The organism is Rhodococcus sp. 1163 (assembly GCF_002091985.1).
GTDB lineage: Bacteria > Actinomycetota > Actinomycetes > Mycobacteriales > Mycobacteriaceae > Rhodococcoides.
In genome coordinates this window covers 460,917-518,587 of the sequence record NZ_MKKX01000038.1, presented here as the reverse complement: position 1 = coordinate 518,587, position 57,671 = coordinate 460,917, and the positions used below count along the sequence as shown (strand labels likewise).

The 57,671-nt window shown below is 62.5% G+C and carries 49 protein-coding genes and 1 tRNA gene (2 of these 50 cut by a window edge); 25 read left to right on the top strand and 25 right to left on the bottom strand.

The genetic code is table 11. The features are described 5' to 3' along the window. Positions 1-3,018: the 5' portion of a methionine synthase gene (gene metH, locus BJD99_RS20120; RefSeq protein ID WP_084348886.1), read on the bottom strand. 552 nt of this gene lie to the left of the window's left edge; only the first 3,018 of its 3,570 coding nucleotides appear in the window; the start codon lies at positions 3,016-3,018; its stop codon lies beyond the left edge, outside the window. Positions 3,019-3,190: 172 nt separating this feature from the next. Here metH and BJD99_RS20115 point away from each other — a divergent pair, with 172 nt between their 5' ends. The 5 genes from BJD99_RS20115 to BJD99_RS20095 all read left to right on the top strand — a co-directional run bounded on the left by BJD99_RS20115 (position 3,191) and on the right by BJD99_RS20095 (position 7,932). Further along, positions 3,191-4,105 carry a PAC2 family protein gene (locus BJD99_RS20115; RefSeq protein ID WP_084349016.1) on the top strand — a complete coding sequence of 305 codons (915 nt, stop codon included), beginning with the start codon at positions 3,191-3,193 and terminating at the stop codon, positions 4,103-4,105. A gap of 135 nt (positions 4,106-4,240) precedes the next feature. Further along, positions 4,241-4,588 carry a molybdopterin oxidoreductase gene (locus tag BJD99_RS20110; RefSeq protein WP_084348885.1) on the top strand — a complete coding sequence of 116 codons (348 nt, stop codon included), beginning with the start codon at positions 4,241-4,243 and terminating at the stop codon, positions 4,586-4,588. 14 nt (positions 4,589-4,602) lie between these two features. Beyond that, on the top strand, positions 4,603-7,098 hold the full coding sequence (gene nirB / locus BJD99_RS20105) for a nitrite reductase large subunit NirB (RefSeq protein ID WP_084349015.1): 2,496 nt from the start codon (positions 4,603-4,605) through the stop codon (positions 7,096-7,098). Beyond that, positions 7,095-7,394, top strand: coding sequence for a Rieske 2Fe-2S domain-containing protein (locus tag BJD99_RS20100; RefSeq protein ID WP_084348884.1), 300 nt, complete (start codon positions 7,095-7,097; stop codon positions 7,392-7,394). Before nirB ends, BJD99_RS20100 begins: the two co-directional genes overlap by 4 nt. Positions 7,395-7,665: 271 nt before the next feature. Further along, on the top strand, positions 7,666-7,932 hold the full coding sequence (locus BJD99_RS20095; protein ID WP_084348883.1) for a hypothetical protein: 267 nt from the start codon (positions 7,666-7,668) through the stop codon (positions 7,930-7,932). A gap of 295 nt (positions 7,933-8,227) precedes the next feature. On the opposite strand, the gene BJD99_RS20090 is transcribed toward BJD99_RS20095, so the two are convergent. Together BJD99_RS20090 and BJD99_RS20085 are read right to left on the bottom strand one after the other, a co-directional pair. Continuing rightward, positions 8,228-8,848 (bottom strand): RES family NAD+ phosphorylase, encoded by a 621-nt coding sequence (locus tag BJD99_RS20090; protein ID WP_084348882.1) that lies wholly within the window; start codon positions 8,846-8,848, stop codon positions 8,228-8,230. Further along, the gene (locus tag BJD99_RS20085) at positions 8,845-9,369 is read right to left on the bottom strand and encodes a hypothetical protein (protein ID WP_084348881.1); all 525 of its coding nucleotides are present in this window, start codon (positions 9,367-9,369) and stop codon (positions 8,845-8,847) included. The genes BJD99_RS20090 and BJD99_RS20085 overlap by 4 nt, the downstream gene beginning before the upstream one ends. 201 nt (positions 9,370-9,570) lie before the next feature. Here BJD99_RS20085 and BJD99_RS20080 point away from each other — a divergent pair, with 201 nt between their 5' ends. From BJD99_RS20080 to BJD99_RS20065, 4 genes are read left to right on the top strand one after another with little or no spacing between them, the layout of a single operon-like run. Continuing rightward, the gene (locus tag BJD99_RS20080) at positions 9,571-11,067 is read left to right on the top strand and encodes a TIGR02677 family protein (protein ID WP_179142448.1); all 1,497 of its coding nucleotides are present in this window, start codon (positions 9,571-9,573) and stop codon (positions 11,065-11,067) included. Then, positions 11,064-12,506, top strand: a complete 1,443-nt coding sequence (locus BJD99_RS20075; protein WP_084348879.1) for a DUF2398 family protein — start codon at positions 11,064-11,066, stop codon at positions 12,504-12,506. The genes BJD99_RS20080 and BJD99_RS20075 overlap by 4 nt, the downstream gene beginning before the upstream one ends. After that, positions 12,507-16,688: a TIGR02680 family protein gene (locus BJD99_RS20070; RefSeq protein ID WP_084348878.1), complete on the top strand. Its 4,182-nt coding sequence runs from the start codon at positions 12,507-12,509 to the stop codon at positions 16,686-16,688. After that, positions 16,678-17,907 (top strand): DUF2399 domain-containing protein, encoded by a 1,230-nt coding sequence (locus BJD99_RS20065; RefSeq protein WP_084348877.1) that lies wholly within the window; start codon positions 16,678-16,680, stop codon positions 17,905-17,907. The genes BJD99_RS20070 and BJD99_RS20065 overlap by 11 nt, the downstream gene beginning before the upstream one ends. A 66-nt stretch (positions 17,908-17,973) precedes the next feature. Here BJD99_RS20065 and mshC read toward each other — a convergent pair whose 3' ends face one another. From mshC to BJD99_RS20040, 5 genes are all read right to left on the bottom strand, one after another. Further along, positions 17,974-19,215 (bottom strand): cysteine--1-D-myo-inosityl 2-amino-2-deoxy-alpha-D-glucopyranoside ligase, encoded by a 1,242-nt coding sequence (mshC, locus tag BJD99_RS20060; protein ID WP_084348876.1) that lies wholly within the window; start codon positions 19,213-19,215, stop codon positions 17,974-17,976. Positions 19,216-19,239: 24 nt separating this feature from the next. Then, complete coding sequence (locus BJD99_RS20055; protein WP_179142447.1) at positions 19,240-20,034, bottom strand: SCO1664 family protein; 795 nt, start codon at positions 20,032-20,034, stop codon at positions 19,240-19,242. A 35-nt stretch (positions 20,035-20,069) separates the two neighbouring features. Further along, positions 20,070-20,663 (bottom strand): DUF3090 domain-containing protein, encoded by a 594-nt coding sequence (locus tag BJD99_RS20050; RefSeq protein WP_084348874.1) that lies wholly within the window; start codon positions 20,661-20,663, stop codon positions 20,070-20,072. Positions 20,664-20,734: 71 nt separating this feature from the next. Further along, positions 20,735-21,424 carry a histidine phosphatase family protein gene (locus BJD99_RS20045; RefSeq protein WP_084348873.1) on the bottom strand — a complete coding sequence of 230 codons (690 nt, stop codon included), beginning with the start codon at positions 21,422-21,424 and terminating at the stop codon, positions 20,735-20,737. A gap of 26 nt (positions 21,425-21,450) precedes the next feature. Beyond that, complete coding sequence (locus BJD99_RS20040; protein ID WP_179142446.1) at positions 21,451-22,293, bottom strand: undecaprenyl-diphosphate phosphatase; 843 nt, start codon at positions 22,291-22,293, stop codon at positions 21,451-21,453. Positions 22,294-22,508: 215 nt separating this feature from the next. Here BJD99_RS20040 and BJD99_RS20035 point away from each other — a divergent pair, with 215 nt between their 5' ends. Then, complete coding sequence (locus BJD99_RS20035; RefSeq protein ID WP_084348872.1) at positions 22,509-23,441, top strand: aldo/keto reductase; 933 nt, start codon at positions 22,509-22,511, stop codon at positions 23,439-23,441. A gap of 8 nt (positions 23,442-23,449) precedes the next feature. Here BJD99_RS20035 and BJD99_RS20030 read toward each other — a convergent pair whose 3' ends face one another. Then, positions 23,450-23,788: a hypothetical protein gene (locus BJD99_RS20030; protein WP_084349013.1), complete on the bottom strand. Its 339-nt coding sequence runs from the start codon at positions 23,786-23,788 to the stop codon at positions 23,450-23,452. A gap of 330 nt (positions 23,789-24,118) precedes the next feature. On the opposite strand from BJD99_RS20030, the gene BJD99_RS20025 reads away from it, so the two are divergent. The 3 genes from BJD99_RS20025 to BJD99_RS20015 are packed head-to-tail and all read left to right on the top strand — an operon-like array spanning position 24,119 to position 26,539. Next, complete coding sequence (locus tag BJD99_RS20025; protein WP_084348871.1) at positions 24,119-25,144, top strand: YncE family protein; 1,026 nt, start codon at positions 24,119-24,121, stop codon at positions 25,142-25,144. A gap of 30 nt (positions 25,145-25,174) precedes the next feature. After that, positions 25,175-25,423 carry a DUF5703 family protein gene (locus BJD99_RS20020; RefSeq protein ID WP_084348870.1) on the top strand — a complete coding sequence of 83 codons (249 nt, stop codon included), beginning with the start codon at positions 25,175-25,177 and terminating at the stop codon, positions 25,421-25,423. Positions 25,424-25,465: 42 nt separating this feature from the next. Next, a complete protein-coding gene (locus BJD99_RS20015; protein WP_084349012.1) occupies positions 25,466-26,539 on the top strand; it encodes a quinone-dependent dihydroorotate dehydrogenase in 1,074 nt (357 codons plus the stop codon). A gap of 63 nt (positions 26,540-26,602) precedes the next feature. On the opposite strand, the gene BJD99_RS20010 is transcribed toward BJD99_RS20015, so the two are convergent. Both BJD99_RS20010 and BJD99_RS20005 read right to left on the bottom strand, forming a co-directional pair. Continuing rightward, positions 26,603-27,133 carry a YbhB/YbcL family Raf kinase inhibitor-like protein gene (locus BJD99_RS20010; RefSeq protein WP_084348869.1) on the bottom strand — a complete coding sequence of 177 codons (531 nt, stop codon included), beginning with the start codon at positions 27,131-27,133 and terminating at the stop codon, positions 26,603-26,605. A 17-nt stretch (positions 27,134-27,150) separates the two neighbouring features. Next, a complete protein-coding gene (locus BJD99_RS20005) occupies positions 27,151-28,512 on the bottom strand; it encodes a M20/M25/M40 family metallo-hydrolase (RefSeq protein ID WP_084348868.1) in 1,362 nt (453 codons plus the stop codon). A 155-nt stretch (positions 28,513-28,667) separates the two neighbouring features. Here BJD99_RS20005 and BJD99_RS20000 point away from each other — a divergent pair. The 7 genes from BJD99_RS20000 to BJD99_RS19970 all read left to right on the top strand — a co-directional run bounded on the left by BJD99_RS20000 (position 28,668) and on the right by BJD99_RS19970 (position 36,129). Next, positions 28,668-28,756, top strand: a tRNA-Leu gene (locus BJD99_RS20000). A 124-nt stretch (positions 28,757-28,880) separates the two neighbouring features. Beyond that, the gene (locus BJD99_RS19995) at positions 28,881-30,398 is read left to right on the top strand and encodes an SDR family oxidoreductase (RefSeq protein WP_179142430.1); all 1,518 of its coding nucleotides are present in this window, start codon (positions 28,881-28,883) and stop codon (positions 30,396-30,398) included. Between the two features lie 88 nt (positions 30,399-30,486). Further along, entirely contained in the window at positions 30,487-31,983 is a 1,497-nt protein-coding gene (locus tag BJD99_RS19990) for a glutamate-cysteine ligase family protein (RefSeq protein WP_084348866.1), read from the top strand. A 25-nt stretch (positions 31,984-32,008) separates the two neighbouring features. Then, entirely contained in the window at positions 32,009-32,383 is a 375-nt protein-coding gene (locus BJD99_RS19985; protein ID WP_084348865.1) for a DUF2784 domain-containing protein, read from the top strand. 55 nt (positions 32,384-32,438) lie between these two features. After that, positions 32,439-33,710 (top strand): trans-acting enoyl reductase family protein, encoded by a 1,272-nt coding sequence (locus BJD99_RS19980; protein ID WP_084349011.1) that lies wholly within the window; start codon positions 32,439-32,441, stop codon positions 33,708-33,710. Beyond that, positions 33,707-35,101: a CoA transferase gene (locus tag BJD99_RS19975; RefSeq protein ID WP_306294125.1), complete on the top strand. Its 1,395-nt coding sequence runs from the start codon at positions 33,707-33,709 to the stop codon at positions 35,099-35,101. Before BJD99_RS19980 ends, BJD99_RS19975 begins: the two co-directional genes overlap by 4 nt. After that, positions 35,098-36,129 (top strand): nucleoside hydrolase, encoded by a 1,032-nt coding sequence (locus BJD99_RS19970; protein ID WP_084348864.1) that lies wholly within the window; start codon positions 35,098-35,100, stop codon positions 36,127-36,129. The genes BJD99_RS19975 and BJD99_RS19970 overlap by 4 nt, the downstream gene beginning before the upstream one ends. A gap of 49 nt (positions 36,130-36,178) precedes the next feature. Here BJD99_RS19970 and meaB read toward each other — a convergent pair whose 3' ends face one another. Genes meaB through mutA form a run of 3 tightly spaced genes read right to left on the bottom strand, consistent with a single transcriptional unit; the run spans position 36,179 to position 41,383 of the window. Then, positions 36,179-37,201: a methylmalonyl Co-A mutase-associated GTPase MeaB gene (gene meaB / locus BJD99_RS19965; protein ID WP_084348863.1), complete on the bottom strand. Its 1,023-nt coding sequence runs from the start codon at positions 37,199-37,201 to the stop codon at positions 36,179-36,181. A gap of 15 nt (positions 37,202-37,216) precedes the next feature. Continuing rightward, positions 37,217-39,505, bottom strand: coding sequence for a methylmalonyl-CoA mutase (scpA, locus tag BJD99_RS19960; protein ID WP_084348862.1), 2,289 nt, complete (start codon positions 39,503-39,505; stop codon positions 37,217-37,219). A gap of 3 nt (positions 39,506-39,508) precedes the next feature. Further along, positions 39,509-41,383 (bottom strand): methylmalonyl-CoA mutase small subunit, encoded by a 1,875-nt coding sequence (mutA, locus tag BJD99_RS19955; RefSeq protein WP_143542236.1) that lies wholly within the window; start codon positions 41,381-41,383, stop codon positions 39,509-39,511. A gap of 165 nt (positions 41,384-41,548) precedes the next feature. Here mutA and BJD99_RS19950 point away from each other — a divergent pair, with 165 nt between their 5' ends. From BJD99_RS19950 to BJD99_RS19940, 3 genes are all read left to right on the top strand, one after another. Then, positions 41,549-42,226 carry a TVP38/TMEM64 family protein gene (locus tag BJD99_RS19950; RefSeq protein WP_179142429.1) on the top strand — a complete coding sequence of 226 codons (678 nt, stop codon included), beginning with the start codon at positions 41,549-41,551 and terminating at the stop codon, positions 42,224-42,226. A gap of 74 nt (positions 42,227-42,300) precedes the next feature. Continuing rightward, positions 42,301-42,906 carry a hypothetical protein gene (locus BJD99_RS19945; protein WP_084348860.1) on the top strand — a complete coding sequence of 202 codons (606 nt, stop codon included), beginning with the start codon at positions 42,301-42,303 and terminating at the stop codon, positions 42,904-42,906. A 58-nt stretch (positions 42,907-42,964) separates the two neighbouring features. Continuing rightward, a complete protein-coding gene (locus tag BJD99_RS19940; protein ID WP_084348859.1) occupies positions 42,965-43,483 on the top strand; it encodes a hypothetical protein in 519 nt (172 codons plus the stop codon). Positions 43,484-43,568: 85 nt separating this feature from the next. Here the strand turns inward: BJD99_RS19940 and BJD99_RS19935 are convergent, their stop codons facing one another. Genes BJD99_RS19935 through BJD99_RS19925 form a run of 3 tightly spaced genes read right to left on the bottom strand, consistent with a single transcriptional unit; the run spans position 43,569 to position 46,049 of the window. Beyond that, the gene (locus BJD99_RS19935) at positions 43,569-44,762 is read right to left on the bottom strand and encodes an SPFH domain-containing protein (protein ID WP_084348858.1); all 1,194 of its coding nucleotides are present in this window, start codon (positions 44,760-44,762) and stop codon (positions 43,569-43,571) included. 4 nt (positions 44,763-44,766) lie between these two features. Beyond that, on the bottom strand, positions 44,767-45,198 hold the full coding sequence (locus BJD99_RS19930) for an NfeD family protein (RefSeq protein ID WP_084349008.1): 432 nt from the start codon (positions 45,196-45,198) through the stop codon (positions 44,767-44,769). A gap of 41 nt (positions 45,199-45,239) precedes the next feature. Continuing rightward, positions 45,240-46,049, bottom strand: coding sequence for a DUF3097 domain-containing protein (locus BJD99_RS19925; RefSeq protein WP_084349007.1), 810 nt, complete (start codon positions 46,047-46,049; stop codon positions 45,240-45,242). 75 nt (positions 46,050-46,124) lie between these two features. Here BJD99_RS19925 and BJD99_RS19920 point away from each other — a divergent pair, with 75 nt between their 5' ends. Continuing rightward, entirely contained in the window at positions 46,125-46,946 is an 822-nt protein-coding gene (locus tag BJD99_RS19920; protein ID WP_179142428.1) for a hypothetical protein, read from the top strand. Here BJD99_RS19920 and BJD99_RS19915 read toward each other — a convergent pair. The 8 genes from BJD99_RS19915 to BJD99_RS19880 form a co-directional block, all read right to left on the bottom strand. After that, entirely contained in the window at positions 46,943-48,010 is a 1,068-nt protein-coding gene (locus BJD99_RS19915) for a ferrochelatase (RefSeq protein ID WP_084348857.1), read from the bottom strand. The genes BJD99_RS19920 and BJD99_RS19915 overlap by 4 nt on opposite strands. Before the next feature lie 113 nt (positions 48,011-48,123). After that, entirely contained in the window at positions 48,124-48,948 is an 825-nt protein-coding gene (gene inhA, locus BJD99_RS19910; protein WP_084348856.1) for an NADH-dependent enoyl-ACP reductase InhA, read from the bottom strand. Positions 48,949-49,020: 72 nt separating this feature from the next. After that, positions 49,021-49,743 carry a 3-oxoacyl-ACP reductase FabG1 gene (gene fabG1, locus BJD99_RS19905; RefSeq protein WP_084348855.1) on the bottom strand — a complete coding sequence of 241 codons (723 nt, stop codon included), beginning with the start codon at positions 49,741-49,743 and terminating at the stop codon, positions 49,021-49,023. 66 nt (positions 49,744-49,809) lie between these two features. Next, a complete protein-coding gene (locus BJD99_RS19900) occupies positions 49,810-50,802 on the bottom strand; it encodes a VWA domain-containing protein (protein WP_084348854.1) in 993 nt (330 codons plus the stop codon). Continuing rightward, positions 50,799-51,791, bottom strand: coding sequence for a DUF58 domain-containing protein (locus tag BJD99_RS19895; protein ID WP_084348853.1), 993 nt, complete (start codon positions 51,789-51,791; stop codon positions 50,799-50,801). The genes BJD99_RS19900 and BJD99_RS19895 overlap by 4 nt, the downstream gene beginning before the upstream one ends. Next, on the bottom strand, positions 51,788-53,032 hold the full coding sequence (locus BJD99_RS19890; RefSeq protein WP_143542252.1) for a MoxR family ATPase: 1,245 nt from the start codon (positions 53,030-53,032) through the stop codon (positions 51,788-51,790). The genes BJD99_RS19895 and BJD99_RS19890 overlap by 4 nt, the downstream gene beginning before the upstream one ends. Before the next feature lie 224 nt (positions 53,033-53,256). Next, on the bottom strand, positions 53,257-54,729 hold the full coding sequence (locus BJD99_RS19885; protein WP_179142445.1) for an NlpC/P60 family protein: 1,473 nt from the start codon (positions 54,727-54,729) through the stop codon (positions 53,257-53,259). Between the two features lie 476 nt (positions 54,730-55,205). Continuing rightward, entirely contained in the window at positions 55,206-55,796 is a 591-nt protein-coding gene (locus BJD99_RS19880; protein WP_179142427.1) for a DUF6676 family protein, read from the bottom strand. A gap of 350 nt (positions 55,797-56,146) precedes the next feature. Here BJD99_RS19880 and acnA point away from each other — a divergent pair, with 350 nt between their 5' ends. Beyond that, a protein-coding gene (acnA, locus tag BJD99_RS19875) for an aconitate hydratase AcnA (protein ID WP_084348851.1) crosses the window boundary here: on the top strand, positions 56,147-57,671 show its 5' portion. It continues 1,286 nt past the right edge of the window; only the first 1,525 of its 2,811 coding nucleotides appear in the window; the start codon lies at positions 56,147-56,149; its stop codon lies beyond the right edge, outside the window.

Below are 57,671 nucleotides of genomic sequence, written 5' to 3'. Positions count from 1 at the left end.
CAGTACGACGACGTCGTCACCTTCCGAGACCGCCGGGAAGTATCCATAGACGAGAGCGGCATGCGCGAGAATGCCGTCGGTGCTGAGCCGATCCAGCCAATACCGCAGTCGCGGTTTGCCTTCCGACTCGACGAGGTCCTCGTACGTTGCTCCTTCGCCCTTGCGTGCACCACGCAAACCCCACTGGCCGAGAAAGAGTGCACGCTCGTCGAGGAGTTCGGAGTAGTCGGACAACGACACGCCCTTGACGATGCGAGTCCCCCAGAACGGCGGAGTCGGAGTCTCGATATCCGTCGCGACGTCCGAACGCTCCGGCACCACGATAGGAACCTCGTTCGCCTTGCGCTGCTCGGCAATTCGACGTGAACGTTCGTGGCGGGCCTTGCGCTCTTCGGTTTTCGCCTTGGCCGCCAACGCCTCCGGGCTGTCCGGCGCCGGCCCACCTCCACGCTTGGTCGTCATGATGGTATCCATCAGGCTCAGACCCTCGAACGCGTCGCGGGCATAGTGGACGTCACCTTGGTAGACGTCCTGCAGATCGTTCTCGACATAGGAGCGCGTCAAGGCTGCGCCACCGAGCAGCACCGGAAACTTCTCGGCGACTCCCCTGTTGTTGAGCTCGATCAGGTTGTCCTTCATGACAACCGTGGATTTGACCAGCAGCCCCGACATACCGATGACGTCGGCACGCTTGTCGATCGCCGCTTCCAGAATAGTCGCGATCGGCTGTTTGATCCCAAGGTTGACGACCTCGTACCCATTGTTGCTGAGAATGATGTCGACGAGGTTCTTGCCGATGTCGTGAACGTCGCCCTTGACGGTGCCGAGGACGATCCGCCCCTTCCCGTCGTCGTCCGACGCTTCCATGTGGGGTTCGAGGTACGCGACAGCGGCCTTCATCACCTCAGCGGACGCCAACACGAACGGGAGTTGCATCTGACCGGAGCCGAACAACACACCCACGGTCTTCATGCCCGACAGGAGCGTTTCGTTGATGATCTCCAGCGGCGGCTTTTCCTTCATCCCCGCATCCAGATCTGCTTCGAGTCCGTTGCGTTCGCCGTCGACGATGCGCCGCTCGAGCCGCTCGAACAGCGGCAATCGGCCAAGTTCTTCGGCACGAGATTCCCGCGCCGACGCCGCCGAAACCCCTTCGAACAGCTGCATGAGCTTCTGCAGCGGGTCGTATCCCTCGGATCGACGGTCGTAGACCAGATCGAGTGCGATCTCGCGATGCTCGTCGGGGATCTTGTTCATCGGCAAAATCTTCGACGCGTGCACGATGGCCGTGTCCAACCCTGCCTGGGTGCACTCGTGCAGAAACACCGAGTTGAGGACCTGCCGTGCAGCGGGATTCAAACCGAAAGAGATGTTCGATAATCCGAGCGTGGTGTGAACCCGGGGATAGAGTTTCTTGAGCTGACGGATGGCCTCGATCGTTTCGATTCCATCGCGTCGAACTTCTTCCTGCCCCGTGGAAATCGGGAAGGTGAGGGTGTCGACAATGATGTCTTCCTGACGCAGACCCCAGTTGCCGGTGATGTCCTCGATCAGGCGTGCGGCGACGCGGACCTTCCACTCGGCGGTGCGTGCCTGACCTTCTTCATCGATGGTCAACGCGACGACAGCAGCGCCGTGCTCCTTGACGAGCCGCATGATCTTCTGAAAACGCGAGTCCGGGCCTGCTCCGTCTTCGTAGTTGACCGAGTTGACTGCGCTGCGGCCACCGAGATGCTCCAATCCGGCTTTCAGTACGGCAGGTTCGGTCGAGTCGAGCATGATCGGCAACGTGGATGCCGTCGCCAGCCGACTGGCGAGTGCAGCCATATCAGCGGCCCCGTCCCGGCCCACGTAGTCGACGTTCAGGTCGAGCATGTGTGCGCCGTCGCGAGTCTGGTCCTTGGCGATGTCGAGGCACTTCTCGTAGTCCTCGGCGAGCATCGCGTCGCGAAAAGCTCTGGAGCCGTTGGAATTAGTACGCTCGCCGATCACCAGGATGCTGGAATCCTGTTCGAAGGACACAGCCGAATAGAGTGAGGAAACTCCGGGTTCCGGGGTGGGCGTGCGCTCCGCCTGGCGGGTGCCGTGAACGAGATCGGCGACCTGACGAATGTGCTCGGGCGTCGTTCCGCAGCATCCGCCGACCAGCGACAGACCGTATTCGGAGACGAAGCCGCTCAGTGCGATCGCCAGCTCGGGTGCGGTCAGTGGATATTCGGCTCCCCTGGCTCCCAGAGTGGGCAGCCCGGCGTTCGGCATGACGGACACCGGCAACCGCGAGTGCTTCGACAGATGCCGAAGATGCTCACTCATCTCTGCGGGTCCAGTTGCGCAATTGAGCCCGATCATGTCGATACCGAGCGGCTCCAGCGCAGTCAGCGCGGCGCCGATCTCACTTCCGACGAGCATGGTGCCGGTGGTTTCGACGGTGACGTGCGTAATGATCGGAATGCGCGCACCCAGCTTGTCCATCGCGTGTTGGCTTCCGATGATCGCCGCTTTGACCTGTAGCAGGTCCTGGCAGGTTTCGATGAGAATTGCATCGGCACCGCCGTCGATCATGCCGAGCGCGGCCTCGGTGTATGCGTCACGTAGGCGCGCGAACGGCGCGTGACCCAGCGTGGGAAGTTTGGTACCCGGGCCCATCGAGCCCAGCACGAATCGGTCCATCCCGTCACGGCCGGGGCCCATCTCGTCGGCCGTTTCGCGCGCGAGGCGTGTCCCCTTCTCCGCCAGCTCGCGGATCCGATCCTCGATGTCGTAGTCCGCCAGGTTCGGAAGGTTGCAACCGAAGGTGTTGGTTTCGACGGCGTCTGCGCCCGCATCGAAGTAGGCGCGGTGGATCTCACGAAGTACATCGGGACGAGTGTCGTTGAGAATTTCGTTGCAGCCCTCGAGACCGATGAAGTCGTCGAGCGTCAATTCGGCGTCCTGCAACATAGTCCCCATCGCACCGTCGCCGATGACAACGCGCGAACGAATCGCTTCCAGCAGGCCGGTCTTATGTAGCGCAGGCATTGCTACAGCCTAGTGGTCACACAGCGATACCCAAGACGGGCCGGGCTGGTCGTAGGCTGTCGTGGTGAGTCCCCGAAACAGCGACGGCAATATTCCAGCTGACAACAACGTCACAGAACGCGACAATTCAGACAACGCTGCAGAAGCGCTGCTCGAAGCCGTCTCCGACGCTGTGTCCAATGCCACATCGTTTTCCGTCCCCGAAGACAAAAATTCGGACGTCGAGCCGGATCTTCCCACGCTGCGCGATCCGATCCTGGTGGCCGCATTCGAGGGCTGGAACGACGCGGGCGACGCAGCGAGTGGCGCCGTCGAGCATCTGGAATTGATCTGGGATGCCAGTCCGTTGGCTGAGCTGGACTCCGAGGACTACTACGACTACCAGGTGAACCGTCCGACGATTCGACAGGTCGAGGGTGTCACGAGAGAAATACAGTGGCCGTCGACGCGCTTGTCGGTGTGCTCGCCCCCCGGCAGCAGCAGGGACGTCGTGTTGCTGCGCGGTATCGAACCCAACATGCGCTGGCGGAGCTTTTGCGACGACCTGCTCGAGTTCATCGAGCAACTCGGCGTGGACACCGTGGTCATCCTCGGCGCTCTGCTCGCAGACACCCCGCACACCCGACCGGTACCGGTGACGGGAAGTGCGTACAGCGTCGAAGCCGCCGAACGTTTCAACCTCGAGCAAACTCGTTACGAGGGGCCGACCGGCATCACCGGTGTCCTACAGGACGAATGCGTCAAGGCAGGCGTTCCGGCCGTCTCGTTCTGGGCAGCCGTGCCGCACTACGTCTCGCAGCCACCCAACCCCAAGGCGACCGTGGCGTTACTCCAGCGCGTCGAGGACGTACTCGATATCGAAGTTCCGCTCGGTGAGCTCCCTTCCCAAGCCGAGGACTGGGAAGAAGCCGTCAACGAGATGACCGCGGAGGACGAGGAAATCAGCGAATACGTTCGAACGCTCGAAGAGCGCGGAGATGCCGAGGTGGACATCAGTGACGCGATCTCGAAGATCGACGGCGACGCCATCGCGGCCGAGTTCGAGCGTTACCTCCGACGTCGCGGACCCGGGAACTTCGGGCTCTAGCGGTAGTCGGTCCGGGGCGCAGTTGCAGGCCCGAGCACGACCGCACAGCGACAGAACGATCATCGTGAGATCTTTCTGACCCCTACGTAACGTCAACGCAGCGGGAGTGCAACCCCGACGCGGCACCGTGGCGTCATGGCCAGCACACCGCGATTTCTCCAGGGCGTCTTCCCGTTCACCGGGCACGGGCTGAACAAGCCCGAGTCGATAGATCCGTCGACCAAGTTCGTCGTTCCATCCGGAGCTACCGCTCAACCGCTGTATTTCCGTGGCGGTAATTCGAGCGAAGAGCTGGTGGTCGTGACCTTGCTGAGGGATGGGCAGCCCATGCGAATGTTCCCCATGGGCTCCAAGAGCGGGGTCAACATCGCGCTTCGTGTCGTCGAGGACGTCGATCCGGATTCCGTCCTCGAGCTCGTCGTCGCGGCGCCGGAAGGAACGACCGGTGAAGTCGTCGTCGACTTCGGTTTGGTGCTGATCTGATGAGTGCAGACGCGATGGGTGGAGAGTCCGGCGTGAGGAAGTTGGTCGTGGTCGGGAACGGTATGGCGGGCGCACGCACAGTCGAGGAGATCCTCAAACGCGGCGGAAGCGCACTGTTCGACATCACGATGATCGGCGACGAGCCGTACGGCAACTACAACAGGATCATGCTGTCGCACGTGTTGTCCGGTGAAGCCGGCATCGACGACGAAGATCTGCTTCTCAATCCCATGAGCTGGTATCGCGAAAACGGTGTCACGCTCTATGCAGGCGACCGTGCCGTCTCGCTCGACCGGTTCGCCAAGTCCGTGGTGTGTGAAAGTGGCCGAACCGTCGCGTACGACGTCCTGATCATCGCCACCGGCAGCAACACGTTCTTTCCGAACATGGACGGGCTTCGTGAGAGCGACGGTCGCCTCGCCCGCGGTGTGTTCGGATTCCGGACCATCGCCGACACGAACGGAATGTTGCAGATGGCGGAGGCGCAGGACGACGTCGCCGCGGTCGTGATCGGCGGCGGTCTCCTGGGATTGGAAGCCGCGTACGGACTCCGAACGCAAGGCTTGGACGTCGATGTCGTGCACTCGCCCGGACACTTGATGAACCAGCAGTTGGACGAACGCGGTGGGCGCGTCCTCCGCAACAAGATCGAAGCACTCGGTGTCGGTGTGCACACCTCCAAACGCACGACTTCGGTGTTGCGTACCCGCGAGGGCGCAGTGGCCGGTGTGGGCTTCAACGACGGCACCTCACTTGCCGCCGACATGATCGTCGTGACCGCCGGAATCCGTCCCAATGTCGAATTCGCACGCGGGGGCGGATTGGTGATCGAACGCGGAATCGTGGTGGACGATCAACTGCGCTGCGAGGACGAGGGGTCGATCTTCGCCGTCGGTGAATGCTGCCAACATCGCGGCGAAGTGTACGGCCTCGTAGCGCCCCTGTGGGAACAGGCCGTCGTCCTCGCCGATCATCTGACAGATACGAATCCTACTGCGGCATATCATGGTTCACGTCTGACGACCAAGCTCAAAGTGGCCGGTGTCGACGTGGCAGCCATGGGAGTGAAGGGACCCGAGCGTGAGGACGACGAGTTCGTCCAGTTCTACGAACCACGCAGCGGAACGTACAAGAGCGTCGTCGTCCGCGACGGCAAACTCATCGGTGCCACGCTTCTCGGGGACATCAGCAAAGCAAACTTTCTGACGCAGGCGTTCGACGAGAAGGTTCCGCTCCCCGAAGAACGAATCAGCATGTTGTTCGACATGGGAACCCCGACGGCGGCAACCGGTGCAGCCGAACTCGCCGACGACGTCCAGGTGTGCAACTGCAACGGCGTCACCAAAGGTCAGATCGTCGACTGCGTTCACGCAGGTGCCACGACGATGAGCGACGTCACCGCCAAGACCCGCGCAGGTAAGGGGTGTGGTTCCTGCAAAGGACTTGTCGCCGATATCTTGGCCTGCGCTGCCGGAGGCGCGGTCGCACCCGACCCCGCCGCCGACTGGTATGTGCCGTCCATCCCGTTGGCCAAGCCGGCCTTGATCGAGATCATCCGCGAGCGCGACCTACGTTCGGTGTCGCAGGTTTTCAGCGAACTCGCTGCAGGTGGCCGTGAAGATGCGAGCGCGAAGATGCCACTCGCATCTTTGCTGCGAACGATCTGGGGACCGGACTGGGTAGACGAACGAGGTGCGCTCTTCATCAACGATCGCGTCCACGCCAACATTCAGCGTGACGGCACCTTCTCGGTCGTACCGCAGATGAAGGGCGGGGTCACTACCCCGGATCAGCTTCGCAAGATCGCCGACGTCGCCGACAAATATCACGTTCCGCTGGTCAAGGTTACCGGCGGGCAGCGCATAGATCTGCTCGGAATCAAGAAGGAAGATCTACCGAAGGTCTGGGGTGACCTCGACATGCCGTCCGGGTTCGCGTACGGCAAGAGCATGCGAACCGTGAAAACCTGTGTCGGCAGCGACTTCTGCCGCTTCGGACTCGGCGATTCGACGGCGCTGGGCATCGCACTCGAAGAGCGCTTCCAAGGGCTCGAGACCCCCGGCAAACTGAAGCTGGCCGTCGCCGGATGCCCACGAAACTGTTCCGAGGCACTGTGCAAGGACTTCGGTGTCGTGTCCGTCGGCGAGGACAAATGGGAGCTCTATGTCGGCGGTGCCGCAGGTGCCCACATCCGGAAGGGCGATCTACTGGCCACTGTCGTCGGCGGCGAGGAAGTTCTGCGCATGGCTGGGATATTCATCCAGCACTACCGCGAAACGGCGCAGTGGCTCGAGCGAACATACGCGTGGGTCCCCCGGGTCGGACTGGACGAGCTTCGACGAATTCTGGTCGAGGACGGTGACGGAATCGTCGCTGGACTCGAACAACGCATGCAAACTTCGGTGGACGGCTACCGGGATCCCTGGCAGGACCGGGCCGAACCCAAGTCGCCTGCGCAGTTCACACCGTCGTTGCCGCTCCTTCCGCTCCCCCAGGTACCGGTCCGATGAGCGTGCCCGTAGGTCCCGTCGAAGACGTGACACCGGGTGAGGGCCGCGCCTACGTCGTCGACGGCAGGCAGGTAGCGGTATTCCTCCTCCAGGATGGGAGTGTGCGCGCCATGGACGCAGTGTGCCCGCACAAGGGTGGGCCATTGGCGGACGGTCAGATCGACGGCTCGGTCGTGATGTGCCCGATGCATCAGTACGCGTTCTCTCTCGACGACGGCACCTGTCCGAGCGGAATCGCCTCCGTACGAACGTATCCCGCAGTCATCGTCGATGGAAAGGTCATGGTGGAGGTGTAGCTGGACTCGCTTTCTTTCGCGACCGGCCCCATACCGATCGCCGTCAGCCGATCGAGGTGCCGTCCGGCATGATCGCCCCGGTGAGATCGGCACCGTCCGAGTGATACATACCGTCGAAGAAAACGGACGAAACTGGCTGTTCGTCAGGTTCGAATCGTACGATTCGAACGTCGGTGTCGTTCGGCACGTTCGAGTACAAGATTTAGTTCTGGACGAACGACGCCGAGGGTAGGCCATATTTCTTCGTTTCGTGATTTCGGAAGGATCAACCATGCCATCGCCGTATTCGAACGAACGGCTCGCCGGCGTCGAGGCGGTCCTGTGGGCGATCGACAACCGCTGCGAGTTGCAAGATCTGGCCGTGGAGTCGGCCGATCAAGCAGAACTGATCGCATCGTTAATGCAGCATTACGGATTCGACGAAGATCAATGCAACTTCGTGATCTCGCTCTCCGCCGGGCACATGACGAAGAAGTATCGAGTTCATCTGTCCGAGGAGCGAAAACAACTGCGCAAAGAACTAGCAGATGGCCAGTGACTCCTCCATCATGTGAGAACCGACGCTGGCATAGAAGACCTTCGCGAGCCTCAGCCGAAATGGCATCCGCCAGCCTTGCGGAGGCTGCGGTCAAGGACCCTGGCGCAGATCCTCGATGGAGCTAGTTCCGACCACCAACGGCGTCGCACTTGTGCTGTTGCACTTAGGCTTTGGTCAGTTCGTTCCATGAACACAAAGTGCCTGCTCGGGGAATGTTGAGTCGTTGGCGCGGGAGCGTGGCTCGAACGGTGATTTCATAGGCGTCCGCACCTTGTGGTGGGTGGTTCGGGCCGAATCAGTTCACGGGCGGCGGGACGATGCGTACCGATCGCGGCGGACTGGCAACGGTGAAGCCGCACCGACGAGCGGCCGCCACCAGCGGCTCCGGGTTCGCGTCGGTCGACCAGGTGGCCTCCCCCGCTTCCCCGAACAGTCCGACGGCGTTGGGGTTCGGCCCGGTGGTGAACCGGGTCTGGTAACGGATTCCGGCGAAGGTGGCCGAGAACGCTGCCGCCCATTCCTGCGGCACTCCGTACGGGGTCATGGAGACAAGTTCTCTGGTCAGGCCGAAGTCTGCAGCGGTACCCGCGCACGTGTCGGCGAGCTGATGCTCGTGCGGCACGGTCAGGGTAGACAGGCATCGGATGGCGGCGAACGCGTCACTGACGACCCCAATTCTCGCCAACGTCTCTCCGACGGTTTCCCGGATCGCGGTGAGTTCGTCCAATGCGAGGTAGCAGGTGCCGCGTGGCGGTGTCAGGTCGAAGCGGCCACCGCCGGAGGAGGCAAACCACCATGGTCCGTTCCCGGTGCTGTGTCCACGGATCAGTGGCTGCGCGGCGGTGAGCTCGCAGCCGGGGAACCCGAGCAGCGGGCGCAGCGGCGGGCCGAGAGCGACAGTGTCGCGGTGGCTCACGCAGCCCACCGTCGTGCGTCGGCGCTGGCAAGCGCCATGACGCTCTCGTGAGGGTGGCCGTCGGCGATCCACTCGGCTGCGCTGCGGCCATCGAGTTCGGGCTGCGGGCTGCGTAACCACACTGCGCAGGTCCAGGGGTCGGCGGCAGCACGCAGCGTCGACCACAGGGTGATCAGGCGCGGGTGCACAGTTCCCGAATCCGTGAACTGCCAGGTGGGATAGACCCATGAACCTCCGTCGAGTCGGCAGGCGATCACGGTGCCGGCGGCGACAGCCTTGTTGACTGCTTGGCGGCTTATGCCCCACCACTGGGTTAGGCCGGTGGTGTCGTAGAACGGGCCGACTAGCTGGTCGTAGGTACCGTTGGTGGGCAGTGCAGCGGTCATGGAGCGAGCGATCGATTCGACGTCGTCGAAGACGTCGGTGGGAACGCCGGCAGCGCGGGCCTCTGCAAATGTCTGGTGGACGCGGCGGGCGAGCAGGTCCATGAGCTTGCGTTCCTGCTCGACTAAGGTGTTCATACGAGGCCTCCTGGCGGTCAACCGTGACAACCTCATTGTTGTCATTGCCGTCAACCATGTCAACGACAAGGCGGTGCGGGATGCCTCAAAGGCAGCGAACTGCAGTACACGGCAACCCTCGATGCACGGCGCGCGCATTTCACTCACCCCCCGGCCAACGCCTACCCTGTTCCAGTGAGCGATTCAGACGACAACGCACGGCTGGGTGCCGCGACAGCGTTTTTGCAGGAAGATCGCCTCAAACTCTTCGCATTCACGGTCGCGGAGAAGCACAACGAGTACCTCTGGGTGCTTCGTGCCTTCGACATCGCCCGTGCCAACTACGTCGTTCTTCTACATGCGGCCGAGATTGCGGACACGCTGGCCAGGCATGCCCCCGAAGACGCACGGCTCACCCCGACCGACATCGCACCGCTGCTCGAGCAGCTTCACACCTGGGAGCTTCTCGAGCGCAGCTACGACGGCTCACGCGCGGCTACCTTGGCCGAGTACCGCAACCGCCATTACGTCTATCAATTCAGCCAGGCCGGTTACAAGGCGTTTCGTGCCGTCGAGGACGTGCTCGGTGCCAGGCTCGACGACGCATCCCTGTCTCGGCTCGTCCTTCCCGAGCTGCTCGCCGACATGCACGAGTTGGCCGAGGCGAACCGTCAGGCCGACGGCGACCGCATCTACCGCAAACTCAGCCGACTCGACTCGACCCTCTCCGAAATGGCCACTCGGGCGGCGCATTTCTATCTGGTCCTCGGCGACCTCGTCCGCACCACCGAGATCACACCCGAATCTTTTCTGGTCCACAAAGATGCACTTCTGACGCATATGCGTGAGTTCAGCTCGGACCTGACGCGTTACGCCCCGAAGTTGGCGGAGGCTATCGCCGTCGTCGAATCGACTTCCATCTCGACGCTGATCGAGCGCGCCGCGATCAGTGACGAGCGGGTCTTCCTGACCATCGACGAGCGTCGTGCCGACTGGCAGGCGCGGTGGTCGGGTCTATCTCATTGGTTCGTGGCTGCGGAGGCAGAACTCAGTGAGTCCGAACGGCTACGTGAAGGCACGATGAGCGCCATTGCCGCGGTGTTGTCGCTGCTTCGACGGGTAACCGAGACGCGCAGAGGTGGTGTGAGCCGCGAGAGTCAACTCCGTCACCTCGCAGGTTGGTTCGCCAACACTGCGACCGAGGACAGTGCGCACGCTCTTTTCCATGCCGTGTTCGGTCTCGGCAGACCGCGTCATCTGTCCATGGTCCACCCGGATGCGGACATCATTCCCGCATCTCGATCCTGGTGGGAAGCCTCTCCCGTCGAAATCTCTCGTACCTTGGCGGAAACCGGTCGCGCGCCGTCGCCCGGCCTGCCTGGCCGCGTTCAACGCAACGACGGCGGGATTCGTCGCCTCCGTGAACAGCAGCTCGCCGCGCAACGCACTCGCAGTGCCGCAGCTCGATCTTTGGCCTCGGTAGGTGTGTACGACCGGACGCTGAACGAGGAGGAGACCGAAGTGTTGCTGAGCTTGCTCAATGCGGCGCTCACCGCCCGGGTCCGGGTGAGTGGTCGTACGTCCGGTTCGACGGGTTCGGACAGTGGTGTGAAATTGACACTGACCGACTCCGAAATATCGACCGTCGTCCGGACGACGCGTGGACGGTTACATCTGGATCGGCTGCAACTCGAGGTTGCGGATGTGACCCGCCGGTGAGAGCACGCGAAATACCTTCTCTGGCACTCGATTCCTATCAGCGTGCGGCGCGCGTTGCGTTGGCGAACCATCTGGTGACGGCGACGTATCCGGACCGTATCGCTCTTCCGCTTCTCCGTAGATGGGCAACCGAGCTTCGCGAGGATCTACTCGACTTGTTCGGCTATCGCCTCGAGGTCACCGAAACGACAGCCCGCTTGTTTCCGGTTCTCGACGCGCTCGATTCGACCCAGCCTGCACGAACCGCCTCGGACCGCGTCTTCGATCGACGCAGATACGCCTACCTGGCGTTGTCCTTGGCTGCGCTCGGCCGAGCAGGCAATCAGATCACGCTCTCCGAACTCGCCGACCACGTAGCCGCCGAGGCAGGCCAGGTGGACGGGGTGGAACTTGCGACCGACCGCGCTGCGGACCGAGACGCGTTCGTCGACGCCGTCGGCTGGCTGGCCGCGCGGGGCGCAATATCGCTCGCCGATGGTGACGCCGGCGGCTGGGCGAACAATCCGGCTTCGGGTGAAGCTCTCTACGACATCGAGCGATCGGTGGTCATGGCGATGTTCCGTCCACCCAGAGCCGTGCAGCACCTCCGTTCGGTCACCGGTCTGCTCGTGGGATCCGAGGTCCCGACCGAAGACAGCGAAGAGGACGGGGAATCGCAGCCGCCGATAGATCCCAAGGAGACTCTCAAAAAGGTGCGCCGTGCGTTGGTCGAGCATCCCGTCGTCTATTTCGACGATTTCGATCAGGACGGTCGCACCGCACTCGCTGCGGTACGGACAGTCGCCGACGTCGAACTTCTGACCGGTCTGATCGCCGAGCGTCGCGCCGAGGGCGTCACGTTGATCGATACGTCCGGGCGGATGTCGGACCTCCGATTCCCCAGCACGGGAACGATCGCTCAAGTCGCGCTGCTTCTGGCAGGTGAGATATCCGACCGGGTGATCGACCCCGATGCCCTCGAATTGCCACGCCATCCGATTCCCGATGACGGCGACCTGATCGACCTCGTCGACTCGGCAATACCTGGAGGTGGGGTGTTCGACGACCTCGCCGAGTTCGGTGGGCGAGGTCGAACCGTCGAAAACTCTGCTACCGAGCTCTACCCTTTCGTCGAGAACAGTTGGGTGAACGGGGCGGTCTCAGACCTGGTCGAGAGGTACGGACGCACGTTCGCCGCCCAATGGCAGGCCGACCCGATCGGTCTCGGTGAGCGAGCGGTCGGCATGCTCCATCGACTCCGGCTGGTGCACATCATGTCCGGCGGGATACTCGTTCACCCCGTCATCGCTCGCTACCGCGATGTGGTGATCAGTGTGCGGGACCGGGTACCCCAGGATTCTCTCTTCGAGTCCATGGACTTGAACGGCACGGAAGTCAATGGCACAGAACCGAGTGACCCTGATTCGCATTCTCACACCACGGAAACCGAGGCGCACTAGATGACCGCACATGCTCAGCGCTTCCGCCCGACCCGCGCCGGAATCATCAATCTGTGGGACTACCGCGATCAGGAATTTTCCTTTGCCGACGGTCGCCTCGTATTGCGCGGACCGAACGGCTCGGGAAAGACCAAAGCACTCGAGGTTCTGTTTCCGTTCGTGCTCGACGGACGAATCGAGCCGAGGCGGTTGAACCCGTTCGCCGGTGAAGAGCGAACGATGAAGTCCAATCTTCTCTATCGCGGCCAGGAGAGCGCGCACTCCTACGTATGGATGGAGTTCGGGCGGGGCTCACGCGAAGATCCCGAGTCCGTCACCGTCGGTATCGGAATGCGCGCAAGCCGACAGAACGACAAGGTCACCCGCTGGTACTTTGTCGCCGACGGCCGTGTCGGCGTCGACTTTTCGCTCCTGGGATCCGACGATCGGCCGCTGACCAAGAAGCAGCTTGCCGATCGACTCGGCAGCGACGCGCTGACCGACCGGCCGGTCGACTACCGAGCGGCCATCGACGCTCGGATGTTCGGTCTCGGCGCGCAGCGTTACGACCAACTGATCAATCTGATCCTGACGTTGCGTCGTCCGCAACTGGCAAAGAACCTGGATCCGAAGGGGCTCTCCCAGGCACTGACCGACGGTCTGCGCCCGCTGGACGAGCAACTGGTTCTCGAAGCAGCGCGCTCGTTCAGTGACATGGAAGAGGTCGGTCGAGCGCTCGAAGGCTTGACTCGGGCAGATCACGCCGCCACAACCTTCGTCGGCGTGTACGCGAAATACCTTCGAGTGCAAGCTCGCTCGGACGTGGAACAGATCAGTCGCAGACTCGAGTCCGTTACCCATGCAACCACGGCGCACTTCGCGGCCGCGGCACTGAAGGAACGCCGACTGTCCGAGCGCACTGCAGCGGAGAAGCGATTCGACGACGCCGAACGAGGCCTGGACCAAGCTCTTGCCGACCGCGAAACACTGCAGCGATCGAGTGCCTACGAGGGCAAACAGCAACTCGACGATCTCGCCGAATCGGCAGCGAAGCTGAAGATCTCCGCCGCCCAGCAGTCCGAGCGTGCCGGTAAAGCGCAGGCGGATCTGGCACAGCGTTCCACCGAGGCCATCGACGCCGAAAGCTCGGTACGCGACTCGGTCGCCGCACTGACACGCGCCGAGGACGATCTCCAGATTGCGGCCGAGGATGCCGGCATCGCGTGGGCGTCGATGCCGGCCAGTGCGCGCACCGACCAGTTCAGCACGACACTGCGCGGTCATGCCGAGGAACGTGACGGTGATGTGCGTGCCGTCCGCGACGCTCTCAGCACCGTCGAGAAGGCTATGACCGAACGCGCCCGTGCAGACAGAAGTGCTTCTCGGGCAAGAGAATTGCTCGAAGCTGCTCGCGCGTCCGTTACCGAAGCCGAAGCTGCCGTGGAGTTGGCTCGTGCGCAGTATGCGTCGGGACTGCGGTCCTGGTGGGCCGAGAACTCGACCCAGTACTCGGCTGCCGGAATCACCGTCGCCGCATTCGATTCCCTCGACGCTGCTGTACCGCACATCGGCGAGGACGACGCACCGAGCCTCGATGCCATCCTTGCCGAGGCTTCGGCCGAGGGGCTCGAGAACGTGCGCGGACGACGGACGCAGGCGGGTGTGGCCGCTGCGGCACTGACCGAAGAGCTGGCATCGATGCGTGCCGAACACGATCTCGTCAGTGCTCAACGCGACGATGCTCCCCCACCGTTCGCCGCTCGCACGTCCTCGCGTGACGGGCTGGTCGGAGCGCCGCTGTGGCAGCTCGTCCGATTCGCCGACGGCGTGGAACCTGCTGTAGCTGCCGGTGTCGAAAGCGCATTGCAGGCCGCGAATCTTCTCGACGGTTGGATCTCGCCGACCGGCACTCTCGGGTCCATGGAGTCGGACCAATTTCTGGTCGGCGTACCGGAAGCCGAACGTCCGACGGGCCGCACGCTGGCCGACGTCCTCGAGGTCGAACCTGGAACCGATGTGCCAGAGGCTGTGGTGCGAGATGTACTGACCTCGATCGCACTGCTGGAGGACACTGGCGCATCGAAGAATGCGGTGACCTCGATCGGCATCGACGGGCGCTACTGGCAAGGCGTTCAACGGGGACGTCACGTCAAGCCGGATGCCGAGTACATCGGGGCTACTGCCCGTGCTCGTCGTCGGGCTACGCGGCTCGCCGAACTCGACGCGTCGATCGAAACAGCCGGCATGTCCTTGGCGGCCACCCGCGAGGAAGAGCAGTCGACGGCCGAACTCCTGCGCGGCCTCGTGGTTGCCGCGAAGAATTTGCCGAAGGTCTCCGGAATCGTCAAGGCGCAGAAGACGGTCACCGAGTCGGCGGGGGCCCTTCGTACCTCACAGGCTGGTTCCACGGCCGCGGACAGCGAGCTCGACCAGGCTATCGCGGAGCTCTCGGCAAAGGAGAGACATCTGCGGAGTACCGCAGTCGCCCACCGAACTCCCCATACTGCACGGGATATCGACTCACTCGCCGCAGCGATCCGGCACTTCGAGAATCAGGGCGGACTCGTCCTTCGTCGCCGAGGCGAACACGTTCGCGAAGCCGAGCGGGCACGCGAAGCACAGAACCGATTGGAAGAGGCCACCGGCCTCGCCGAAGAGTTGGCCGAGGAGTCCGCGATCGCACAGGAAAACCATCTCCAGCAGGTTCAGCGGTTGGACATCCTCACCGAGAAACTCGGATCCACCGCCGAACAGATCAACGCCGACCTGGAGAAGGCACGCGAAAAGATCGAGGCATGCAAGGTCGAGCAACGCGCAGCACGCAAAGCGGACAAGGAAGCCGGAGAGGCGATCGGTAAGGCCGAAGGTGCATGCAACACAGCGCAGGAGGGTCTGCGCGCCGCACTCACCGAGACGCTCGACGACACTGCGCGCCTCGCCCCATATGCCCGCAAGGATCTACTCGCCATCCTTGGCGTGCACGAGCTCTATTCGTGGCCCTCGTCCGACTCCGCGTGGCTCACTGTCGAACAGATCCTTTACCGAATTCAGAGCGCCTCGTCCCCCGATGAAGAGATTTCGGTGCTGCCACCGGTGGTGCACCAACTCCACTCGGCGCTCGACGCCGCCACCGCGTCGGTCAAGGCCGGCGACTCCTATCGCAAGAGCACACGGACCGCGTTGACCGGTGCTCTGCAGGAATTCGACTCACAGCTGGCGTCGTCCGGGCAGGACTACCGGTTGCAGTGGGACGCACCAGACGGATTGACCATCGTTCGTGTGCAGGACGAGCAGGGATTCACCTCGGTCGGCGAGTTCGCGCACCGTATCGGTGACGCGCGGTCGAATCAGGAGACGTTGCTCACCGAACACGAGCGTCGGATTCTCGAGGATGCGCTGTTGACCGGCTTGGCGCAGCAGATTCACGAACGCACCGTAGATGCCCGCGAGCTCATCGCGCAGATGTCCTCCGAGATGAAGCAACGGAAGATGTCCTCTGGCAACACGATCGGTGTGCATTGGGTCCTCGCGGACAATCTGGACGAAGGCGCACGAGCAATCTCGAAGCTACTCGATCGTGACGCATCCGGACTGAATTCGGACGACCTCGCCTCCATGCGAGCACATTTCGCGTCCGAGATCAGAATCGCCCGCGCGGCACACCCGGAGCGTTCGTACCCCGAGATTCTGGCCTCCACGCTCGACTACCGTCGTTGGCGGGTCTTCTCGTTCACGCTCATTCGCGGTGACGGTACCGAGGATCGATTGACGGTCGCGCGACACAGCGCGTTGTCCGGCGGTGAGCAATCGGTGTCTCTACATCTGCCGTTGTTCGCGGCCGCGCACGTCATGCTGTCCTCGGCCGATCCGCACGCACCACGGTTGCTGGCACTCGACGAAGCCTTCGCCGGCGTCGATGACAACGGTCGTAGTGAACTGCTCGGGCTCAGCGTGCAGTTCGATCTGGATCTGTTCATGACGGGCTACGATCTGTGGATCACCTACTCCGATGTCCCCGGATGTGCGCACTACGACCTTGCGCATTCGACAGCGGAAAACACTGTCAGCGCAGCGTTACTCGTCTGGGAGAACGGTGAACTGTTCGCCGAACACGATGGTTCCGATCTAGCCGCCGCTCTGGGTTCGCCGTTGACACGACGCGTGCCCACTCACGCCGAAGGCGGTCTCGAATTTGTCCGGTAACGAAGAACTCGGATGGCGGAACACGCCGGAACTCGACGCACTCTTGGCCGCTGCGCGCAAGAAGTTGGAGTCGAACTACTTGTTGGTCGGTGGCAACATCACCGTCCACCTGGGTGAGCCGGCAGAGCTGTGGCGATTGTGCAGTGCAATCTCTCGATCCAGCACCGGCCTGCACAGCCGCGCCCAGACTACGAAACTCGATCTCGCCCGATTCGACGAATGGCTCGCCCACCCACGAAACGGTGGGATCGGCTTGATCGCAACTCTCGACGCCGTCGCTCCGCTACAGGACAGAAAACAGATCGCATCCGACAAGGCCGAGGTAAAGGCCACTGCACTCGCCGACGCGCGCGCTCTACTCGCCGAAACAACCGACGACGACTGGGCCGAGCATTGGTTGTCCTCGTTGCTGAATCAGGACGGCACACTCGGAGGACGCGTGGCCGTCGACGCCCTACGGGTGGCTGCACGGGTGTTGGCGATCCTTCCCGTCGACGGCTTGTCGTTGACCGAACTCGCCGAATACGCGTGCGGTGACACCAAGGCACTGTCCTCCGGTGGTGCACCCCGTCTTGTTCTCGACGCACTCTCGCTCCGCGAAGGAATACCCCGTCCAGTCGACCCCGTCGGCATTCGGTTGCTGTGGGAAACTGCCGGAGTCTCGGTCGACGCGCTGTCGAGCAGGGTTCTGGTGTTCGGGTATCGAGTCGACGAATCGCATACCGTCGGACGGTGGCTGAACGACGCTGCAGACGCCGGGATTCCGTTCCCACTCACCCTCGACATGGTCTCGCGCGGCCCGCTCACCAATGTCGCAGATCGAATCTACGTGTGCGAGAACGTCGCAGTCGTCGCGGCCGCCGCTCGATCGTTGGGAAGTCGTTCCGCAACTCTCGTCTGCACCGATGGCCAGCCGTCGGCTGCGCTGCACAAACTACTCTCGGGCGTGCGGGCAGGAACGGAACTCCTCTGGCGCAACGACTTCGATTGGCCAGGCCTGCAGATGACCGCCCGCGCCCGCTCGCGCTACAACGCCGTCCCCTGGCGGATGGATGCGCAGTCGTATGTTCGTGCGCTCGACGCACGAAATTCCGAACCACTGAAGGGCCATCCGGGGCCGAGTGAGTGGGATCCTGATCTTGCCGCGGCGATGCACGAGTCGGGCCGCGCGGTAATGGAAGAGCGTCTCGTGCCCGACCTTCTTCTCGACCTGGCGTAGTCCTGTGTGGACGGTTGATCCCGGGTGCCGAAACGCCCCGGGATCACTGCCAGTTCGAAAGATGTATCAGCGCAACGGCACGCCGAGGAGTGCGTCGACGGCGTCGGCGAATGCACCGGGAGCGGTAGTGTCCGATCCCCCGCGCTCGACGGCGAAACTTGCCCACGCATCAAGAGCATCGAGAGCCCTCGGTGTGTCCAGATCGTCGGCCAAGTGCTGACGTAGGCGAACTACTGCGTCGTCGGCGCTGGCGGCCGACTCCAGTGCAGCTGCCTTGCGCCACAACGCCAACCGGGTATGTGCACGTTCGAGAACTTCGTCCGTCCACGGGCGATCCTGACGGTAGTGCCCGGACAACAGACCCAACCGAACCGCAGCCGAATCGACGTTGTCGGCGCGGAGCTTCGACACGAACACGAGGTTGCCGCGACTCTTCGACATCTTCTCGCCGTCGAGACCGATCATCCCAGTGTGCACATAATGCCGAGCGAATCGGCCGCCACCGGACACTGCTTCGGCGTGCGCGGCCGAGAACTCGTGGTGCGGGAAGATGAGGTCGCTGCCGCCACCCTGTACGTCGAAACCGGTCCCGATGCGATTGAGAGCAATTGCCGAGCACTCGATGTGCCAGCCCGGGCGGCCAGGCCCGAACGGAGACGGCCACGACGGCTCACCCTTGCGCTCTGCACGCCACAGGAGAGCATCGATCGAGTCCTTTTTTCCTACTCGGTCCGGGTCGCCTCCACGCTCGGCGAAGAACGTGTCCATCGTCGCCCTGTCGTAACCGGACTCGTAGCCGAACTCGGACGTAGCGTCCGCACGGAAGTACACATCGGGATACTCGGCGTCGTCGACGACATACGCCGCACCCGACGCGACCAGCTTCTCGACCATGTCGATGACCTCGTCGATGGATTCGACAGCACCGATGTAATCGCGCGGCGGCAGGACTCGGAGAGCCTCCATGTCCTCACGGAACAAAGCGATCTCACGATTACCGAGCTCGATCCAGCTTTCGCCGTCGCGGTCGGCTCGTTCGAAAAGTGGGTCGTCCACATCGGTGACGTTCTGCACGTAATGCACCTCGTGACCCGCGTCGCGCCACAGTCGGTTGACCAGATCGAAAGTCAGATAGGTCGCGGCATGCCCGAGATGCGTCGCGTCGTACGGGGTGATTCCACACACGTACATCTTCGCCACTTTGCCGGGTGTGACCGGTCGCACTTGCCGATCTGCCGTGTCGTAGAGCCGGAGCGTAGGCCCCTGGCCGGGGATCGAGGGAACGGCTGGTTCGGACCAAGACTGCATGAAGACGAGCCTAACGGAGAGGCTTCAGAAGGCGGGCCACGGTATCGGCCTGCTCGATCGCGGCTCCGGCATCACCGGATGTGCCACGAGAGCACGGGCTCGGCCGAGCAGGGCATCGATCTCTTCATCGGTGATGTGCCCACGAATTCGTGGTTCGACGACAGTGGCGAACGACTCTACGAAAGCGACGACATCGGACATCGCAGCGTCGTCGATAGCGGTGCCGGCCCAACCCCACAGCACCGTCCGAAGCTTGTTCTGCGAGTGCAGGCAGATGCCGTGGTCGACGCCGTACACATATCCGTCCACGCCTTCGAGGGCGTGGCCGCCCTTCCGGTCCGCGTTGTTGATGAGTACATCCAGCACTGCCATCCGCTGCAGCCGAGGATCGTCGGCATGAATGAGCGAGACTTCCTCGCCATCGCCGTCGTAAGCCTGCATGACCGGTATCCATCCGGTGGGCACAAGGTCCGGCCTGCAGATATCGACCAGGTCGAGCGTGCGGCCGTGCTCCCCGTCGCGGTCCGGCGTGTCGATCCACCGCTGCACCATCCCCGGGCCGAACGGACCATCCCGAAGAATCGTGGTCGGAATCACATTCCAACCCAGAGAGTCCGACACCTCGTACGACGCGATCTCTCGCCCTGCCAAGGTCCCATCGGGAAAGTCCCAGAGCGGCACTTCTCCGCGAACAGGCTTGTAGACGCACCGAACCGTGGACGTCTCACCGTCGTCGCCGCTGCCCGTTGCCTCGCAGACCAACGTCGCGTTGCTGGCCGACACCACTCGACCGATGATGGTCAGCTCACCGGTTTCCATCACCTTGCGGCCCGCGAACGGCGGCCGGTCTTCGGTCAAAGCTCTTCGCCAAGTTCGCCGGCCGAGCCGAAGGTGGCATCTCGTTTGTATCCATTCGATCGAATACAGGTGTGTCCGTCCTGAGTCAGCGGCTCACCACACAAGGGGCACGGCGCACGGCCGGCAGCAATCACCCGCTCGGAACGAAGTGCGAACTCCCGGGCCGCGAGCGGCGTCAGGAAGACGCGGACTGCATCGGGACCTTCGTCGGTGTCATCGAGGACGACGGACTCGTCGACCTCGACCTCACTGATAGCCAGGAGTTCTACCACCACTGCGTTCGCATCCGCGTCCCAGCCCAGACCCATGGTCCCGACCCGAAACTCGGTATCGATCGGAGTCATCAACGGACTCGTGTCGCCCAGTTCGGTTTCCTCGGGCGGGAACTCCGCGCCGAACCGTCGTTGAACTTCGTCCAGCAGCAAACCTATCCGGTCTGCGAGAACCTGCACCTGCTGCTTTTCGAGCGCGACCGAGACGACGCGAGCGTCGTGGACTGCCTGCAGAAAGAACGAACGATCGCCTGGCTCTCCCACGGTTCCCGCGACAAAACGATCAGGGGTGCGGAAAACATGTATTGCGCGTGGCATTGCACCTCCTGGAGCTTCATTCTCGGATCCGAAAACTCGGACCCGAACTTCATTATCCGCTATCGGCGGGACTACGTTCCGGAACCGCCACCGGGCACCGCCTCGGAGTCCATGCTCGGGGCCGTCGGCACCGCAGGTACCAACGCCGTCAAGTCGAGACCGGTGTCGTTCGTCCGAAGCACGAACGGCCTGGTCGAGCTGTACCGCACGACACTGACAGAGGCAGGATCGGCAACGATACGTTGGAACGAATCCAAGTGGCAGCCCAAGGCGTCGGCGAGGATCGATTTGATGACGTCACCGTGTGAGCACGCCACCCAGAGGACATCGCGGCCGTACTCCTCCGCAAGACGCGCGTCGTGTTCCCGGATTGCGAACACCGCCCGCGACTGCACCTGAGCCAGTCCCTCGCCACCAGGGAACACCGCCGCGGACGGGTGTTGCTGGACCACCTTCCACAGCGGCTCCGTCACCAGATCCTTGATCGATCTTCCCGTCCACGACCCGTAATCGACCTCGATCAGCCGTTCGTCGACCCTCGGAGTCAGACCGCGCCGGGCGGCAAGAGGTGCCACCGTTTGCTCACACCGCTGCAGCGGTGAGTGCACGATCTCCTCGACCGGAAGCCCGCCCAATCTCTCCGCAACATGAGCGGCCTGTTCCAGTCCGCGGTCGTCGAGTGCGACACCGGCCGACCGCCCTGCCAGAGCGCCCGCAGTATTCGCCGTCGAGCGGCCATGTCGCAGCAAGATCACCGTCATGGAACCAGCCTAGGGCGTCTGGCGAATCAGGTGGCAGACACCACGCCCGCAGACAGCAGCGCCATCACGCCGATGCCGAGCACGATGCGATAGCCGACGAACCAGTACAGCGAGTGATTTGCAACGAACTTCAGCAGCCATGCAATCGAGGCGTAGCCGAGTGCGAACGCGACGACGGTCGCGACCAGCAACTGTGGGCCGGAGGCGTTGAGACCTTCACCGGCCGGCTCGAATGCATCGGGCAGCGAGAAGAGGCCGGACGCAGTCACAGCCGGTATGGCGAGCAGGAACGAGAACCGCACGGCTGCTTCGCGTTCGAGGCCCATGAACAGGCCTGCACTTGTGGTGGCACCCGACCGGGACACACCGGGAATCAACGCCAAACATTGTGCGGCACCCATCACGAGCCCGTCCCGTGTGGTGATTTTTTCGAGTGGTCGCTTCTTGGAACCGAGGTACTCGGCGACTGCGATGACGATGGCGAACACGATGAGCATCGTTGCGATGAGCCACAAATTACGTGCCCCGGTTCGGATCTGATCTTTGAACAAGATCCCCAACAGCCCGATCGGGATGGTGGCGATGATCACATACCAACCGAGCCGATAGTCGAGATCGCGCGCAGTCTTGTCACGTATGCCGCGGAACCATGCCTTGACGATTCTCACGATGTCGCGCCAAAAGAACACGAGCACTGCCGCTTCGGTTCCGAGCTGTGTGACCGCGGTGAACGAAGCTCCTGCATCGGACCCGAAAAAGACGCTCGAGACGATTCTCAGGTGTCCTGACGACGAGATCGGCAGGAACTCGGTCAGCCCCTGCACAGCGCCGAGGATGATTGACTGAAGCCAACTCATGGACTCACCGATCATCCTCGAACCTCCCCGAAGGTCGATGAGAGCAGAGGGGTTCGGCTGAGGAAAGGTGCGCGATTCACGGCCCGACGGTACCTGGCGCGGCTCGCCCGGATCGACCGACACTCGCACCGCTGCCACCGGCGCACTACTCTGCTCACCTGGCGCCGTTTTCGTGACCGACTCAGAAAACCGACACCATCACAATCGACAAGGAATGTTGAAAAACTATGAAGCAGCGATCAGTCGGCTCCAGTGGCCTGCGCGTGTCGAGGATCGGGCTCGGCACGCTCGGATGGGGCAGCGGCACCGACGGTGACGACGCGGCTGCCCAACTCGCTGCCTTTGCCGACGCCGGGGGAACCCTCGTCGACACCTCACCCGTTTACGGGGATGGACGAGCGCAACGTGTGCTCGCGGAGGTCCTCGACGACGTGGTCCCGCGTACGAACCTGATCGTGAGCAGTGCAGCCGGTATCGAAACCGCCAGCGGGCACTACCGCATCGACTGCTCTCGTCGCGCACTGCTCGGTCAACTCGATGCAACGTTGCGCGATTTGGGTACCGACTACCTCGATCTGTGGCAAGTGGCGGCATGGGATGCGAGCACGCCCGTGGACGAGATCGCGTCCACCCTGGACTACGCCGTATCGAGCGGGAAAGTCCGGTATGTCGGTGCACGTGGCTATCTCGGCTGGCAACTAGCGACTGCGGCTGGAGCTGCGGGCGCAGGCCGCATCGTCGCGACGCAGGCCGAGTACTCGCTTCTGGCTCGCGGCATCGAGGACGAATTGCTGCCGGCGGCGCGTCATCACGGTGTCGGCATCCTCGCTGCGGTCCCATTGGCCGGCGGGGTACTGACCGGAAAATACCGAAACGGCACGCCTGCGGACTCACGGGGTGCCGACGATCTCCACGCAGGATCGCTTTCCGGCTACCTCACCGACGCTGCCGTCAACGTCGTCGATGCAGCCGTCATGGCCGCAAGTGGCCTGCAGACTTCACCTCTGGCAGTGGCCTTGGCCTGGGCTCGCGATCGCCCGGGTGTGAGTTCGGCGATAGTCGGAGCCAGGGACCTCGCGCAATTGACCGGGGTACTCGTCGCGGAAGACCTCGAGTTGCCTGCCGCTATCACTTCGGCGTTGGACGACGTCAGTAGCTGACCGCGTGCCTACGCCGTCACGTTCTGCCGCGTGCGAATCCGGTCGAGGATCGACCCGGCGCGCTGCAGACACGACCGGACTCTCGACAACTCCGGCGAGTCCGGGATCAGCTCGTCAGCATCTGTCACCGCGTCGCGGACGGCAGCGACGATGCTGCGCTCATCGGTCACATCGATTTCGGTGACCGGTTGCTCCACGACGGCGATGACATCCGACTTGTCCGGAACCTGCTCGAGCAGGTCCTCGCGATATATTTCCACGGACAGCGTCGACTTGTGCACCCGAAAAGTAAACTGCCGGCCGTCCGCGTTTCGACCGAACCCATTCGCGTGTGCGCCGACGGTGATCTGTTCGACGACGAACCCGCTGTCGGCAGAGTCACAGGAAGTCCCTGTCCGCCCAGGAAGAACTGTCCGCCCGAAATCAACAGGACGACTCGCTGCAACGGGGCGATGAAAACCCTCCGGTCGAGTGAAATCCTCGGTAGTTACCATCTCGACTCCTCGTTCTTTGGTCGGAAAATACGGTACTGCCACCTCGCCTCGACCGCACTCGGGTAGTCCGAGAGTGTCGACTTCTGACCCATCAGGCAGGGTGGACTCGACACTTCGTTCCGCTACGCCACACCATGGCACCCCTCGAACGCACGAACACAGTATCCAGGAGCAGGCATTCCCATGAGAGACAGACGTTTGCGGTGGCGAACTCTCGCCGCGGTCGCGGCCACCTCGACGATCTTGTTGGCGGCCGGTTGTTCGGGCGACGGAGCCGACGAGCCCGATCAGGTGAGCATCGAGCCCCTGGCCGGGGTCAGCTCTCCAGAAACCTCGACTCCCCCAGTAGGAAGCATCACCGCGTCTCCATCCGGGATCCACTTCACCACGTTCGACACTTCCACGCGCAGCGTCCTCGCGCTCGACGACAGTTTTTCGAACCTGCTGGTGTTCGATACATCCGACGGCAACGCCGAACCTCGCGCAATATCGCTACCGGGCAAGGCAGCAACCATAGTGGCCCCCGGCGACGGCACAGTTGTGCTGCCGATGAACGGAAGCCTCGCACGCGTCGATATAGGCGACTCGAAGGTCACCTCGACGAAAGTCGCGGCGAATCTACTCAGCGCTGCTGTTCTCGAGGACGGCAGAACAGCAGCAGGAGATGATCGTGGCGCGGTCCACATTCTCGAGCAAGACGGGACCGAATCGAAGGTCATAGACGGGTTGACCTCGGTTGATGCGCTCGCCTCGACCATGTATGGGCTCACCGCTCTGGATCGCGATCAGACCTCCGTCACCGTCGTCGACATCGACGACGGTTCCCTCGGCATTGCCCTCCGCGCCGGCGAGGGTGCAGCCGAGCTGGACACCGACCGGTTCGGGCGAATCCTGGTGACCGATGCCACCGGAAAAGAACTTCTCGTGTTCTCCTCGGACGACTTGTTGTTGCGTCAGCGCTTTCCTGTCGATGCGCAGCCATGGGCTGTCACCTACGACGACGAGACCGACGTCGTCTGGATCAGCGTTCCCGCTCTCAACGAAGTTGTCGGATACACGCTCGACACGGGAATTCCTGTCGAGGTTTCCAGGTTCCCGACCGTAAGGCAGCCGGACTCTCTCGCGATCGACTCCGCGACGGGTGACTTGATTGTGGGGTCGGCTGCCGGTGAGGGATTACAGCGAATACCGGTTGGCGAGCCCCGGTAGAGGCAACGAGAGTCGAGGCGATAACCCACGGTGTCGAAGAACAGCTACGGGAGCGGGCGCTTCCCGCGAGAGTGGGACCTGACATCCGAGGAGTGGGAATACGTTCCACTCCGCCTACCGCCGGATGTCACACGGGTGACGGCCTCGATGCGGCTTGCGATCCAGGCCGAGTTCGGCGGTTGGGAACTCTCACGCATGCGCGTGTATACCGATGGAAGTCGGCGGGTGCTGCTCAAGCGAAAGAAATCTGCCCAGCACATACCCGATCCTGGAATATGAGACCCGAGTACCAAGACGGAAAGAAGAACCGTGGGCCAGACCTTGTACAGCGCACTGCTTCGGTTGATGTTTTTGCTGCAGCCGGAGCGAATCCACCATCTCGCGTTCGCGACCATGCGCACGCTGACGGCCTTCACACCGACGAGAAAGCTTCTCTCGCGAGTATTCGTCGTCGACGATCCACTACTTCGAAGCACAGTTTTCGGCGTGGACTTCCCCAGGCCACTCGGTCTTGCTGCCGGCTTCGACAAGAACGCGGACGGTGTGGATGCCTGGGGGCCACTGGGCTTCGGGTTCGCCGAGGTGGGCACGGTCACCGCACAACCGCAGCCCGGCAATCCGACTCCCCGGCTGTTCCGGCTGCCTGCGGACCGCGCTCTGATCAACCGAATGGGCTTCAACAACCACGGCGCCGGCAACGCCGCCAACGTGCTGCGGAACCGCCGAGGCGGTGTACCGATCGGCGCGAACATCGGGAAGACCAAGGTCACGCTCCCCGCCGACGCCGCTGCCGACTACACCGCAAGCGCAACGCTGCTCGGGCCACTGTCCGACTTCTTGGTGGTGAACGTCAGCTCGCCGAACACTCCAGGCTTGCGGGATCTTCAGGCTGTCGCGTCTCTACGGCCCATCCTCGAGGCTGTGCAAAGTGTCGTCACGGTTCCCATCCTGGTGAAGATCGCACCCGATCTGTCCGATGAGGACATAGACGCCGTCGCCGACCTTGCAGTCGAGTTGGGACTCGACGGGATCGTCGCGGCCAATACGACGATCGACAGGTCGGGTCTGCGCACTTCGGCCGAGGAAGTCGAGTCCATCGGGGCAGGTGGTTTGTCCGGAGCACCGTTGGCCGACCGCTCGCTCGAGGTTCTACGACGGCTGTACGCCCGAGTGGGGACACGCATTGCCATCATCTCGGTCGGTGGGATCGAGTCGGTGGATCAAGCCTGGGAACGCATCACCGCGGGCGCGTCACTGATCCAGGGTTACACCGGTTTCATCTATGGGGGCCCGTTCTGGATGCGTCGAATCAACAAGGGAATTGCCCTCCGATTGCGAGCGCACGGATTCACCTCGTTGTCGGACGCGGTCGGATCGGATCACCGCCGCAGCTGACACAGCAAAAAGGCCGTGTTGTGCGACGATCCGCACAGCACGGCCTTTCTTGTGCACTGGGCCCTATCGAGCCTCGTAGACACCCGTCAGGACAGCTCGTCCGATCGCGTGTGGGAACAGGTTGAAACCGAGAAACGCCGGCGTTGCCGTTTCGTCCACTTCCAGTCGCTCGACGTCGACCGCATGGACCACGAACATGTAGCGGTGCGGTCCATGACCCGCTGGAGGTGCCGCACCGATGTACCGAAACAGACCCGCATCGTTCTTCAACGTGACAGCAGCACTAGGCACACCCGTACCACCGTCGTCACCGGCACCCGCGACGAGCGAGGTCGTGTCGACTGGGATGTTCGCCACCGCCCAGTGCCAGAAACCCGAAGCCGTCGGTGCGTCCGGGTCGAAGACGGTGAGCGCGAAGCTTTTGGTGCCCTCCGGAAACCCGGACCAGGACAGTTGCGGTGAGTTGTCGTGGCCGCCGGCGCCCATGATTCCACTCAGCTGCTGGCTATCGAGAGTTCCACCGTCCTCCACATCCTCCGAGGTGAGTTCGAAGGAAGGCAGTGCGGGAAGTGCGTCGTAAGGGTTGTACGCCATCAAATGATCCTTTCGATTCAGCTGTGCAGCAGAAAGTGTTCCAACACCTGTGTACCGAACTCCAGTGAACTGACCGGTACCCTCTCGTCCACGCCGTGAAACAGGGCTGCGAAGTCGAGTTCGGGCGGCAATTTGAGCGGCGCAAAACCGAAGCATCGAATACCCAAGCGCGCGAAGGCCTTTGCATCCGTACCACCCGACAGCATGTACGGAACCGTACGTCCGTTCTCGTCGTGTGCAAGTATCGCGTCGTTCATGGCGTCGACGAGGTGCCCGTCGAATGTCGTCTCGTAGGAGTCGAGCTTGGTGACCCATTCGCGTTCGACGTTGGGCCCGATCAGTTCGTCCACTTCCCGCTCGAACGCGGCCTGACGCCCGGGGACCACCCGGCAATCGATCATCGCCTCGGCGGTCTGCGGAATCACGTTCGCCTTGTATCCAGCTTTGAGCATCGTCGGGTTGGCGGTATCTCGCAGCGTGGCGCCCACGATCCGCGCGATGCTGCCGAGTTTGAGCAAAGTGCCGTCGAGATCCGGGCTGGTCGGGTCGAAATCGAGTCCGGTTTCCTCGGCCACTGCTGCGAGGAACTCCGCTACCGAATCGGAGATCACCAACGGGAATGTGTGGTTGCCGAGCTTGGCCACAGCTTCTGCCAGATAGGTCACCGCATTCTCGTCGTGCAGAAACGACCCGTGTCCGGCTCGCGCCTTCGCAGTAAGTTTCATCCAGCCGAGACCCTTCTCTGCGGTCTCGACCATGTACAGCCGCTTCTCGGTGCCGTCAGGTCTGGCGACGGTCAACGAGAAGCCACCGACCTCGCCGACGGCTTCGGTGACACCTTCGAACAGGTCGGGACGATGCTCTACGAGCCACTGCGAGCCGTACTTCCCACCGTTCTCTTCGTCGGCCAGGAAGGCGAAGAGAATGTTTCGCGGCGGGACAGTGCCGTTGGATTTGAATTGTCGCGCCAGTGCCAGCGCCATGCCGACCATGTCTTTCATATCGATCGCGCCGCGACCCCACACGTACCCGTCTTCGACAGCGCCGGAGAACGGATGCACACTCCAATCCGCAGGCTCTGCCGGAACGACGTCGAGATGCCCGTGGATCAACAAGGTTCCGCGGCTCGGGTCCGAGCCCGGCAACGTGGCGAATACATTCCCACGACCGGGGGCACCGGATTCTACGTACTCGGTCTCGTAACCGACCTCGCGAAGTTTCTGCGCCACCCACTCGGCGCACTCCTTTTCCCCCTTGGTCGTTTCGAGTTCACCGGTGTTGGAGGTGTCGAATCTGATCAAAGAGCTGACGAGGTCGACGACCTCGTCGAGCGCGGTCGTCGGGACAGGGTCGGGATGGGGATGATCGGCGGAAGACACCCCACCTTCCTACCACCCGAGCCGCGGCTACGGGCGAACTGACGTGGGGATTTGGGCGATAGGCCACCCGTCGTATATCTTTGTCCAGCACGCAGCGAGCAGGCGTGCGAACAAGATGTGTACACCGTGTTGCTGGTAATTGCAGTGCACAACTGGTCCGAGTGGCGGAATGGCAGACGCGCTAGCTTGAGGTGCTAGTGTCCTATTAACGGACGTGGGGGTTCAAGTCCCCCCTCGGACACCAGGGAATTGCACAAGATCTTGTGTGCGAGTTCCAGAAGTTCTGCGTTGAGACAGACGACATAAGCCCCGATTCCCCGGAATCGGGGCTTATGTCGTTTTCGCACGTAGCAAGGAGAGGAAGACGGATGGTCGACGGGAACGCTGTTGTCGATTCGGAGTTGCTCGGCTCGTCGACCGAGTGCTCGGCGATCGAGCCGGCCGATCTCGCGATCTGCCTCCGTGTCATCGCCCAGGCTGGGTCGCTGGATAAGAATCATCCTGATTCGATCGCTGTGCAACGCGCCTCGGGGCAACTTTTCAAGGACCTGAAACGAGCACGCCGTGTCGCTGCACGTTCGGCCAAGTCGGATGCCGATCGGGCAGTTGTCGAAGCAACCGCCACCGGGTCACCGGATCGCATCGACGACGAGACCGCGGGCATATCTCTGACCTCGCGGACCGAAACCGAATTCGCAGGCACTTTGATTCGCCCTCGCCCTTGCTACATCTGCAAGCAGCGCTACACACTGGTCGACTCGTTCTATCATCAGCTTTGCCCGGACTGCGCAGCATTGAACCGGAGCAAACGTAATGCAACTACCGATCTGACCGGGCGCACCGCGCTTCTCACCGGCGGGCGAGCCAAGATCGGCATGTACATCGCGCTGCGCCTGCTGCGGGACGGCGCTCATACGACGATCACGACGCGTTTCCCCAATGATGCCGTCCGCAGATTCGCGGCGATGCCGGACAGTGACAAGTGGCTCCACCGGCTCCGTATCGTCGGAATCGATCTGCGTGACCCGGCTCAGGTTGTCGCACTTGCAGATTCGGTTGCCGCTCATGGACCACTCGACATCCTCGTCAACAACGCAGCGCAAACGGTGAAGCGCTCGGCAGGTGCATACAGTGCGCTCGCAGACGGTGAGTCGACACCGCTGTCCCTGGACTTCATCCCAGCCGGGTCTCGGCCGGAAGTAACCAAGTTCGGCACGACGAGTGATGCGCATCCCGCGTCGCTGGCGAGTTCGCTGCCGGAGACCGCTATCACGGCGGGCGGTCGAGAATCTCTCACCGCCGAGGCCGTCGCATCTCTTGCGTTGGTTGCGGGATCGGCGAGCGCTGATCGAATCGACCAGGGCATCGCTATCGACGCCGGTGGACTCGTGCCGGATCTGGCAGATACGAACAGTTGGATACACACCGTCGAGCAGGTCGATCCGGTGGAATTGCTCGAAGTTCAGCTCTGCAATTCGGTGGCACCGTTCATTTTGGTCTCCCGTCTGCGCGCAGCCATGGAAGCCTCGACTGCCCGCCGCAAGTACATCGTGAACGTCTCGGCGATGGAGGGGCAGTTCAGTCGGGCTTACAAGGGTCCCGGGCACCCGCACACCAACATGGCCAAGGCCGCACTCAATATGCTCACCCGAACTAGCGCCAAAGAAATGCTCGATCACGGAATCCTGATGAGCGCCGTCGATACCGGGTGGATCACCGACGAGCGACCCCACCCGACGAAGATGCGGTTGGCGGACGAGGGATTCCACGCGCCACTCGATCTTGTCGACGGTGCGGCACGTGTCTACGACCCCATCGTGCAAGGCGAGGCGGGTATCGATCTGTACGGCCAGTTCCTCAAGGACTACGGCCCCTCACCCTGGTGATGTCGACACGTTTGTGCTGCGACACTCGAGGGAATACCGGTTTGCGAAGATTCGGTCTCGGGCGTGGTGACGGATAGGTGGTTGGGGTATGGGCGACGATGTCGAACAGCGGAAGTTCACCAGGGAGGACCGTCATCGATTCCGACAGAAGGTTCAGGACTGCCTCGATGCACTCGCGACCATGCTCGCGGAGCAGACATTCGAGGTCGGGCAGCCGCAAATAGGGATGGAGATCGAACTCAATCTCGTCGACGACGCCATGGCACCTGCGATGGCCAACGCGACCGTCCTCGACGCGATTGCCGACCCGGACTATCAGACCGAACTCGGCCAGTTCAACATCGAAATCAATGTTGCACCACAGCCGTTGCGCGGCGCCAGCATCGAAGATCTCGAACGCAATCTGCGGACTTCACTCAATTCTGCTGACGAGCGTGCACGTTCCTCGGGTAGCAGACTCGCGATGATCGGGATGCTTCCGACGTTGACCGAGAAGCACTTCGAACATCGCTGGTTGTCGGCGAATCCCAGGTACGACCTGCTCAACCAACAGATCTTTGCTGCCCGCGGCGAGGATATCGAACTCGATATCCTCGGGGTCCGACTACCCGGAGCAGATTCTGCCGAGAATCTTTCGGCGATCACGGACACGATCCTGCCCGAAGCGGCCTGCACGTCGGTGCAACTCCACCTGCAGGTGGCCCCGGAGGAATTCGCCTCGCATTGGAATGCCGCGCAGGCGCTCGCCGGCGTACAGGTGGCGCTCGCGGCCAATTCACCGTTCCTTGCCGGCCGTGCACTGTGGCACGAGACGCGTATCCCGTTGTTCGAGCAGGCAACCGACACCCGGCCGAAGGAATTGGTGAATCAGGGAGTGCGGCCGAGGGTCTGGTTCGGTGAACGATGGATCACCTCGATCTTCGACCTGTTCGAGGAGAACTCACGATACTTCCCAGCGCTGCTGCCGGTCTGCAGCGACGAGGATCCACTGGCAGCGTTGGCCGAGGGCGTGACACCGAACCTGTCCGAGTTGCGCATGCACAACGGGACCGTCTACCGCTGGAATCGGCCTATCTACGATCGCTCTTCCGGCGGTCACCACATTCGCCTCGAGAACAGGGTGCTTCCCGCCGGCCCGTCGATCGTGGACACGCTGGCCGATGCCGCGTTCTACTACGGGACCGTCCGTTCGCTAGCTGACGCCGACAGGCCACTGTGGTCGCAGATGTCGTTCGATGCAGCTGAGGAAAACTTGCATTCAGCAGCTCGAAGTGGATTCGACTCTCGGCTCTACTGGCCGGAAGTAGGTTCGGTGAGTCCGCAGGAATTGGTCCTTCGACGGCTACTGCCGATGGCCGACGCCGGGCTCGCGTCCTACGGCGTGGATGTCACCGTGCGCGAAAAGTATCTCGGCATAATCGAGGGTCGCTGCTTGGCTCGACGTTCGGGCTCGGTCTGGCAACGCGAGGCAGTAGTGGCACGCGAGCGTGCCGGAGAGGACCGAGAGTCCGCGTTGGCCGGGATGCTCGGTGACTACATCACGTTGATGAACGAAGGCGAACCGGTCCACACCTGGCCTTTCTGACCAGCTGGGGGCATAGGATCGGTTCATGATGTTCCGGGCGCTGGCCGACATCACGGTAGCGGCGCACCTCGCGTTCGTCGTGTATGTCGTCGCGGGCGGGTTTCTCGCCTGGCGTTATCGACGCACGATCTGGCTCCACGGCGTCGCAGTGGCGTGGGGGTTCGTCTCGATAGTGATCGGCGTCGATTGCCCACTGACCCAACTCGAAAGCTGGGCCCGAGTGCGTTCGGGCGAATCTGCACTTCCCTCTACTGGTTTCATCGACTACTACCTCACCGGGGTCATTTACCCCGAAAGCATGCTCGGCGTGGTTCGGTTTGCGGCAATCTGCGCCGTCGCCATCTCGTGGGCAGGGTTTGTGCTGCTCCGATCACGGTCGCGGCACTTCAGCGCGAGCTGATCGAGGATGGTGGGCGTCGTCGACTCTTGCCGTGATGCACGTTACTGTCGAGTACATGACTTCGAGTGTTCCCGAACCCGCTGAGACTGCTGACACAACCCGCTTGTACGACATCGTCGTCTACGGCGCAACAGGCTTCGTCGGGCGTCTTACTGCCGACTATCTGGCCCGCCACGCACCGGAAGGTACGGCCGTAGCTTTTGCCGGCCGGTCTGCTTCCCGTGTCGAGGCGGTTCGACGCACTCTCCCCTCCGCTGCAGCGCAGTGGCCCATCGTCGAGGCCGACGCTGCGGACGAAGAGGCGCTCCAAGCTCTCGCCGAGTCCACTCGTGTCGTGATCACTACCGTCGGCCCCTACGCGAAGTTCGGACAGCCGCTGGCTGCCGCATGTGCTCTCGCCGGCACCGACTACGTCGATCTGACCGGTGAAGTGCTTTTCGCTCGTCAAAGTATCGACAAAAACCACGAGATCGCCCAGAAGTCGGGCGCCCGCATCGTCCATTCCTGTGGGTTCGACTCGATCCCCTCCGATATCGGTGTCCACGTCCTGCACGCAGCCGTCGTCGCCGATGGCGCCGGTGAACTGACCGACACCACCCTCGTGGTCTCCTCGATGCGCGGCGGCGTCAGCGGCGGTACCGTCGACTCGGTTCGGACACAACTCGCCGAGATGAAGAAAGACGGCAAACTTCGCAGGCTTGCCGCTCGCCCTTATTCTCTGAGTCCGGACCGTAGCCTCGAGACCGACTTCGGTCGCCAACTCGATGCCCAGGTCGTCAACGGCACCCAGATCTCCCCCAGCGTTCGAGGATGGAAAGCGCCGTTCTTCATGGCGTCGTACAACACCCGCGTCGTCCGGCGAAGCAATGCTCTTCGAGATTGGGCTTACGGCAAGCAGTTTCGTTACCGAGAGGTGATGAATGTCGGCACCTCGTTCGCGTCTCCCGTCGTTGCCGGTGCAGTCTCCGTCGGGCTCGGCGCCGCGTTGGTGGGAATGACAATTCTGCCCCGCAAGCTTCTCGACCGCATCCTGCCCGAGCCCGGCAAGGGGCCGAGCACCCAGGCGCAGGAGAACGGTCACTTCACGATGGACGTGTACACGACCACGACGTCCGGTGCTCGATACCGGTCGCGAGTGAAGGCCGACGGCGATCCAGGCTACAAGGCCACCGCGGTGATGCTCAGCGAGTCAGCACTCGCTCTTGTCCACAACCGCGACAGCCTGCCCGAGGCTGCTGGAGTACTGACTCCGGCAACAGGAATCGGTGATGCACTGGTGACTCGCCTCCAGGATGCGGGTCTGGAAATCTGGGCTCGCAAGGAGTGACGGTAGCGGACGGGACCGATGCCTACACCGATCTCGTGCGGGCGTACGAGAAATCGGTGGGGGTGTCCGGCCACGGCAGCGAGTTCGTGACGGCGCCGTGGGGCGATCGACTGTCGGCGGTCTTGCCGGTACGCGAACTCGCATCCGGTGCTGTCGCAGCGTTCGCGTCATCAGTGGATCGGTATCGGCGAAGCGTGGGACTCGATACCACTGCATGGAAACTCAGCCCTGATCGCATTTCCGCGTCCTTCAGCGGTGACCGCATGTACCGGGAAAACGGTGAGCCGGTACTCGCCTTTGCCGAACTCTCCGGGTTCTTCGAATGCGCGGACGGTTGGGTACGCACGCACGCCAACTATCCGCACCATCGACGTGCGCTGTTGCGGGCGATCGGCCTCGACGAAGCAGCCACCGTGGACGCAGCCCGGACACGCATCGGATCGCTCGACAGCGACATCATCGAGGGCAGATGCGCACGCGCCGGCGCGATAGCGGTCCGGGTCCGCACCGAGCAGGAGTGGGCCGAACACGAGGTAGGCGCAGCGGTTGCGTCCGAGCCTCTCGTTCGATCCATTCCTCGATCCGATGCCGCGCCACGCTTCAACTTCGCTGCGACACAACAGCATCCGCTGCGAGGACTTCGGGTACTCGACTCGACCCGCGTAATCGCAGGTCCCGTTGCATCGCGCGCCCTTGCGCTTCTCGGCGCGAGTGTTCTGCGCATCGACCCACCCGACCTGCCCGAGATCGGGTGGCAACACATGGAAAACGGCCAGGGCAAACGTAGCGCCCTACTCGATATGAAAACTGCTGAAGGATTGAATACGGCTCGACACTTGTGCGCCCAGTCCGATGTCTTTCTCTCAGGTTACCGACCGGGCGCCATCGAGAACTTCGGCTTCCTACCCAGCTCGTTTCGGCCGGGGATCGTGTGTGGATCGGTCTCGGCGTGGGGGCACGGTGCTAGGGAAAGCGCTTCGTGGCTCCAGCGTGGTTTCGACAGCATCGTCCAAGCCGCGAGCGGGATAGCGGTGATCGAGGGATCCGAGAACCATCCTGGCACCCTGCCCGCGCAGGCACTCGATCATGCCAGTGGTTACCTTCTGGCCGCGGGCATCGTGGATGCACTCACCGCGACACGCACGTCGGGATCAGGCTGCGATGTATCGGTGTCACTGGCGCGAACCGCGTCCTGGCTCACCTCCGCAGGAGGTCGGACCGAACACCCTGACGCTGCGTCGTTACCCGGACCGGACTCCACCGTCACACACGGATCTACGACGACGGCCTTACCTGCGCTCGCGGACTACAGCGACTACCCGTTTCCAGCACACCCGCTCGGTTCGCACGCCCCGAGCTTCGACGACGACAGAGGACCCACTTCCGCATGACCATTCCACTGATCGTCGACGTCGACACCGGAATCGACGACTCCCTGGCTCTGCTCTACCTGTTGGCCAGCCCCGAGGCCGAGATCCTGTCGATCGCATCGACCGCAGGCAACGTTTCGGTGAACCAGGTGGCTGCAAACAACTTGGCGTGGCTCGACCTGTGCAAGGCAACCAACATCGAGGTGACGCTGGGTGCACAGGTGCCGCTGGCTTCCCCGCTCATGACGACCGAAGAAACGCACGGCCCACGCGGCGTCGGGTACGCCGACCTTCCGGTTTCCGATCGCTCACTGTCGAACCGTGATGCAGCAACTGCCTGGGTGGAACTGGTACGCGAACGGCCAGGCGAGATCGTCGGATTGGTCACCGGGCCGATGACCAATCTCGCACAGGCTGTTCGCATCGATCCAGACCTCCCGCGACTGTTGAAGCGACTCGTGTTGATGGGTGGGGCATTTCAGCACCCCGGTAACACGACACCGACAAGCGAATGGAATATCGCAGTCGATCCGGAGGCAGCATCGGAAGTGTTCGCGGCATTCTCCGGCCTTCCAGAGGCACGTCTTCCCATCGTGTGTCCACTCGACATCACCGAAACCATCGAAATGCTCCCCCACCACATCGCGCGGTTGGCCGAACGCGCGGGAAGTACACCGCGCGAGATCATTTCGGAGACAGATGGATCCGATATCAGATCCACCGCGTCCAACGCGGTAGTGCGCCACCTTTCCGATGCAGTCCGCTTCTACATGAAGTTTCATCGCGATCACGACCAAGGATTCCTGGCGCACATGCACGATCCGTTCGTCGCTGCCGTAGCCCTGAATCCCGCGATCGCAACCCTGCGCACAGCCACCGTCGATATCGAACTGGACGGAACCCTCACCCGCGGAACAACGGTCGCGGACTGGAGAGGGATGTGGGGCCGCCCGCTCAACGCAGCCATCGCATCGACAACAGATCCGGAAGCATTCTTCGACGACCTGATCGAACGCATCGGAGCGATGGCCGCACGCCTGTACCCCTGAGCTACCGATTCCTCGGCACGGTCAGGGGTACAGGATGTTCACGGTCGAACTACGTCCACGCGGGCGGCGCGGCAGCATCGAAGGTATCGAGCAACTCCTGCGCTGCCAATGCCGCAGTCAAAGACCCGTCGCGAACACGCTCTTCGACGCCGAGACGAATAGCTTTCACCGCAGGATTCTGTGCGATCCGGCGCAGCATCTGATCGTTGACCATCGTCCACATCCAGTCGACCTGCTGGCGTCGACGCTTTTCGGCGAACTCACCGGCATCGGTGAGCACCTGCTGATGTCTGAGAACGGTGTTCCAGAAGTCGTCGAGCCCGGTCCCTTCCATCGCGCTGATAGTGAGAACCGGTGGCTTCCACATCGCATCGTGCGGATAGATCATCCGAAGCGCGCCGGCCAACTCCCTCGCCGCGCTCTTGGCCTCCATGATGTGTTTGCCGTCGGCCTTGTTCACTGCTACCAGATCGGCGAGCTCGAGGACACCCTTCTTGATGCCCTGCAACTGATCTCCGGTCCTGGCCAGAGTCAAGAACGCGAAGCAGTCCACCATGTTGGCAACCGACACCTCCGACTGACCGACACCGACGGTCTCGACGAGGATCACGTCGAATCCAGCGGCTTCGAGTAGCACGATGGTCTCGCGGGTCGCCCGCGTCACTCCCCCGAGAGTGCCGGACGTCGGAGAAGGCCGAATGTAGGCGTCCTTCTCCACCGACAGCCGAGCCATTCTGGTCTTGTCGCCCAGAATCGACCCACCGGTACGGGTGGACGAGGGATCGACGGCCAAGACCGCGACCCGATGACCCTGTTCGATCAACCGCATGCCGAGCGCGTCGATGAACGTCGACTTCCCTACCCCGGGAACTCCGGTGATGCCGACGCGATGCGCGCCACCGGCCTTCGGCAGCAGTTGCAGAAGCAGTTGCTGTGCCAGGTCGCGATGATCCGCTCGCGTCGACTCGACCAACGTGATCGCCCGAGCAAGCCCGGAACGATCATTGGCGAGGACCGACTTCGCCACTGCGTCGATATCGATATTCAGCGGCGTTCTGGTCGCGCTACTCATCCGAGTACGTCGCGATCACGCCGTCGCCTCTTGCGGCTCCGGCCCGTTGCCGTGACCGAGCTGTTCGGAGATCTTCTGGACAAGCCCGATAGCGGCATCGGCGATGACCGTCCCGGGCGGGAAGATCGCGGCAGCGCCTGCGGCATACAACTCCTCGAAGTCGCCGGGCGGGATGACGCCACCGACGACGATCATGATGTCGGGCCGATCGACTGCTGCGAGCGCTTCCCGAAGTGCAGGCACCAACGTCAAGTGGCCTGCGGCGAGTGAGGACACACCGACGACGTGTACGTCGTTGTCGGCCGCCTGCCGCGCAACCTCTTCAGGAGTCTGGAACAGCGGTCCGACGTCGACGTCGAATCCGATATCGGCGAACGCAGTCGCAATGACCTTCTGGCCACGATCGTGGCCGTCCTGGCCCATCTTGCACACCAGAACGCGGGGACGTCGACCTTCGTCCTCGGAGAACTTCTCCACCAACTCTGTCGCCTTGATCAGGTTCTCGGACTTTCCTGCTTCGTCGCGGTACACACCACTGATTGTCCGGATTTCGGCCTGATGCCGCCCGTAAACCTTCTCGAGTGCGTCGGAAATCTCTCCGACCGTGGCCATCTTGCGGGCAGCGTCGATCGCCAGATTCAGCAGGTTGTTTTCCATACCGGGCTCGTCGGACGCCGCTGCACGCGTCAGGTTCGCCAACGCAGCCTCCACCTCTTCGGTGTTTCTTTCCTCGCGCAGGCGCTTCAGTTTGTCGATCTGTTCTTTGCGGACCTTCGAGTTCTCGACCTTGAGAACCTCGATGGTGTCGGGCTCGTCCGGCACGTACTTGTTGACGCCGACGAGCGGCTGGCGCCCGGAGTCGATACGCGCTTGGGTTCGTGCAGCTGCTTCCTCGATCCGCAATTTCGGAATGCCTTCGCCGATAGCCTGCGCCATTCCTCCTGCGGCTTCGACCTCGGCGATGTGTGCCCGTGCGCGGTTCGCGAGCTGGTGAGTGAGCCATTCGACGTAGTGAGAGCCGCCCCACGGGTCGATCGGTCGTACCGTGTTCGACTCCTGCTGAATCAACAACTGCGTGTTACGGGCGATTCGAGCTGAGAAGTCAGTAGGCAGCGCCAGTGCTTCGTCGAGTGCGTTCGTGTGTAGCGACTGCGTGTGCCCCTGGGTTGCGGCCATCGCCTCCACACACGTGCGTGCGACGTTGTTGAACACGTCCTGGGCAGTCAGAGACCATCCTGAAGTCTGCGAATGTGTGCGCAGTGACAACGATTTGGCGCTCTTCGGCTCGAATTTCGCCACCAACTCTGCCCACAGCAACCGGCCTGCACGCAGCTTGGCAACCTCCATGAAGAAGTTCATCCCGATGGCCCAGAAGAAGGAAAGCCGAGGCGCGAACGTATCGATGTCCATTCCCGCGGCCAGTCCGGCGCGGATGTACTCGACGCCGTCGGCAAGGGTGTACGCCAATTCGAGATCGGCTGTCGCACCGGCCTCTTGGATGTGATAGCCCGAGATCGAGATCGAGTTGTACTTCGGCATATTCGCACTCGAATACGCGAAGATGTCCGAGATGATCCGCATCGACGGTTTCGGCGGATAAATATAGGTGTTGCGGACCATGAACTCTTTGAGGATGTCGTTCTGAATGGTCCCGGCAAGTTTCTCCGGCCCGACGCCCTGCTCCTCGGCCGCAGCGACGTACAGCGCGAGGATGGGAAGCACCGCACCGTTCATCGTCATCGATACCGAGACGCTGCCGAGATCGATACCGTCGAACAACTGCCGCATGTCGTAGATCGAATCGATCGCTACACCGGCCATACCCACATCGCCTTGTACGCGCGGATGATCCGAGTCGTACCCGCGGTGGGTCGCCAGATCGAACGCAACCGACAGACCCTTCTGTCCGGCTGCGAGATTTCGCCGATAGAACGCATTCGATTCCGCCGCAGTGGAGAATCCGGCGTACTGACGAATCGTCCACGGCTGGTTGACATACATCGTCGGGTAGGGCCCACGAATGAACGGCGGCGTGCCCGGATAGCTGTCGAGCGGGTAGCCCTCGGCTTCGGCGGCATCGCGATCGGCCTTGGTGAACACAGGCTTGACGTCGATACCTTCGGGAGTCGACCACACAACCTGCTCGGCGGCGTAGTTGTTTGCCTTTGCACCCGCCGCAATGTGCTCCGATGCTTCTTCGGCCGTGGGCGAGGACGGAGGCGGCGACTGCGGATCCTTCAGTGGAACATCGGCGAAACTACCGATGACATGAGTTACCCGTGGTTCGGCTTCGTTGGTGGTCATTTCTCAGGCCCCCAGATTGGTGAGAAGATCGGACAGAACTGCGATGGCGTCGACCTTGGCGGTCAAGAAATCGTCCGGCCGACCTTGGCCGGTGATATCGGTGAACAGCTTTTCGGGCCCGGCGAGAAGTACCCGTTCGATGCCGGCAGCGCGGAGCGCGCTCACTGCGGACGAGGCCTCTTCGGTGTATCGCTTGTCGGTGCCGCACACGACCGCGATACGAGCGCCGGCCGTGCGTACGGCTTCGGCGATGCTCGACTCGGTCAACGGCCCTGGATTCTGCGACTCGATTCCGCCCGAAGCCAATAGGTTCGCAGCGAAAGTCGTCCGTACGTTGTGCTCGGCTACCGAACCGAGCGGCACGAGCAGCGCCAGTGGCCGCGCATCGTGCTCGGCGAGATATGCATCCGAGCGGTCACGTAGAGCTTCGAAAGCAGCTCCGTACCGAGCAACCCGTGGCGCTGTGCCCGCCTGCTCCGGGCCTACCGGCGCAAGCGGCGCCTCGGCCAGGTTGGGGAACTCGTTGACACCCGTGAGCGGCGTCCGGCGGTGAGCGACATCGGAATCACGAGCGGCTTTGGTCTCCGCGATCGACGACGCGAGGGTCCCCGACTCGAGTGCAGCACGGTAACCACCGTCGGCTTCGATCTTCTGGGTGAAAGCCCATGCCTTCTCGGCGATGTCATCGGTGAGTTGCTCGATGTACCAAGAGCCGGCACCCGGGTCGAGAACGCGCCCGAGATGAGACTCCTCGAGGAGTAAAAGCTGCGTATTTCTTGCGATTCGCGCCGCGAAAGTCTTCGACACTCCGGCCGCTCCCCCCTCCAGCGCCACATCGAACGGAAGGACGGTGATCGCGTCGGCTCCGCCGATACCCGCGCCGAATGCCGCCAAAGTGGTGCGAAGCATGTTGACCCACGGATCGCGCTGCGACATCATCGCTTCCGATGTGACCGCATGCTGCGGAGCGCCGCCGGCGTCGGGCGCACCGGATACCTGCGCGACGCGTGACCACAACACGCGTGCCGCGCGGAACTTCGCGATCGTCTGGAACTGGTCGTCGGTCGCTGCAAAGCGGAACTCCAGTTGCCCGAGTGCATCTCCGATGGAGAGACCACTCGACGTCAGAGCACGGAGGTATTCGAGGCCGGCAGCAACTGCTGCACCGAGTTCCTGTGCATCGCCGGCTCCGGCGTTGTGGAACACGGTGCCGTCGACGGTGATCGCGCGAACGGTCTCTGCGCGGGCGTCCGACTGTGCGGCCAGGTCTACGAGTGTTGCGAGTTCAGGTGCGGGTGCCCCTGAGAACTGTGAGGTGAGCGTGGCACCACCCAATCGAATGTCCACCGCTTCCGTATTCTCGGCGGTGATCCGGTCGAGCAATTCGAACACTGCGTGAGCGGCTGCTTCGGTGGCGTTGCCGGCGTCCACGACCAACGGTGCGAGATCGAGCAGGACGCCGTCGACTGCTTCGGCGATCGAAGCTGCCGGAAGATCGCTCTCGCCGACGCGGAGCCAGAGTGCGCTGACACCGTTGTTCAAGCCGTCCAGTATCGACCGGTTGACCTTCGCTGCGTCCGACTCACCGACACCGAACCTGGCACTGACCTTCCACCCAGCGTTGACGTCTCGGGCCGCATCCCGGCCACGTACGAAAGGGAACACTCCAGGGAGTGCGTTCTCGGGGTGCTCGTCACGAGGACCGTAGAGAGGTGAGATCGTCACCCCGTCGTAGGTCGTGGTCTCGAGGAGACGCTCAGGATCCTCTGGCAGATCTGCGACGTCGACTCTGCGCGACTTCGCCAGAACTCCGGCAACCGCCTTCTGCCAGGCGGCATACGCAGTGCGTGAGGCGTCTTCTTGTGAAGCAATGGGCACGATGACTGCTCCCTCAACTCGATCGACGAGAGTCGGTCGACAATAGCGACTTTTGTGATGTGAAACCCGATCCCTCCGACAGTATCGTGAGGATCACCTCATGTTCGAATCGGAGGTAGTTTGGTCGCGGCGCGAAACGCTTCGACGCAGGTAGGCTCGTTGATCGTGACGAGGCGATTGCGAGATCCACGGTTGATCGGCATCCTGGTTCTTCTCGCAACCCTGGCAGTAGCAGCGGTGTCGGCACCTCATCTGTCGGCAGAACAGCTTCGGCACTGGGCGCTGTCGATCGGGCCCGTCTTTCCGCTCGTGTTCTTTCTCGTCCACGCGATCGTGACCATTCCGCCTGTGCCGCGAACGCTGTTCACCCTCACTGCCGGAGTTCTGTTCGGTCCGGTCACCGGCATCGCTGTCGCGGTGGGTGCGTCGACCCTCAGCGCCGTTCTTGCATTGTTACTCGTTCGGATAATCGGTCGAGAGTGGTTCGCCGCGAGGATGACCCATCCTGCCGTTCGCGCGATCGACGACAGTCTGATTCGACGCGGATGGCTGGCGGTGGGATCTCTCCGGCTGATCGCACCGGTTCCGTTTTCGGTCGTCAACTACTGCTGTGGCGTTTCTTCGATTCGGCTCGTACCGTTCGCCGTGGCCACCGCGATAGGCATGGCGCCGGGAACGGTGGGCATCGTCGTCCTCGGCGACGCCATCGGCGGACACACGAATGCAGTACTACTCGTGCTCTCCGGTGTGTGTATTGCTGCCGGGGTGAGCGGCCTCTACATCGATTGGCGCCTCTCGGCGTCGACTCGGTTGCCGAAAAGGAATTCCGAATCCTCCAAGTAAACTCCTGTAACTTGACTTTACTTAATCAACCTCTATACGTTGACTATCAGAAATCAAGCACCTAGGCTTGACTCATGTTCGTAATGACGGTGGATCAACGTCGAAGCCGACGCGATATCGACAGAGTTGAAGCCGTGCTGGAACTGACGCGAAACGCTCCCCTCCTTCGAGGTTTCGAACGTACTGCAGGCGATGAAATCCAGGCGGTGGCAACCGACGCGCACACTGTCGTGGACCTCACGCTGACACTGGTCAGACTGGGCACGTGGAGCGTCGGCATCGGCATCGGACAGGTCGAAGAGCCGCTGCCCGACTCGACACGCGCCGGCCGGGGCCCGGCTTTCGAGGCAGCACGTGACGCGGTCACCCGTGCCAAGAACGCTCCCGCCGCCGTCGCCGTCACGGCTGCGAATCGAGATCTCGATACGCCATGCCGAGATGCCGAGACCGCACTGACACTGATCGCACTACTCATCACCGACAGAACAGAACAAGGGCATGAGGCGACGGACCTGATGGCCCGCGGCCATACGCAGAAAAGCGCGGCGGAGACTCTCGGGATCACCAAGCAGGCCATATCTCAACGGTTGTCGGTAGCTCGGTGGAGTATCGAGGCGAGCGGCCGTGCCCTCGCCGAACGACTACTCACCGAACTGGACGTCACCATCGGAAACCACTGAATCTCCGGTCCGATCGATCGCACTTGGCAACACTGCACGGAATACCTAGGGGGAATTCATGATCGCGGTGACTCTGATACTTCTGGGGCTGTCGGCAACGGCCTCGGTCTTCCAGTCGAGAGCCTCGGTTCCGCGTTGGGCGCCTGCCGCACTATCTCTCACGTTGTTGGCCTCGGCGGCAGCGGTAGGCACGACCACCGATCCGGCCCGAGGATTCGCCCTGGCCGCCACCTACGTCGTTACCGTTCTGGCGGCCGTAGTGGGTGGGTCGCCGATAGTCGCCGAAGTCTTCCGCTTGGCGCGACGCGACCGGACACCGACTCCGGACACGCCCGTAGAACCACTACACGGCGGGCGCACGATCGGAGTGCTCGAGCGCACCGCAGTCGCAGCATCCATTCTGGCCGGATGGCCCGAGGGCATTGCAATCGTTCTGGCGGTCAAAGGCCTTGCCCGCTACCCCGAACTGCGAGGATCCCAGGCGTCCGCGGCGTCCGAGCAGTTCATCATCGGAACTTTCGCCAGCGTCATGTGGGCGGTTGCCGTCTGTGGCGTCGGACAGGCACTCGCCACCTGAACTGTGGGCACATACACATCATCCCTCGGCCGCCACCAAGTGACGTGCCGAGGGATGATTCGAGCCTGTTGAGTCTGTGTGGGGCCTAGTTCGGCTCTGCCGGTGGAGCCGACTCTGGCTGCGGTGCAGGAAGTTGTCCGACGTCAGTGCCCTTGGTCAGACTGGGGTCAGGCGCTAACGAGGTATCGACCGGTGTCCGGGCAACCGCCTCGGCAGCAGCGACCGCCTGGGCCACTGCGGGGTCCGTTTTCGTTTCGAACCACTCGGCAACCTCGTCGGAATCGTCTGCAGCCTTGGGCTCGTCGCCGGTACTCGAGCTGGGCTCATAACGGAAAACGCCGTCCTCGCCTGGTGTTCCGAGGGTCTTGGCAAAACCTTTCAACGCATCACCGAAGTCGCTCGGGATCATCCACACCTTGTTGGCGTCGCCCTGCGCCATCTGGGGAAGAGTCTGCATGTACTGGTAAGCAAGCAGTTCCGGAGTCGGCTTTCCTGCCTTGATGGCCGCAAATACCTTCTCGATTGCTTTTGCCTGACCCTGAGCCTGCAGATACTTCGCGGCCCGGTCGCCTTCTGCCCGCAGAATCCGAGACTGACGCTCGCCCTCGGCCGTGAGAATCGAGGCTTGCTTTCCGCCCTCGGCGGCAAGGATGCGGCTCTGTTTGTCGCCCTCCGCGGTCTTGATCGCGGACTCGCGGTGGCCTTCTGCCGTAAGAATGGTGGCCCGCTTCTCGCGGTCCGCCTTCATCTGCTTCTCCATCGACTCTTGGATCGACGGAGGCGGATCGATGCTCTTGAGTTCCACGCGTGCGACCCGCAGTCCCCATCGACCCGTCGCCTCGTCGAGGACGACCCGCAACTGGCCGTTGATCTGATCACGGGACGTCAGAGTTTCTTCCAGCGTCATGCCGCCGACGACGTTACGCAGCGTCGTGGTGGTCAACTGCTCGACGCCGACAATGTAATTGTTGATTTCGTAGACCGCGGACTGCGGATTCGTGACCTGGAAATAGACAACGGTGTCGATCGAAACAGTCAGGTTGTCCTTGGTGATCACCGGTTGCGGCGGGAACGAGACGACACGCTCTCGCAGATCCACCTTCGCTCGAATCCGGTCGACGAACGGTACGAGGAAAGTCAGCTGCCCGGAAACGGTGCGAACGTACCGCCCGAGCCTCTCGATCACTGCTGCCTCGGCCTGCGGAATGATCGAGACGGATTTGGCCACGAGTATGACGACGAGAAGAACGATGACGCCGAGAACGATCAGTGCTGTCATAAAACTACGGTCCCCTCCACACGACGGCAGTAGCGCCGTCTATTTCCATCACGGTCACAGTCACTCCCGGTGCGTAGACCTCGGATTCGTCGAGGGGACGCGCAGTCCACACCTCGCCGCCGAGCTTCACCTGACCCTCGTGCGCCGAAACCTGTTCGAGCACAATCGCACTCTTGCCCGACAACGCGGCAGCGTTGGTGGCGAGCGCGGGCGGAGCGGCGAAGCGTCGCAACAACATCGGCCGTACACCCAGCACCAGCACCAAGGACACGAGTCCGAACACAACTGCATCGGCCCACACTGGGAAGTCCGTGACGGCCGAAATCCCGGCGGTCGCAAGAGCACCACCGGCGATCATGAGCAGAAAGAAATCTCCCGTCAGCGCTTCGGCCGCCGCGAGTGCAATTCCTGCAATGAGCCAAATTATCGCCGCCACAACCTCCATCTAACCAGAAATCGGACATCGGGCGGCGGATCTTACTCCGTTACGAAGTCGACCAGCTGTTCGACTGCTCCGATCAACGGCGCTTCGAGATCTCGGAACGACGAGACCGACGAATACACATGTCGCCAACCCTCCTTCGGAGTTCCCCACCCGAGCTCGCGACAGATACCCGTCTTCCAATCCTGACCGCGGGGAATCTTCGGCCACGCACTGATTCCGACAGCCTTCGGCCGGACGGCTTCCCACACATCGATGTACGGGTGGCCGGTGACAAGTACGTGTGGGCCGAGCGAGGCAGTCAATTTCGACTCCTTGGATCCCGTGACGAGGTGGTCGACCAGGACACCCACTCGCCGGCCAGGGCCTGGTTCGAATTCGGCCAGGCGCTCGCCCAGATTGTCCAGCCCCTCCAGGTGCTCGACGACGACTCCCTCTACCCGGAGGTCGTGGCCCCACACACTTTCCACGAGGGCCGCGTCGTGCACGCCCTCGACCCAGATCCGGCTGGCGCGAGCGGTACGAGCACGCAATCCCTCGACTTTGGTCGAGCCGGAAGCCGATCGCGTCGACTCGGCCTTCTTCGGAGATGCCGTCGCACGCACGAGGGTGACGCGCTTGCCGTCGATCAGAAATGCCGCTTCGCGCAACGCGAACAACCGCGTCGTGCGAGCCGAATCTTCGAGGCGTACGAAATCGCCGTCGTACGTACGCTCGAACCCGATCACCGCACCGCAATACCCGGTAGCAGAGTCCTCGACGACGAGTCCGCACTCGGCCGACACCTGCGGGACAGGCACCTTTCGCAAGCGGCTGTGTCCTGAAAGTATGTCTTCGCCGTACATGTTCGTCACGGCCGACAACGGTAGCCACCCCCACGCCCGAGCGCGCGTCGCCACGCCGACCTATGCTTGGAAGTCGTGAGTTCTCCAAGTGCAAGCCTTGCCGTGTGGGCCAGCTCGTGGCTGGCCGGTTTCAGCGCGCCCGACAACGTGATCGATTCGATGGCGGAGTGGGCACCGATGCATCTGGCGGTTGCCGGCGATCAAGAATCGGCGCTCGAGACCGGGCTGCCATGGCCGAGTCCTCGCGATGAGGGTGTGGCAGGCCTACTCACCCTCATTCGCGCTCAGGTACCGAGTGACCGCACCAACCCCGCAATCGAACTCCTCCTCCCCCATCCTGGTGCCACGTCGAACGTGTCACCGAAGAGTCCGTTCGGGCGCCTGGCCATTCAGACCGGAGAGGCCGTTTTGGTCGGCGATCCCGAGACCCGAGGACTGGGACTCGTACCAACCGCAGAGGGGCCGGACGTCCTCCGATGGACGGTGTTCTCGATCGTCCTGCCGCCGCGTGCGCAACGCGACTTCACCCTCGGAGAAGCCGAATACGCCATGCGGGAAGCGGTTCGTGGCGCTGTCGAAGCCCTCGGTTCGCTTCAATCGCTACCGACTCGAACCGAACTGGGAGACCCCCGAACCCGTATCGCCGCCGAGCTTGCCGATCTCGGCCGACACCGCTATCCGTCGGAAATGTCGGAGCGGGCACTTCGAGTGCTCGAGTCGGCAGATCGCGTGGCAGCCATTCTTTCGGTGGCACAACACTCTTCCCCGACCGAACCCGCCACGGCACTCGGAGCGGCCGCTCGTGAGGATTTGATCAGACCGTTGTGGGCTGCGGTGAGAAAAGCTCGTGCGATAGCACTCTCGACGAGTATCGAGTCCAGCGCGCCCGGCCGCTAGCTGGGGCGTGCCGGGCGAACGGGCTGCTCGCAGCATCGAATTGCGCATCGGCTGCCGTTGAGTGTCGAGCCATATTTCGGGACACTTCCGATTCCACGCGGCGTCGCGTCGCTGAGATGCTCTTCGACGAGTTCGAGGATCATCTGCGCGAACCGTGGGTCGGTTCCCGGTGTAGAGGCTCGCGCGAAAGCCATATTCAGCTCTCTGGCCTTCTCCTCGGCCTCGGTGTCGAGGTCCCAGACGACTTCGAGGTGATCGGAGACGAATCCCACGGGACAAACCACTACCGCTTCTACGCCCTTGCCCGACAGCGCATCCAAATGGTCGCAGATGTCCGGTTCCAGCCACGGCACCTGCGGCGGACCTGACCGCGACTGCCAGACGAGGTCGTAGTCGTCCACACCTACAGCTGCCGCAGCGAGCCTGGACGCTTCCTCCACCTGCCTGCTGTAGAGGTGGCCACCGTCCGCCGGAGGCCCGGCATTGGCGTCGGCGGCGCTCGGTATCGAATGTGCTGTGAACACCAATCTTGCCTTCGAGCGGCTCGCGGCCGAAAGCGAATCCATCGCGGCCGTAATCGAATCGGCGAAAGCAGCGATCAGCAAGGGATGGTCGTAATACTGTCTGATCTTCACCAGGTCGGGCGCGTCGGCACCGACAGCTTCCCTGGCTCTGGCCACATCCTCATGGTACTGGCGACAACCCGAATACCCACCCCACGCCGACGTCGGAAAGACCAGCGCACGTTCGATACCGTCCGACTGCATTTGCGCGACGGTGTCCTCGACCATCGGATGCCAGTTCCTGTTACCGAAATAGATCGGCAGGTCGACACCGGCCGCGGCGAATACAGCTTCCAGCGCAGAGATGATGTCGCGATTGAGCGCATTGATCGGCGACACACCCCCGAAGTGCATGTAGTGCTCGACTACCTCGTCGAGCCGTTCGGGCGGGACCCCACGCCCGCGCGTCACATTTTCGAGAAACGGCCGAACATGGGCGGGCTCCTCCGGGCCGCCGAAGGAGAGAACCAGGATGGCATCGAAACCCGCAGACTCGGTCATGTCCCCATTGTGCGCGCTCGAAGACAACAGGTTCGCTCAGGTTGCCTCATGCAAGCATCGATCCACCATCTGGTAGGCCCCCACTCGTCGGTGCTTGCATGAGGCGAGACGGACTACATGTCGTCGGGCAACCAGGTGTTGTGGCTGGCACCGCCGTCGACGTACACGATCGAGCCGGTTGTACCCGGCAACCAATCCGACAACAAGGCCACGATCGACTTCGCGACCACTGTCGGGTTGTCGACATCCCAGCCGATAGGCGCCGAACCGGACCAGTAATCGTTGAGCTGATTCATCTTGGTTGCGTCCCCGGTAGCCGTTCCCGCGATGGCTTTGGCAGCAAGGGTTTTGATCGGCCCAGCGGCGACCAGATTGGACCTGATCTTCTTGGCTGCGCCTACTTCACGAGCCACGTACCGGTTGACCGACTCGAGTGCAGCCTTCGCCACGCCCATCCAGTTGTAGTACGGCATCGAGGTCCGTGGATCGAAGTCCATACCGACGATGGAACCGCCCTCGTTCATGACAGGCAGAACAGCCCGCGCCAGCGATGCGTAACTCCACGCCGATATTTCGAATGCGCGTGCCGCGTCGGGACCGGGCCCCTCGAGGAACGGCATCGCATCCGGGCCCATGAGCGTGCGGGGCGCAAAAGCGATCGAATGCAAGACGCCGTCGATGCCTTCGGGGGCCACTGCACGAATGCGATCAGCGAGGGCCGACAAATGCTCCTCGTTGGTGGCGTCGAGTTCGATCGCTGGGGGCACTTCCTCGGGCAGGCGCTTGGCGATGCGATCGATCAACCGAAGTCGATCGAAACCCGTGATGATGACCTTCGCGCCTTGCTCCTGTGCCATGGCTGCGGCGTGGAACGCGATCGAGGCATCGGTGATGATGCCGGTGATCAGGATGGTCTTTCCTTCGAGCAGTCCGCCCATGTTCTTCCTTACCGATCGAGTCGAAATGAGAAAAGAGGTGTACCAGTTGCGAAAACTCGGATAATCGAGAGGTCAGTGGCCCATGCCGAGGCCACCGTCGACGGGAATGACCGCACCCGAGACGTACGCGGCGTCCTCGGAGGCAAGCCAACTGACGACGCCGGCAACCTCATCCGTCTTACCCTTGCGGCCAAGCGGAATAGCGCTGACAGCCATCTCTTGGTACTTCTCGTCCAATGCCTGAGTCATCTCCGTGTCGATGAAGCCGGGAGCGACGACATTCGCCGTGATCGACCGGGACCCCAGCTCACGAGTGAGCGACCGAGCAAGCCCGATGACGCCGGCCTTCGACGCCGCGTAGTTGGCTTGGCCGGGAGTTCCTGCCAGAGCCACGACGGATCCAATGAAAATGAAGCGGCCGTAACGGGCACGGAGCATCGAGCGACTGGCGCGCTTGGCGACTCGGAAGGCACCGGTCAGGTTCGCGTCGATCACGCGAGAGAACTGATCCTCGCTCATTCTCATGATCAAGGTGTCGTCGGTGATGCCGGCGTTCGACACCAGAACCTCGACCGGCCCGTGCTTCGCTTCGACCTCTTTGAAGGCGGCGTCGATCGACTCGGAATCGGTGACGTCACAGACAACCCCGAACAGGCCGTCGGGCACCCCGGAACCGCGATGCGTCACGGCTACCTTGTGGCCGTCCTCCGAAAGTCTCTGAGCGATGGACAGACCGATACCTCGGTTCCCTCCGGTGACAAGTACCGATCGAGCAATGAAGTCTGGTTTGGACATGCCTGCAACCTATCTGTTCGTCCCGGAATGACAAAGCGAAACTTACTGGTGAGTAATAACAGCGAATCAGGGCAGTCGTTGCCGAAGAACCAAAGCAGTGCCCAAACCCAATGCGGTGAGTACAACTCCGAGAATCAACCACGGACGGCTGGCATCTCCACGGGTGATCTCGAACCCGATCTGCTCCTCCAGCGTGTCGTACACCGCGCGCAGTTCTTCGAGTGAGGACGCAGTGAAGAAGCTCCCACCGGAAAGATCGGCAATCTCCCGCAAGGACGGATCATCGACTGGAACCGGAACTCGTTCGACTCCCGACTCGTCTTCGATATCGACTGTCCCGTAGCTCGTTCCGAACGAGATTGTGGAAATCGGTACGTTCTTGTCCTTCGCGGCGCGCGCGGCAGTGTATCCACCCCGCGGATCGTCAGGGCTCTCCGGAACGGTCTGCTTGCCATCGGACAACAAGACGATTCGAGCGGGCGGGGCCGCATCGCCGCCACCGAGCACTGCTCCCAGTGTGTCGATCGACTGCAGCGAGGTGAAAATAGCCTCGCCAGTGGCCGTGCGCTCGCTCAATTGGAGTTTGTCGATGGCCGCCTTGGTCGCTTCTCGGTTAGCGGTCGGAGATACGAGCACCGACGCCGTTCCAGCGAAAGCGACGAGCCCGAGGTTGATACCTGGAGTCAACCCTTCGGCGAACGACTTTCCTGCCTCCTGCGCGGCCGCCAAGCGAGACGGTTCGACGTCCGTTGCCTCCATCGACAACGACACGTCGATCACGAGTATCACCGTCGCGCGGTTTCGAGGCACCTTTTGATCAGCAGTCGGACCCGCCAAGGCAATTGTCAGTACGAGCAGACCGGCCAGGACCAGTGCCGTCGGCACGTGGCGCCAGTAACCCGGTCGCGTCGGCGCCACCTTCTCCAACAGTTCCATGTTCGAGAACCGCAAAGTGTGTTTGTGACGACGGCGCTGCGCCAATACGTAACCGACGACCAAACCGGCAACGACGAGGACGAACAGCAGCCACCACGGTGAGGTGAACTCGGACAGACTCACCGGCGACCTGCCCGAGCCGAATTGACTGCACTGGAACCGAGAGTGTGTCGGCGTGAAGAAACGAAACGGACGACGTCCGCTATCCAGTCGCCGTCGGTTCTAAGTGTCAAGCGCGGAGCGCCACATCGTCGAAGCGCACGCTCCACGTCCTCGCGATGCGACGCGGCGGCCTCGGCGAAATCGGCACGCAACTGCGGCGTCGTGCTGAATTCACGGGTGCGACCGGTTTCGGGGTCGTGGAGGACCACATCCCCGACATCTGGCAGTTCGACGTCCCGAGGATCGAGTATTTCCACTGCCAACACATCGTGCCGTGCAGAGATCGCTCGCAGCGATCGCTCCCAGTCGATCGGCCCGAGAAAATCACTGATCACCACTGCCATCCCCCGCCTGCGTTGGGGGCGGCGGAGCGCCTCGATTGCCTCGCGAAGATTTCCTCGCACACCGTCGGCGGCACTGGGTGTCGTCGCGATGGTCCGCAGCAACGTCTGCGAGTGGATCCGGCCACCCCTGGCCGGGATCCGAGTCGTCTGTGCTCCAGTAGCAACCACAGCACCGATGCGATTACCTCCACCGCTGGTCAAGTGCGTGATTGCCGCGGCAGCCGCGACAGCCAGATCTCGCTTCTCGCACCCCGTCGTACCGAAATCGAGACTGGCAGACAGATCGACGACCATCCAGGTTTCCAGCTCGCGATCGGCAACAGACTGACGAACGTGTGGGTGAGTCGTCCGAGCAGTCACCGACCAGTCCATCTGTCGGACGTCGTCGCCAGGCTGGTACTCCCGCGCGTCGCCGGGCTCGGAACCAGGTCCCGGAATCAATCCGAGATGGTCGCCGTGCAACACACCGTCGAGACGACGGCGGACTGTCAACTCCAAGGTGCGCAACGCCGCAGCGAGTGTGGGGTCACGTAGTTCACCGCTCCGGAAAGACGGGGGCCGCGAGTCGGGTGCTCGACCCGCCCCGCGGGCAAGTGCCCCGCTCACTGCTGCTGGCTACCCACGGCTGGGGAACTCCCCGCGGATTTGTCCAGGGACGGCCCTGGACCCGGATGCCCCTGTTGCACGCCTGGGTTGTATCCCTGCTGTGGCGCTCCCTGCTGCTGTGGCATTCCCTGTTGCGGGGGACGCTGCGGCGCCGCGCTTTGATTCGCCGGTTGCTGCGGGACGAACGGCGCTTGGGGGGCCTGCTGCGCACCGACCGCTTGAGGGGCCACCTGGGGAAGACCCACCGCCTGCAATACCCGAGTGATCACATCTTCCGGAGTCACCTCGTCGGCGAGTGCGTCGTAGGACAGGACGAGTCGGTGACGGAGAACGTCGGGGATCACTTCGAGAACGTCCTGCGGCACCACGTAGTCACGTCCTCGCACCAGAGCAAGGGCACGCGATGCCGCGATGATTCCGAGAGTTGCTCGCGGCGACGCGCCGTAAGCGATCCAACTTGCGACGTCGTCGAGACCGAGTTGTTCCGGCGTTCTCGTCGCAGCGATGACTCGGACGACGTAGTCGACGATTGCGTGATGAACGAACACCGAGCTCGCGACGTTTTGAAGTCGCACCAGCTCCTCGGGATCGAGGATCTGCTTCGGAGTCGGGACAGCGGTGCCCATCCGGTAGACGATTTCGCGTTCTTCCTCGACCGAGGGGTAGTCGACGACGATCTTGAACAAGAACCGGTCACGCTGAGCTTCAGGAAGGGGATAGACACCTTCGTTCTCGATCGGGTTCTGCGTCGCCATGACAAGAAATGGGTCGGGCATCGGGAACGTGTGACCACCGATGGATACTTGCCGCTCCGCCATAACTTCCAGCAATGCGGACTGCACTTTGGCGGGCGCGCGGTTGATCTCGTCGGCCAGCACGAAGTTGGCAACGACCGGGCCTAGTTCGGTGTCGAATTCTTCGCGACCCTGCCGGTAGATGCGGGTACCGATCAGGTCGGTGGGCACCAGGTCGGGCGTGAATTGAACGCGAGAGAAAGTTCCACCGACTACCTTGGCGAAAGTTTCCACGGCCAGGGTCTTCGCCACTCCAGGCACTCCTTCGAGGAGTACGTGACCGCGTGCAAGAAGCCCTACGAGGATCCTTTCGACCAATCGATCCTGGCCGACGATCACCCGCTTGACCTCGTATACGGCCTTCTCGAGGATCTGCACATCATGTGCGAGCCCCGCAGCATCGGTGCGGCCCGATCCATTCCCGCCCGAGACGCCGCCCTTGGACATGCTGCCGTTCGACCCGCTGTCCTGCGAGACGCTGCCGTTCGCTTCGGCGCCGTCACGTGATGTCACCAAGAATTCACCGCTTTCACTCGAATCACTTCTCGGGCACGTTCGGTATCGACCATCGACTATTTCAGACGATGACTGCTTGCGCCGTGGGGCCGCCCCCCAAGGCTACCGATGTCTCCTGTGGGGCGAGCCTACCGAGTGGCCCCCGAAGAATTCTGTCAGGACACCATACGTACTGCGTACGGCGTCATACCGTCGTATCGAACGGCCGAAACCTTCACGATGTCACCGGATTGAGGAGCTTCCAGCATCTTCCCGTCGCCCAGATACAACGCGACGTGCTGACTGGCATTCGGTCCATAGAAGATCATGTCCCCGCGCTTCATGTTGGAGGATGGGACCTGTTTGCCTGCCGTGTATTGGTAGCCCGTGTAGTGAGGCAGCGAGATGCCGAGTCCCCCGAACGCATAGATCATCAATCCGGAACAGTCGAAGCCGACCTTGTTGTAGTCGCCGTAGCTATCGGCCACTCCCCCGTCCCGGATACCTTTCGTCGGTCCGTTTTCGTCGCCGCCACCCCAGGAGTACGGGACGCCCAGCTGAGACATTCCGCGGTCTATGGCGAGTTCGACTGCTGCACTGCCGGTGAGCGACGGATTCGATTGACCTGAGCTTCGCGGCTTCTTCGGTGTCGTGGTTGTCGTGGTGCCCGTGCTGTCGGCAGAGTCGCCGCCGGTGGAGTCGCTACCTACCGAGTCCTGATCTTCGTCGATATCGGTGTGGGATCGTTGACCTGCTGCTGCGGCCGCTGCAGCCGCAGCAGCAGCCTGGTTCGCTGCAACCCTCGCAGCGGCTTGAACTGCCGCTTGCTTCGCTGCAGCCGCCGCGGCGGCAATGGCTGCATCCTCGGCTGCCTTCTGCGACTCCCAGGTCGAGTATGCGACGCGCTGATCGGCAAGTCCTGCCACGTTCGATCGTGCGGAATCGAGCTGACTCTGTGCGGAGTCGCGCTCGCTCTCGATCGCAGCCTTCTGTTCTGCCTGAGCTTGCAACGCGGCGCGGGCAGTCGCTATCGCTTCCTCGGCATCTGCTTTCTTGGACTCTGCTGTCGAGGCTGCGGCATCGGCTTGTTGTTTGGACTCGCGAGCCGCGGAGTCACGGTTGGCCTGTTCGGTCCTGGCTCGCTGAAGACCGTCGAGCACAGCGTTCTGACTGTTCGACAGAACCTTCAGCACCTGCGCACGGTCGAGAACGTCGTCCGGTCCACTCGATCCGAGGAACGAGGACACCGAGGCGACACCTGTGCCCTGGGTGTAACTCGACACGGCGAAGTTGTTGAACTTCTGCTGTGCCGCCTGGATTTGAACACCTGCATCGGTGAGAGCCTGCTGAGCAAAGACCACTAGTTGGGCAGCTACGTCAGCGGCGTCCCGAGCATTCTGAAGGTCGACGAGGGCCTTGTTGACATCCTCGCGTTTGATCGCCACATCGGCATCGAGTTGGGCGAGCTGTTGGTTTGCAGACGCGACTTGGTTGATCAACGAACCCACGGCACCGAGCTGTTGCTCTACCGCGGATCCCGCGGCGGCAATGTCGGAGTCGGATGGGTTGGGCGGCGGCGGCGGAACAGCGACGGCGGCGCCGGACGCCCCGCTTATCAACGCAACAACCATTCCGGCCCCGACGAACATTCTCGCCGTGTTGGAGAACGCGCAGCTGCGTGTCCCGCGGAATGCTCGTCGCCTCAAAGTTGTCTCCCTCTGGTCCGGCGCTCGCGACGTTCTGTCGATCGTCGACGCCGGAAGAGAGGACCCGGTACCCACATCGGGTGCCGGAAATCACGCTCACCGGGCAGGGAGGAAGCACGCAGCATCACCACAGGTGTAGACCACGTCGGTCCCACCCGAAGCAGGCGCCACCCGAGGCAACTCGGATAGACCTCTGCCTTCTGCGACACTCCTTCCCCAGCAGTGCCAATGGCACCGTACGACACTTTGCACACTAAAGAAACTCCAGTCACAAAGAACACATATGTAATTCGACCAGCGCAAATACCCTGAACTCGGTATATACGCGAAACAGTTTTTTCGACTTTTTCCCACAGACGACGAACGCCCCGACCAGAAGTCGGGGCGTTGGTTCCTGCGGTCTCCAGCAGAGTCGGTGTTCAGCGTTCGGTGGCGGACTCACCAGAACTGTTGCTCGGCTCGAACGCCGGCGTGAGCCGCTCCGTCTCGCGGGGCTCTGACATCGAGATACTCCGCGCTTTGTGGCGCCGGATCTTCGCAACTGCAGTTACTGCTGCCACCGCCGTCACGAGCACCAGGATCAGACCCGTGATCAAACCCCACGGAGTCTGAGGGCCGACCAGTGTGTCGACGAAGTTGTCGGCTCCGATGACGGGATTGCCCGTGTAGGTCCGATCTTGCCCAGCCTCAAGCGTCACTCGACTGACCGTGTCACTGAAGGACCCCACCTGACCTGGACTCAAGACGAGGATCGTGCCTCCGTCCTGGGTTCCGACCGCCGTCGCGAGATCACGCAACTGAGAATCGTGAACGGGATCCTTTTCCATGACCACGATCCCGAGATCGACTCCGTGCTCTTCGGCACGCTGGACTACGGCCTGCAGATCGCTCCGAAGTTCCGAAGGCGCACTGACACCGGACTCGGCGATGTCGGCCACGATCGAATCGATATCCAGACCGGGTGGGACTTCGGCGGCCAGTGGAACAAAAGCAAGAATTGGATCAGGCATCTCTCGTCCAGTCGCATTAGCGGAGTCGGTGGGTGGCGGTCGTTACCGAAGAGTACGAGCAGCCCGTTCGAACCCTACGTCACCGACCCCTATCGGGACCGCATTGGACACTCACCGCATGGCCCGAAGTGAGGTTGCCCTGCATTGCGAAGGTAGTGCCACTGCGTGAGGATTGTCGATGCAGGGCATGCCGACGCATCATCGGGCCTGCCCTCAGGGTTTCACAGGACAAGCGTACTGTTAGACTTACAACGAGGCGTTCGGCGCACCGCTCGGTCGCGTAGAAGGTCTCGCTTCAACCGTCGACACAGCCCCGTCGGCGGTGTGCCTCATAGACGAGTGGAGCTGAAGTGACCGCTAGTAATAATTCATTCGGTGCAAAGGGCACCCTCGAGGTCGGAAAGAACTCCTACGAGATCTTCCGTCTGTCGGCCTTGCCCGGTGCCGAAAAGCTGCCATATGCACTGAAAGTCCTCGCGGAGAACCTCCTTCGCACCGAGGACGGTGCCAACATCACCGCCGACCATATCCGTTCGATCGCTTCGTGGGATCCGTCCGCGGACCCGAGCATCGAAATCCAGTTCACCCCAGCTCGCGTCATCATGCAGGACTTCACCGGCGTGCCATGCATCGTCGACCTGGCCACCATGCGCGAAGCCGTGACCACACTGGGCGGCGACCCGAGCAAGGTCAACCCGCTCTCTCCTGCCGACATGGTCATCGACCACTCGGTGATCCTCGACGTGTTCGGCCGCGCCGACGCCCTCGAGCGCAACGTCGATCTCGAGTACGAGCGCAACGGCGAGCGCTACCAGTTCCTTCGCTGGGGACAGGGCGCATTCGACGACTTCAAGGTCGTCCCCCCAGGCATGGGCATCGTGCACCAGGTCAATATCGAATACCTGGCACCGACCGTCATGACCCGCAACGGACAGGCGTATCCCGATACTTGTGTCGGCACCGATTCACACACCACGATGGTCAACGGCTTGGGAGTGTTGGGTTGGGGCGTCGGCGGGATCGAAGCCGAGGCAGCAATGCTCGGCCAGCCCGTCTCGATGCTCATCCCCCGCGTAGTCGGCTTCAAGCTCTCCGGCGAGATTCAGCCCGGCGTAACCGCGACCGACGTCGTCCTCACCGCGACCGAAATGCTTCGTAAGCACGGCGTCGTCGGCAAGTTCGTGGAGTTCTACGGCAAGGGCGTCGCAGAGGTACCTCTGGCCAACCGAGCAACGCTGGGCAACATGAGCCCCGAGTTCGGGTCCACCGCGGCGATCTTCCCGATCGACGAGGAGACCATCAACTACCTGCGCCTGACCGGCCGCAGCGACGAGCAGCTGGCGCTCGTCGAGGCGTACGCCAAGGAACAGGGCATGTGGCACGACCCGGAGAACGAGCCCGTGTACTCCGAGTACATCGAGCTCGACCTCAACACCGTCGTTCCGTCCATTGCCGGACCCAAGCGCCCGCAGGACCGAATCCTGTTGTCGGAGTCCAAGCCTGCGTTCCGCAGGGACATCCACAACTACGTCGATGAGAGCCACGCCGCACACGAAGGTGACAGCAAGCTCGACGAGGCACTCAACGAGTCCTTCCCGGCGAGCGACCCCGCTTCCCTGTCCTTCACCGAGGACGCAGCCGTCGCCGTCCAGTCCGCCGCATACGGCTCCGACGGTCGCCCGAGCAAGCCGATCACCGTCAAGTCCGAAGAGGGCGCCGAGTTCGTACTCGACCATGGCGCGGTCGTCGTCGCAGGCATCACCTCTTGCACCAACACCTCGAACCCGTCGGTCATGCTCGGCGCTGCACTGCTCGCACGCAATGCCGTCGACAAGGGCTTGACCACCAAGCCGTGGGTCAAGACCAACATGGCGC

What these genes read in the sequence shown, in the direction of transcription:
- BJD99_RS19990 (WP_084348866.1), top strand. Translation starts at nt 30,487, where the DNA reads ATGGGCGACGATGTCGAACAGCGGAAGTTCACCAGGGAGGACCGTCAT.
- inhA (WP_084348856.1), bottom strand. Translation starts at nt 48,948, where the DNA reads ATGGGCGGACTGCTCGAAGGAAAGACCATCCTGATCACCGGCATCATC.
- BJD99_RS20070 (WP_084348878.1), top strand. Translation starts at nt 12,507, where the DNA reads ATGACCGCACATGCTCAGCGCTTCCGCCCGACCCGCGCCGGAATCATC.
- nirB (WP_084349015.1), top strand. Translation starts at nt 4,603, where the DNA reads ATGGGTGGAGAGTCCGGCGTGAGGAAGTTGGTCGTGGTCGGGAACGGT.
- BJD99_RS19980 (WP_084349011.1), top strand. Translation starts at nt 32,439, where the DNA reads ATGACTTCGAGTGTTCCCGAACCCGCTGAGACTGCTGACACAACCCGC.
- fabG1 (WP_084348855.1), bottom strand. Translation starts at nt 49,743, where the DNA reads ATGTCCAAACCAGACTTCATTGCTCGATCGGTACTTGTCACCGGAGGG.
- BJD99_RS20085 (WP_084348881.1), bottom strand. Translation starts at nt 9,369, where the DNA reads ATGAACACCTTAGTCGAGCAGGAACGCAAGCTCATGGACCTGCTCGCC.
- BJD99_RS19915 (WP_084348857.1), bottom strand. Translation starts at nt 48,010, where the DNA reads ATGACCGAGTCTGCGGGTTTCGATGCCATCCTGGTTCTCTCCTTCGGC.
- scpA (WP_084348862.1), bottom strand. Translation starts at nt 39,505, where the DNA reads ATGACCACCAACGAAGCCGAACCACGGGTAACTCATGTCATCGGTAGT.
- BJD99_RS20045 (WP_084348873.1), bottom strand. Translation starts at nt 21,424, where the DNA reads ATGACGGTGATCTTGCTGCGACATGGCCGCTCGACGGCGAATACTGCG.
- BJD99_RS20035 (WP_084348872.1), top strand. Translation starts at nt 22,509, where the DNA reads ATGAAGCAGCGATCAGTCGGCTCCAGTGGCCTGCGCGTGTCGAGGATC.
- BJD99_RS20055 (WP_179142447.1), bottom strand. Translation starts at nt 20,034, where the DNA reads ATGGAAACCGGTGAGCTGACCATCATCGGTCGAGTGGTGTCGGCCAGC.
- BJD99_RS20110 (WP_084348885.1), top strand. Translation starts at nt 4,241, where the DNA reads ATGGCCAGCACACCGCGATTTCTCCAGGGCGTCTTCCCGTTCACCGGG.
- BJD99_RS19940 (WP_084348859.1), top strand. Translation starts at nt 42,965, where the DNA reads ATGATCGCGGTGACTCTGATACTTCTGGGGCTGTCGGCAACGGCCTCG.
- BJD99_RS19945 (WP_084348860.1), top strand. Translation starts at nt 42,301, where the DNA reads ATGTTCGTAATGACGGTGGATCAACGTCGAAGCCGACGCGATATCGAC.
- BJD99_RS20025 (WP_084348871.1), top strand. Translation starts at nt 24,119, where the DNA reads ATGAGAGACAGACGTTTGCGGTGGCGAACTCTCGCCGCGGTCGCGGCC.
- meaB (WP_084348863.1), bottom strand. Translation starts at nt 37,201, where the DNA reads ATGAGTAGCGCGACCAGAACGCCGCTGAATATCGATATCGACGCAGTG.
- BJD99_RS20100 (WP_084348884.1), top strand. Translation starts at nt 7,095, where the DNA reads ATGAGCGTGCCCGTAGGTCCCGTCGAAGACGTGACACCGGGTGAGGGC.
- BJD99_RS19935 (WP_084348858.1), bottom strand. Translation starts at nt 44,762, where the DNA reads ATGACAGCACTGATCGTTCTCGGCGTCATCGTTCTTCTCGTCGTCATA.
- BJD99_RS19880 (WP_179142427.1), bottom strand. Translation starts at nt 55,796, where the DNA reads ATGCCTGATCCAATTCTTGCTTTTGTTCCACTGGCCGCCGAAGTCCCA.
- BJD99_RS20010 (WP_084348869.1), bottom strand. Translation starts at nt 27,133, where the DNA reads ATGGCGTACAACCCTTACGACGCACTTCCCGCACTGCCTTCCTTCGAA.
- BJD99_RS19995 (WP_179142430.1), top strand. Translation starts at nt 28,881, where the DNA reads ATGGTCGACGGGAACGCTGTTGTCGATTCGGAGTTGCTCGGCTCGTCG.
- mshC (WP_084348876.1), bottom strand. Translation starts at nt 19,215, where the DNA reads ATGCAGTCTTGGTCCGAACCAGCCGTTCCCTCGATCCCCGGCCAGGGG.
- BJD99_RS19885 (WP_179142445.1), bottom strand. Translation starts at nt 54,729, where the DNA reads ATGTTCGTCGGGGCCGGAATGGTTGTTGCGTTGATAAGCGGGGCGTCC.
- BJD99_RS20095 (WP_084348883.1), top strand. Translation starts at nt 7,666, where the DNA reads ATGCCATCGCCGTATTCGAACGAACGGCTCGCCGGCGTCGAGGCGGTC.
- BJD99_RS19890 (WP_143542252.1), bottom strand. Translation starts at nt 53,032, where the DNA reads ATGTCCAAGGGCGGCGTCTCGGGCGGGAATGGATCGGGCCGCACCGAT.
- BJD99_RS20050 (WP_084348874.1), bottom strand. Translation starts at nt 20,663, where the DNA reads ATGCCACGCGCAATACATGTTTTCCGCACCCCTGATCGTTTTGTCGCG.
- BJD99_RS19985 (WP_084348865.1), top strand. Translation starts at nt 32,009, where the DNA reads ATGATGTTCCGGGCGCTGGCCGACATCACGGTAGCGGCGCACCTCGCG.
- BJD99_RS19925 (WP_084349007.1), bottom strand. Translation starts at nt 46,049, where the DNA reads ATGTACGGCGAAGACATACTTTCAGGACACAGCCGCTTGCGAAAGGTG.
- BJD99_RS19970 (WP_084348864.1), top strand. Translation starts at nt 35,098, where the DNA reads ATGACCATTCCACTGATCGTCGACGTCGACACCGGAATCGACGACTCC.